55 protein-coding genes (1 of these 55 running past the window's edge) are annotated in these 55,430 nt (G+C 60.5%); 28 read left to right on the top strand and 27 right to left on the bottom strand.

Annotation, left to right across the window (positions count from 1 at the left end; genetic code table 11):
• The 9 genes from serC to Q1W40_RS06770 all read left to right on the top strand — a co-directional run.
• Window positions 1-716, top strand: partial view of a 3-phosphoserine/phosphohydroxythreonine transaminase gene (serC, locus tag Q1W40_RS06810; protein WP_300710279.1) — the 3' portion only. The gene continues 376 nt to the left of window position 1, outside the view; the window shows 716 of its 1,092 coding nt (coding positions 377-1,092); its start codon lies beyond the left edge, outside the window; the stop codon is at window positions 714-716.
• 13 nt (window positions 717-729) lie between these two features.
• Window positions 730-1,830 (top strand): prephenate dehydratase, encoded by a 1,101-nt coding sequence (gene pheA / locus Q1W40_RS06805; protein ID WP_300710277.1) that lies wholly within the window; start codon window positions 730-732, stop codon window positions 1,828-1,830.
• Window positions 1,827-2,723 (top strand): prephenate dehydrogenase/arogenate dehydrogenase family protein, encoded by an 897-nt coding sequence (locus Q1W40_RS06800; protein WP_300710275.1) that lies wholly within the window; start codon window positions 1,827-1,829, stop codon window positions 2,721-2,723. The genes pheA and Q1W40_RS06800 overlap by 4 nt, the downstream gene beginning before the upstream one ends.
• A 3-nt stretch (window positions 2,724-2,726) precedes the next feature.
• Window positions 2,727-4,721, top strand: a complete 1,995-nt coding sequence (locus Q1W40_RS06795; RefSeq protein ID WP_300710273.1) for a bifunctional 3-phosphoshikimate 1-carboxyvinyltransferase/cytidylate kinase — start codon at window positions 2,727-2,729, stop codon at window positions 4,719-4,721.
• A gap of 202 nt (window positions 4,722-4,923) precedes the next feature.
• Window positions 4,924-6,603, top strand: a complete 1,680-nt coding sequence (gene rpsA / locus Q1W40_RS06790) for a 30S ribosomal protein S1 (protein ID WP_300710271.1) — start codon at window positions 4,924-4,926, stop codon at window positions 6,601-6,603.
• A gap of 105 nt (window positions 6,604-6,708) precedes the next feature.
• Window positions 6,709-7,020: an integration host factor subunit beta gene (locus tag Q1W40_RS06785; protein ID WP_300710269.1), complete on the top strand. Its 312-nt coding sequence runs from the start codon at window positions 6,709-6,711 to the stop codon at window positions 7,018-7,020.
• Window positions 7,021-7,097: 77 nt separating this feature from the next.
• Window positions 7,098-7,385 (top strand): lipopolysaccharide assembly LapA domain-containing protein, encoded by a 288-nt coding sequence (locus Q1W40_RS06780; protein ID WP_300710267.1) that lies wholly within the window; start codon window positions 7,098-7,100, stop codon window positions 7,383-7,385.
• On the top strand, window positions 7,375-8,529 hold the full coding sequence (gene lapB, locus Q1W40_RS06775) for a lipopolysaccharide assembly protein LapB (RefSeq protein WP_300710265.1): 1,155 nt from the start codon (window positions 7,375-7,377) through the stop codon (window positions 8,527-8,529). Before Q1W40_RS06780 ends, lapB begins: the two co-directional genes overlap by 11 nt.
• A gap of 17 nt (window positions 8,530-8,546) precedes the next feature.
• The gene (locus Q1W40_RS06770) at window positions 8,547-8,969 is read left to right on the top strand and encodes a helix-hairpin-helix domain-containing protein (RefSeq protein WP_300710263.1); all 423 of its coding nucleotides are present in this window, start codon (window positions 8,547-8,549) and stop codon (window positions 8,967-8,969) included.
• 59 nt (window positions 8,970-9,028) lie between these two features.
• Here Q1W40_RS06770 and Q1W40_RS06765 read toward each other — a convergent pair whose 3' ends face one another.
• Entirely contained in the window at window positions 9,029-12,691 is a 3,663-nt protein-coding gene (locus tag Q1W40_RS06765) for a hydantoinase B/oxoprolinase family protein (RefSeq protein WP_300710261.1), read from the bottom strand.
• 313 nt (window positions 12,692-13,004) lie between these two features.
• Window positions 13,005-13,538, bottom strand: coding sequence for a winged helix DNA-binding protein (locus tag Q1W40_RS06760; protein WP_300710259.1), 534 nt, complete (start codon window positions 13,536-13,538; stop codon window positions 13,005-13,007).
• Between the two features lie 209 nt (window positions 13,539-13,747).
• Between Q1W40_RS06760 and Q1W40_RS06755 the strand changes: the two genes are divergently transcribed.
• Genes Q1W40_RS06755 through crcB form a run of 5 tightly spaced genes read left to right on the top strand, consistent with a single transcriptional unit; the run spans window position 13,748 to window position 18,052 of the window.
• On the top strand, window positions 13,748-14,725 hold the full coding sequence (locus Q1W40_RS06755; protein ID WP_300710257.1) for a TRAP transporter substrate-binding protein: 978 nt from the start codon (window positions 13,748-13,750) through the stop codon (window positions 14,723-14,725).
• A 6-nt stretch (window positions 14,726-14,731) separates the two neighbouring features.
• Complete coding sequence (locus tag Q1W40_RS06750) at window positions 14,732-15,298, top strand: TRAP transporter small permease (RefSeq protein ID WP_300710255.1); 567 nt, start codon at window positions 14,732-14,734, stop codon at window positions 15,296-15,298.
• Window positions 15,298-16,608 (top strand): TRAP transporter large permease subunit, encoded by a 1,311-nt coding sequence (locus Q1W40_RS06745; RefSeq protein WP_300710253.1) that lies wholly within the window; start codon window positions 15,298-15,300, stop codon window positions 16,606-16,608. The genes Q1W40_RS06750 and Q1W40_RS06745 overlap by 1 nt, the downstream gene beginning before the upstream one ends.
• 60 nt (window positions 16,609-16,668) lie before the next feature.
• The gene (locus Q1W40_RS06740) at window positions 16,669-17,640 is read left to right on the top strand and encodes a recombination-associated protein RdgC (RefSeq protein WP_300710251.1); all 972 of its coding nucleotides are present in this window, start codon (window positions 16,669-16,671) and stop codon (window positions 17,638-17,640) included.
• A gap of 22 nt (window positions 17,641-17,662) precedes the next feature.
• Window positions 17,663-18,052 carry a fluoride efflux transporter CrcB gene (gene crcB / locus Q1W40_RS06735; RefSeq protein ID WP_108325985.1) on the top strand — a complete coding sequence of 130 codons (390 nt, stop codon included), beginning with the start codon at window positions 17,663-17,665 and terminating at the stop codon, window positions 18,050-18,052.
• Window positions 18,053-18,056: 4 nt separating this feature from the next.
• Here the strand turns inward: crcB and Q1W40_RS06730 are convergent, their stop codons facing one another.
• The 5 genes from Q1W40_RS06730 to Q1W40_RS06710 all read right to left on the bottom strand — a co-directional run bounded on the left by Q1W40_RS06730 (window position 18,057) and on the right by Q1W40_RS06710 (window position 22,405).
• Complete coding sequence (locus Q1W40_RS06730; RefSeq protein ID WP_300710248.1) at window positions 18,057-18,356, bottom strand: hypothetical protein; 300 nt, start codon at window positions 18,354-18,356, stop codon at window positions 18,057-18,059.
• 26 nt (window positions 18,357-18,382) lie between these two features.
• Window positions 18,383-18,637, bottom strand: a complete 255-nt coding sequence (locus tag Q1W40_RS06725) for a MoaD/ThiS family protein (RefSeq protein ID WP_283225446.1) — start codon at window positions 18,635-18,637, stop codon at window positions 18,383-18,385.
• A gap of 15 nt (window positions 18,638-18,652) precedes the next feature.
• Window positions 18,653-19,993, bottom strand: a complete 1,341-nt coding sequence (locus Q1W40_RS06720; RefSeq protein ID WP_300710243.1) for an FAD-dependent oxidoreductase — start codon at window positions 19,991-19,993, stop codon at window positions 18,653-18,655.
• A gap of 62 nt (window positions 19,994-20,055) precedes the next feature.
• The gene (locus Q1W40_RS06715) at window positions 20,056-21,903 is read right to left on the bottom strand and encodes an aldehyde ferredoxin oxidoreductase family protein (protein ID WP_300710242.1); all 1,848 of its coding nucleotides are present in this window, start codon (window positions 21,901-21,903) and stop codon (window positions 20,056-20,058) included.
• A gap of 25 nt (window positions 21,904-21,928) precedes the next feature.
• Window positions 21,929-22,405, bottom strand: a complete 477-nt coding sequence (locus tag Q1W40_RS06710; protein ID WP_108311570.1) for a 4Fe-4S dicluster domain-containing protein — start codon at window positions 22,403-22,405, stop codon at window positions 21,929-21,931.
• 157 nt (window positions 22,406-22,562) lie between these two features.
• Between Q1W40_RS06710 and Q1W40_RS06705 the strand changes: the two genes are divergently transcribed.
• Complete coding sequence (locus tag Q1W40_RS06705) at window positions 22,563-23,675, top strand: helix-turn-helix domain-containing protein (protein ID WP_300710239.1); 1,113 nt, start codon at window positions 22,563-22,565, stop codon at window positions 23,673-23,675.
• 22 nt (window positions 23,676-23,697) lie between these two features.
• Here the strand turns inward: Q1W40_RS06705 and Q1W40_RS06700 are convergent, their stop codons facing one another.
• From Q1W40_RS06700 to Q1W40_RS06690, 3 genes are read right to left on the bottom strand one after another with little or no spacing between them, the layout of a single operon-like run.
• Window positions 23,698-24,513, bottom strand: a complete 816-nt coding sequence (locus tag Q1W40_RS06700; protein ID WP_300710237.1) for a substrate-binding domain-containing protein — start codon at window positions 24,511-24,513, stop codon at window positions 23,698-23,700.
• Window positions 24,510-25,238, bottom strand: coding sequence for an ATP-binding cassette domain-containing protein (locus Q1W40_RS06695; protein WP_108326141.1), 729 nt, complete (start codon window positions 25,236-25,238; stop codon window positions 24,510-24,512). Before Q1W40_RS06695 ends, Q1W40_RS06700 begins: the two co-directional genes overlap by 4 nt.
• Complete coding sequence (locus tag Q1W40_RS06690; protein WP_108325980.1) at window positions 25,235-25,972, bottom strand: ABC transporter permease; 738 nt, start codon at window positions 25,970-25,972, stop codon at window positions 25,235-25,237. Before Q1W40_RS06690 ends, Q1W40_RS06695 begins: the two co-directional genes overlap by 4 nt.
• Before the next feature lie 127 nt (window positions 25,973-26,099).
• On the opposite strand from Q1W40_RS06690, the gene Q1W40_RS06685 reads away from it, so the two are divergent.
• The 4 genes from Q1W40_RS06685 (at window position 26,100) to Q1W40_RS06670 (ending at window position 30,047) form a co-directional block, all read left to right on the top strand.
• Complete coding sequence (locus Q1W40_RS06685) at window positions 26,100-27,197, top strand: substrate-binding domain-containing protein (RefSeq protein ID WP_300710234.1); 1,098 nt, start codon at window positions 26,100-26,102, stop codon at window positions 27,195-27,197.
• Window positions 27,198-27,402: 205 nt separating this feature from the next.
• Window positions 27,403-27,942 (top strand): TRAP transporter small permease subunit, encoded by a 540-nt coding sequence (locus Q1W40_RS06680; RefSeq protein ID WP_300710231.1) that lies wholly within the window; start codon window positions 27,403-27,405, stop codon window positions 27,940-27,942.
• 46 nt (window positions 27,943-27,988) lie between these two features.
• Window positions 27,989-29,497 (top strand): TRAP transporter large permease subunit, encoded by a 1,509-nt coding sequence (locus tag Q1W40_RS06675; protein ID WP_108325976.1) that lies wholly within the window; start codon window positions 27,989-27,991, stop codon window positions 29,495-29,497.
• An 88-nt stretch (window positions 29,498-29,585) separates the two neighbouring features.
• Window positions 29,586-30,047: a hypothetical protein gene (locus Q1W40_RS06670; protein ID WP_300710228.1), complete on the top strand. Its 462-nt coding sequence runs from the start codon at window positions 29,586-29,588 to the stop codon at window positions 30,045-30,047.
• A gap of 52 nt (window positions 30,048-30,099) precedes the next feature.
• Here the strand turns inward: Q1W40_RS06670 and Q1W40_RS06665 are convergent, their stop codons facing one another.
• From Q1W40_RS06665 to Q1W40_RS06650, 4 genes are all read right to left on the bottom strand, one after another.
• Window positions 30,100-31,179, bottom strand: coding sequence for a TRAP transporter substrate-binding protein (locus tag Q1W40_RS06665; RefSeq protein ID WP_300710226.1), 1,080 nt, complete (start codon window positions 31,177-31,179; stop codon window positions 30,100-30,102).
• 188 nt (window positions 31,180-31,367) lie between these two features.
• Window positions 31,368-33,218 (bottom strand): 1-deoxy-D-xylulose-5-phosphate synthase, encoded by a 1,851-nt coding sequence (gene dxs / locus Q1W40_RS06660; protein ID WP_300710225.1) that lies wholly within the window; start codon window positions 33,216-33,218, stop codon window positions 31,368-31,370.
• Between the two features lie 4 nt (window positions 33,219-33,222).
• Entirely contained in the window at window positions 33,223-34,125 is a 903-nt protein-coding gene (locus tag Q1W40_RS06655; protein ID WP_300710223.1) for a polyprenyl synthetase family protein, read from the bottom strand.
• The gene (locus Q1W40_RS06650; RefSeq protein WP_108325966.1) at window positions 34,122-34,373 is read right to left on the bottom strand and encodes an exodeoxyribonuclease VII small subunit; all 252 of its coding nucleotides are present in this window, start codon (window positions 34,371-34,373) and stop codon (window positions 34,122-34,124) included. The genes Q1W40_RS06655 and Q1W40_RS06650 overlap by 4 nt, the downstream gene beginning before the upstream one ends.
• A 254-nt stretch (window positions 34,374-34,627) precedes the next feature.
• Between Q1W40_RS06650 and Q1W40_RS06645 the strand changes: the two genes are divergently transcribed.
• The 3 genes from Q1W40_RS06645 to Q1W40_RS06635 are packed head-to-tail and all read left to right on the top strand — an operon-like array spanning window position 34,628 to window position 37,532.
• Complete coding sequence (locus tag Q1W40_RS06645) at window positions 34,628-35,755, top strand: aromatic ring-hydroxylating dioxygenase subunit alpha (protein WP_300710219.1); 1,128 nt, start codon at window positions 34,628-34,630, stop codon at window positions 35,753-35,755.
• A 13-nt stretch (window positions 35,756-35,768) separates the two neighbouring features.
• Complete coding sequence (locus Q1W40_RS06640) at window positions 35,769-36,656, top strand: DMT family transporter (protein WP_300710217.1); 888 nt, start codon at window positions 35,769-35,771, stop codon at window positions 36,654-36,656.
• A 15-nt stretch (window positions 36,657-36,671) separates the two neighbouring features.
• Window positions 36,672-37,532, top strand: a complete 861-nt coding sequence (locus tag Q1W40_RS06635; protein ID WP_300710215.1) for a sulfurtransferase — start codon at window positions 36,672-36,674, stop codon at window positions 37,530-37,532.
• 20 nt (window positions 37,533-37,552) lie between these two features.
• Here Q1W40_RS06635 and Q1W40_RS06630 read toward each other — a convergent pair whose 3' ends face one another.
• The 8 genes from Q1W40_RS06630 to Q1W40_RS06595 all read right to left on the bottom strand — a co-directional run bounded on the left by Q1W40_RS06630 (window position 37,553) and on the right by Q1W40_RS06595 (window position 46,734).
• The gene (locus Q1W40_RS06630; RefSeq protein ID WP_300710213.1) at window positions 37,553-38,389 is read right to left on the bottom strand and encodes a ZIP family metal transporter; all 837 of its coding nucleotides are present in this window, start codon (window positions 38,387-38,389) and stop codon (window positions 37,553-37,555) included.
• Window positions 38,390-38,458: 69 nt separating this feature from the next.
• On the bottom strand, window positions 38,459-39,352 hold the full coding sequence (locus Q1W40_RS06625) for a dienelactone hydrolase family protein (RefSeq protein ID WP_300710211.1): 894 nt from the start codon (window positions 39,350-39,352) through the stop codon (window positions 38,459-38,461).
• A 382-nt stretch (window positions 39,353-39,734) separates the two neighbouring features.
• Window positions 39,735-40,538, bottom strand: a complete 804-nt coding sequence (locus tag Q1W40_RS06620; RefSeq protein WP_300710209.1) for a molybdate ABC transporter substrate-binding protein — start codon at window positions 40,536-40,538, stop codon at window positions 39,735-39,737.
• Window positions 40,539-40,618: 80 nt separating this feature from the next.
• Entirely contained in the window at window positions 40,619-41,590 is a 972-nt protein-coding gene (locus Q1W40_RS06615) for a tripartite tricarboxylate transporter substrate-binding protein (protein ID WP_300710207.1), read from the bottom strand.
• Between the two features lie 28 nt (window positions 41,591-41,618).
• Window positions 41,619-42,071, bottom strand: coding sequence for a hypothetical protein (locus tag Q1W40_RS06610; RefSeq protein ID WP_300710205.1), 453 nt, complete (start codon window positions 42,069-42,071; stop codon window positions 41,619-41,621).
• Window positions 42,034-43,785, bottom strand: a complete 1,752-nt coding sequence (locus tag Q1W40_RS06605; protein ID WP_300710203.1) for a hydantoinase B/oxoprolinase family protein — start codon at window positions 43,783-43,785, stop codon at window positions 42,034-42,036. The genes Q1W40_RS06610 and Q1W40_RS06605 overlap by 38 nt, the downstream gene beginning before the upstream one ends.
• A complete protein-coding gene (locus Q1W40_RS06600) occupies window positions 43,782-45,866 on the bottom strand; it encodes a hydantoinase/oxoprolinase family protein (protein WP_300710201.1) in 2,085 nt (694 codons plus the stop codon). The genes Q1W40_RS06605 and Q1W40_RS06600 overlap by 4 nt, the downstream gene beginning before the upstream one ends.
• 10 nt (window positions 45,867-45,876) lie before the next feature.
• Window positions 45,877-46,734 (bottom strand): fumarylacetoacetate hydrolase family protein, encoded by an 858-nt coding sequence (locus Q1W40_RS06595; protein ID WP_300710199.1) that lies wholly within the window; start codon window positions 46,732-46,734, stop codon window positions 45,877-45,879.
• Window positions 46,735-46,871: 137 nt separating this feature from the next.
• On the opposite strand from Q1W40_RS06595, the gene Q1W40_RS06590 reads away from it, so the two are divergent.
• Window positions 46,872-47,804: a LysR family transcriptional regulator gene (locus tag Q1W40_RS06590; RefSeq protein ID WP_300710197.1), complete on the top strand. Its 933-nt coding sequence runs from the start codon at window positions 46,872-46,874 to the stop codon at window positions 47,802-47,804.
• A 33-nt stretch (window positions 47,805-47,837) separates the two neighbouring features.
• Here the strand turns inward: Q1W40_RS06590 and Q1W40_RS06585 are convergent, their stop codons facing one another.
• From Q1W40_RS06585 to Q1W40_RS06570, 4 genes are all read right to left on the bottom strand, one after another.
• Complete coding sequence (locus Q1W40_RS06585) at window positions 47,838-48,593, bottom strand: sulfite exporter TauE/SafE family protein (RefSeq protein ID WP_300710195.1); 756 nt, start codon at window positions 48,591-48,593, stop codon at window positions 47,838-47,840.
• Between the two features lie 6 nt (window positions 48,594-48,599).
• Window positions 48,600-49,166 carry a cupin domain-containing protein gene (locus tag Q1W40_RS06580; RefSeq protein ID WP_300710193.1) on the bottom strand — a complete coding sequence of 189 codons (567 nt, stop codon included), beginning with the start codon at window positions 49,164-49,166 and terminating at the stop codon, window positions 48,600-48,602.
• Between the two features lie 25 nt (window positions 49,167-49,191).
• Window positions 49,192-51,126, bottom strand: coding sequence for an amidohydrolase (locus Q1W40_RS06575; protein ID WP_300710191.1), 1,935 nt, complete (start codon window positions 51,124-51,126; stop codon window positions 49,192-49,194).
• A 102-nt stretch (window positions 51,127-51,228) separates the two neighbouring features.
• The gene (locus tag Q1W40_RS06570; protein WP_300710189.1) at window positions 51,229-51,516 is read right to left on the bottom strand and encodes an antibiotic biosynthesis monooxygenase family protein; all 288 of its coding nucleotides are present in this window, start codon (window positions 51,514-51,516) and stop codon (window positions 51,229-51,231) included.
• Window positions 51,517-51,703: 187 nt separating this feature from the next.
• On the opposite strand from Q1W40_RS06570, the gene Q1W40_RS06565 reads away from it, so the two are divergent.
• The 5 genes from Q1W40_RS06565 (at window position 51,704) to Q1W40_RS06545 (ending at window position 55,245) form a co-directional block, all read left to right on the top strand.
• A complete protein-coding gene (locus tag Q1W40_RS06565) occupies window positions 51,704-52,684 on the top strand; it encodes a tripartite tricarboxylate transporter substrate binding protein (protein ID WP_300710187.1) in 981 nt (326 codons plus the stop codon).
• A gap of 17 nt (window positions 52,685-52,701) precedes the next feature.
• On the top strand, window positions 52,702-53,946 hold the full coding sequence (locus Q1W40_RS06560) for a serine hydrolase (RefSeq protein ID WP_300710185.1): 1,245 nt from the start codon (window positions 52,702-52,704) through the stop codon (window positions 53,944-53,946).
• Between the two features lie 97 nt (window positions 53,947-54,043).
• Window positions 54,044-54,430 carry a type IIL restriction-modification enzyme MmeI gene (locus Q1W40_RS06555; RefSeq protein ID WP_300710183.1) on the top strand — a complete coding sequence of 129 codons (387 nt, stop codon included), beginning with the start codon at window positions 54,044-54,046 and terminating at the stop codon, window positions 54,428-54,430.
• 69 nt (window positions 54,431-54,499) lie between these two features.
• The gene (locus Q1W40_RS06550; protein WP_300710181.1) at window positions 54,500-54,841 is read left to right on the top strand and encodes a hypothetical protein; all 342 of its coding nucleotides are present in this window, start codon (window positions 54,500-54,502) and stop codon (window positions 54,839-54,841) included.
• Entirely contained in the window at window positions 54,838-55,245 is a 408-nt protein-coding gene (locus tag Q1W40_RS06545; protein WP_300710179.1) for a type II toxin-antitoxin system VapC family toxin, read from the top strand. Before Q1W40_RS06550 ends, Q1W40_RS06545 begins: the two co-directional genes overlap by 4 nt.
• A gap of 16 nt (window positions 55,246-55,261) precedes the next feature.
• On the opposite strand, the gene Q1W40_RS06540 is transcribed toward Q1W40_RS06545, so the two are convergent.
• Complete coding sequence (locus tag Q1W40_RS06540; RefSeq protein ID WP_300710283.1) at window positions 55,262-55,426, bottom strand: AAA domain-containing protein; 165 nt, start codon at window positions 55,424-55,426, stop codon at window positions 55,262-55,264.
• Window positions 55,427-55,430: the final 4 nt, after the last annotated feature.

Here is a 55,430-nt window from a genome sequence, read left to right as displayed (position 1 = left end):
TCACCAGCCTGCCCCAAGCGGCGAGCTGGCAAATTGGTCCTGACAGCCGCTATGTGCACATCTGCGGCAACGAAACCATCCACGGCGTGGAATTCCATGAATTGCCAGACCTCAAGGCTTTGGGCTGCGATGCACCGCTGGTGGTGGATTTCTCCTCCCATGTGGCCTCGCGCCCGGTGGACTGGTCCCGTGTGGGCCTGGCCTTTGGCGGTGCTCAAAAGAACCTCGGCCCAGCAGGCCTGACCTTGGTCATCGTGCGCGAAGACCTGATCGGCCATGCCCTGCCCCATTGCCCCAGTGCCTTTGACTACAAGCTGGTGGCCGACAACCAGTCGATGTACAACACCCCGCCCACCTACAGCATCTACATCGCGGGCCTGGTCTTTCAGTGGCTCAAAAAGCACGGCGGCATTGCCGCCATGGAGCAACGCAACATCGCCAAAGCCCAACTGCTGTACGACTGCCTGGACAACTCGGCCCTGTATGTGAACAAGGTGGACAAGGCCTGCCGCTCGCGCATGAACGTGCCCTTCTTCCTCCGCGACGAGTCGCGCAACGACGCCTTTTTGGCCGGGGCCAAGGCACGCGGCTTGCTGCAGCTCAAGGGCCACAAATCGGTCGGCGGCATGCGTGCCAGCATTTACAACGCCATGCCTCTTGCGGGCGTGCAGGCGCTGGTGGACTACCTGCGCGAATTTGAAAAAACACAGGCTTAACGCCCTCAGGACCATGAGCCAACAACCTATTCAGTCCGAAGCGCTGGGCGCTTTGCGGGTGCAGATCGACTCGCTGGACAAGCAACTGCTGCAACTGCTGAACGACCGCGCCAAAGTGGCAGAAAAAGTCGGCGAAATCAAACGCGCCGAAGGCTCGCCCTTCTTTCGCCCCGACCGCGTGGCGCAGGTCATCGACAAGATCACCCAAGCCAACCCCGGCCCGCTCAAGAACGAGCACGTTGCCTCCATTTGGCGAGAAATCATGTCGGCCTGCTTGGCCCTCGAAGCGCCACAACGTGTGGCGGTGCTTGGCCCCCAAGGCACGTTTTGCGAACAAGCGGCGATTGAGTTTTTCGGCAGCGCCGCCAACCTGATTTATTGCGCCAACTTCGACGAAGTCTTCCACGCCACTGCGGCGGGCTCCGCCCAATACGGCGTGGTGGGCATGGAAAACTCCACTGAAGGCGTGGTGGCCCGTTCGCTCGATTTGTTCTTGCGCTCGCCCGTGCATGTGGTGGGCGAAGTCAGCTTGCAAGTGCGATTCAATCTGCTGCGCCAACTCAACTCCGATGCAGGCATCGAAGTCGTCATGGCCCACCCCCAGGCCTTGGCCCAGTGTCAAGGTTGGCTGTCCAAGCACTTGCCACACGTGGAGCGCCGCGCGGTATCGAGCAACGCCGAAGGCGCCCGCTTGGCCGCCTCCAATCCCGCCTGGGCCGCTTTGGCCAGCGAACGCGCTGCGAGCCAGTTTGGCTTGCACATCGTGCACCACGCCATCCAGGACGAGGCCTTCAACCGCACGCGCTTCGCGGTGATTGCCTTGCCGCAAACCCTGGCCACGCCACCCGCCTCAGGCAAAGACTGCACCAGCCTGGTGGTGTCGGTGCCCAACCGCCCCGGCGCCGTGCACGATTTGTTGGTGCCGCTCAAGAACAACGGCGTGTCCATGACCCGCTTTGAGTCGCGCCCTGCCAAATCGGGGCAGTGGGAGTATTACTTCTACATCGACCTGCAAGGCCACATCAGCGAACCGCATGTTGCAGCGGCCCTGCAAGAGCTGCAAGGCCTGTGCGCCTTCTACAAGGTCTTGGGTTCCTACCCGGTTTCCGAATGACATTCCAGCGGCTTGCCTTGATCGGCTGCGGCCTGATGGGCGGCTCGTTTGCGCTCGCTTTGCGCCAAGCGGGCCTGGTGCAAACCATCGCTGGCTTCAGCGCCTCTGAAAAAACCCGCCAACGCGCTGTCGAACTGGAAGTCATCGACCAAGCCTGTACCAGCGTGGCCGAAGCCGTGCAAGGCGCAGACCTGGTGCTGCTGGCCGTGCCCGTGGGCGCGATGCACAGCAGCTTTGCCGCCATGCGCGACGTGCTGGCGCCAAGTGCCTTGCTGATGGATGTGGGCTCCACCAAATGCGATGTGATCGCCGCAGCACTTGCCACCTTGGGCGACCGCCTGAGCTGCTTCGTGCCCGCCCACCCGATCGCAGGCAAAGAGGTCGCGGGCATCGAGCATGCCGAGGCCGCGCTGTACCAAGACCGCCGCACCATCCTCACGCCGCTGCCAAAAACCGGCATCCACAAAATGCAGGCCGCACACGATGTGTGGACCGCCATCGGCAGCCACGTGAGCAACATGACGCCTGAGGCACACGACGCCACCTTTGCGGCCGTCAGCCACCTGCCCCACATGCTGGCCTTTGCCGCGGTGAACGCCTTGACGGCGCAAGCCCAAGGGGCTGCATTTCTGGAGATGGCCGGCCCGGGCTTCAGAGACTTCTCGCGCATCGCAGCCTCCGATGCATCGGTGTGGCGCGACATTTTGAGCGCGAACCATGCCGAGGTGCTCACGCAAGTGACCCACTTTCGCGCGGCCCTCGATCAATTTGAAAACGCCTTGAAACAGGGCGACAACGCCGCGCTGCAGCAACTGATTCAACAAGCCAGCGATGTGCGCTCGGCCTGGACACTGCAAGCGGGTAACGCTTGCAACAAAGCTTCTGAAGACTGAACAATGTTCTCCACCGCCTTCCTCGACCTTCCTGCGCTGCAAGGCGCGTCCGGCACTGTCACCCTGCCTGGCTCCAAAAGCATTTCCAACCGCGTGTTGCTGCTCTCGGCCTTGTGCCAAGGTACGACCGTGGTGCATGACCTGCTGGACTCTGACGACACCCGCGTGATGCTGGCCGCGCTGCGCCAGCTGGGCTGCGGCGTCGAAGTGGCAGGCACCACGGTGACCATCACCGGCTTGGGTGGCCGCGCTTGGCCTTCCGAAGCGATTGAATTTTTCATGGGCAACGCGGGCACGGCCATGCGCCCGCTCACAGCGGCACTGGCGGTGCAGGGCGGCGACTTCACGCTCAAGGGCGTGCCCCGCATGCACGAGCGGCCGATTGGCGATCTGGTGGACGCCCTGCGCGAACTGGGCTGCGCCATCGACTACCTGGGCAACGCCGGCTACCCGCCCCTGCGCATTGGCCAGCCGCAGCTGCAAGTAGACAAGCCCATCCCCGTGCGCGGTGATGTGTCCAGCCAGTTCCTCACCGCGCTGCTGATGGCGCTGCCATTGGCCGCCACGGATCGCGCCATCACGATCGAAGTGATCGGTGAGCTCATCAGCAAGCCCTACATCGAGATCACGCTCAACCTGCTGGCGCGCTACGGCATTGCGGTGGAACGCCATGGCTGGGAACGCTTTGTCATCCCGGCCGGCAGCCGCTACCAGTCGCCGGGCAGCATCCACGTTGAGGCCGATGCTTCTTCGGCCAGCTACTTCATCGCGCTGGGCGCCATCGCCCAAGGTGACGGCATCCGCATCCAGGGCGTGGGCGCAGACTCGATCCAGGGCGACATCCGCTTCATGGACGCCGCCGCCCAAATGGGCGCAAAAATCACCAGCGGCCCCAACTGGCTCGAAATCAACCGGGAGGCCTGGCCGCTCAAGGGCATCACGCTCGACTGCAACCACATCCCCGACGCTGCCATGACACTGGGCGTGATGGCACTCTATGCCGATGGCCCGACCACGCTGCGCAACATCGCCAGCTGGCGCGTCAAGGAAACCGACCGCATCGCGGCCATGGCCACCGAAAGCCGCAAGCTGGGTGCCACCGTCGAAGAAGGCCCGGACTGGATCACCATCCACCCCCTGCCCGCCGGACAATGGCAGCGCGCCAGCATCCACACCTACGACGACCACCGCGTGGCCATGTGCTTCTCGCTGGCGGCCTTCAACGCCGACCAGGTCCCGGTGCGCATCGAAGACCCCAAGTGCGTGGCCAAGACCTTCCCCGACTATTTCGAGGCCCTGTTTTCGGTGGCGCACACAGCCGCAGAAAACATCCCGGTCATCTGCATCGACGGCCCCACCGCCTCGGGCAAGGGCACGTTGGCCAGCCGCGTGGCTGCGCAGCTCGGCTATCACTATTTGGACTCGGGCGCTCTCTACCGCGTGACGGCCCATGCGACTTTGCAAGTGGGCCTGTCCCTCGAAGCCGCCGACGAAGCCCAAATCGCCCAGCTGGCCCGCCACCTGCCCGTGCGCTTTGAGGGCGAGCAGGTCTTGCTGAACAATGTGGACGTGACCGATGCGATCCGCAGCGAGCAAGGCGGCATGAACGCCTCCAAAGTGTCCGTTTTGCCCGCTGTGCGCGAGGCGCTGGTCGACTTGCAGCACAGTTTCCAGCGCCTGCCCGGCCTCTTGGCCGACGGCCGCGACATGGGCACCGTGATCTTCCCCAACGCCCCTTTGAAGGTGTTTTTGACCGCCAGCGCTGCCCAAAGGGCCGAAAGACGGCATAAGCAATTGATTTCTAAGGGTTTTTCGGCTAATATCGACAGTCTTCGCGCTGACTTGGAAGCGCGCGATGCCCGGGACATGTCCCGCAGCGTTGCGCCTTTCCAGCCCGCGCAAGATGCCTTGCAACTGGACAACTCGTCCTTGTCCATCGAAGCTTCGGTGGATCAGGTCCTGAGCTGGTGGCAAGGCAGGCAGGTTTTTGGCGCATGACTTTGCGCCAAGCTCAGGCCAACAGCCTGCATTGCGCGGGCTGATTTTCGGGTTCCACGTCGCTCCCCTCGTGCAGCTTGCACACCGGCTTCGTGGATTTTGCTAACCAACCGCGGTTCACACCGCCAACCAATCGCCACTGCAGCTCCTGGAAACGACGCATACCGCGTTCGTCAGTCCTGTTGGTGGATGAGGAAATCACATGTCTGAATCTTTTGCCGCCCTCTTTGAGGAATCCCTGCAACGTACCGAAATGCGCCCTGGTGAAGTCATCACCGCTGAAGTGGTGCGCATCGAACACAACTTCGTGGTCGTCAACGCCGGTCTCAAGTCCGAGTCCTACGTGCCCCTCGAAGAGTTCAAGAACGACCAGGGTGAAGTCGAAGTCCAGGTCGGCGACTTTGTCTCGGTGGCCATTGGCTCCATCGAAAACGGCTACGGCGACACCATCCTGTCGCGCGACACCGCCAAGCGTCTGGCTTCGTGGATGTCTTTGGAAAAAGCCCTGGAATCCGGCGAATTCGTCACTGGCGTGACCAGCGGCAAAGTCAAGGGTGGCCTGACCGTTTTGGTCAACGGCATCCGCGCCTTCCTGCCCGGCTCTTTGGTCGACACACGTCCTACCAAAGACCTGTCTCCCTATGAGAACAAGACCCTGGAATTCAAGGTCATCAAGCTCGACCGCAAGCGCAACAACGTCGTGTTGTCTCGCCGTGCCGTGGTGGAAGCTTCCATGGGCGAAGAGCGCGCCAAACTGATGGAAACCCTGCGCGAAGGCTCCATCGTCAATGGCGTGGTCAAGAACATCACCGAATACGGTGCGTTCGTGGACTTGGGCGGCATCGACGGCCTGTTGCACATCACCGACATGGCATGGCGCCGTGTCCGTCACCCTTCCGAAGTGGTCACTGCTGGTCAGGAAATCACCGCCAAGATCCTCAAGTTCGACACCGAGAAAAACCGCGTGTCCTTGGGCCTCAAGCAAATGGGCGACGATCCTTGGATGGGCGTGAACCGCCGCTACCCACAAGGCACCCGCATGTTCGGCAAGATCACCAACATCGCCGACTACGGCGCGTTTGTGGAACTCGAACCCGGCATCGAAGGCTTGGTGCACGTGTCTGAAATGGACTGGACCAACAAGAACGTGGCTCCTTCCAAGATCGTGTCACTGGGCGACGAAGTCGAAGTCATGGTCCTCGAGATCGACGAAGACAAGCGCCGCATCAGCTTGGGCATGAAGCAGTGCCGTGCCAACCCATGGCAAGAGTTTGCTCAGAACACCAAGCGCGGCGACCGCGTCAAGGGCCCGATCAAGTCGATCACCGACTTCGGCGTGTTCGTGGGTCTGGCTGCCGGCATCGACGGCCTGGTGCACCTGTCCGACCTGTCCTGGAACGAGTCTGGCGAAAACGCCGTGCGCGAATTCAAGAAGGGTCAAGAAGTCGAGGCTTTGGTCTTGGCTGTGGACGTGGACCGCGAGCGCATCAGCTTGGGCATCAAACAGCTCGACTCCGATCCTTTCACCACCTTCACATCCATCAACGACAAAGGCCAGACCGTCACCGGTAAGGTCAAGACCGTGGATGCCAAGGGCGCTGAAATCGACCTGGGCGAAGACATCGTGGGCTACCTGCGCGTCAGCGAAATCTCGCGTGACCGCGTGGAAGACGCCAGCCATGTGCTGAAAGTCGGCGACGAAGTGACTGCTGTGGTGGTGAACGTGGATCGCAAGACCCGCAACATCCAGTTGTCGATCAAAGCCAAAGACCAAGCTGACCAGCAAGAAGCCATGGCTTCGCTGTCGCAACAGTCTTCGCGTGAAAACGCTGGCACCACCAGCCTGGGCGCACTGCTGCGCGCCAAGTTGGACAACAACTGATCGTTGTTGAACTGAAAGACAGCTGCTGTCTGTAAAGCCTGCCCCTGTGATGGGGGCAGGCTTTTTTCAGACCTCTGCAGATGACTTGAAAATAAGAAGAACTCCATGACACGCTCTGATCTGGTTGAAGAATTGGCCGCGCGCTACGCGCAGTTGACCCACCGTGACGCCGAACTGGCCGTCAAAACGGTGCTGGATGCCATGAGCGATGCCTTGGTGCGCGGGCACCGCATCGAAATTCGCGGCTTTGGCAGCTTCTCGATCAACCGTCGTCCCCCCCGCATCGGTCGCAATCCGCGCTCGGGCGAAAGCGTTGAGATCCCTGAAAAACGGGTGCCCCATTTCAAACCCGGCAAAGCCTTGCGTGAGGCTGTAGATGCCGGCACTGCTGCGGCTGCCGCCAAGAACAAAACTTGATCGGTCAAGCACCGCACACATGCAAACATGCCGGTCTCGAGGCCCATTAGAATGTTTGCAGCTTCCCGAGGTTCCCCATGAAACGTCTGCTTCGCCTGCTTCAGTGGCTGCTGAAAGCGGCGGTTTTTTTCACCCTCTTTGCATTCGCGCTGAACAACCAGCAAGAAACGCGTGTCCATTTCTTTTTTGGCACCTCTTGGCAAGCCCCCACCGTGTTGGTGGTGCTGTCAGCGTTCGCTCTGGGCGTGGTGATTGGCGTGCTGGGCATGGTGCCTCGCTGGTGGCGCCACCGCCAGGCGGCCCAACAAAATACCAAGACAAGCCCTGAAGCAACACCTTCGCCCGAGACACCGCATGGAACTTGACCTGACCTGGATTTTGCTGGGCTTGCCCATGGCTTTTGGCCTGGGCTGGCTGGCTTCGCGCCTGGACCTGCGCCAGCTGCGCATCGCCAACCGCCAAGCACCGCGCGCCTATTTCAAGGGCCTCAATTACCTGCTCAATGAGCAACAGGACCAGGCCATCGACGCCTTCATCGAAGCCGTCCAGAACGACCCCGACACCTCGGAACTGCACTTCGCCCTGGGCAACTTGTTTCGCCGTCGCGGCGAGTACGACCGTGCCGTACGCGTGCACGAACACCTGCTGTCGCGTGCCGACTTGAGCAACGCCGATCGCCAGCGCGCACAACACGGTTTGGCACTCGATTACCTGAAAGCCGGTCTGCTCGATCGGGCCGAAGAAGCTTTGCGCAAACTCGAGGGAACAACGTATGAAGGTCAAGCCCGTCTGGCTCGCTTGGCCATTTACGAACGTTCACGCGAGTGGCCCGAAGCCACGCTGGTGGCACAACTGCTTGAAAAATCAGGGGAAGCCAACTTCAGCGTGCGCATGGCGCACTACCAATGCGAGCTGGCAAGGGAGGCTGTACAGCAAGGCGACTCAGCCAAAGCCCTGCAACTGCTACAACGCGCCATCATCGATTCACCCGACGCAGCCCGTCCACGGATTTTATTGGGCCAACTGCAACTGGCCCAAGGCCAGAGCCATGCTGCTTTTGAAACACTGAAGACGCTGTTTGAGAAAACAGATGCCTCGGCCCCCTTGGCAGCCAGCAGCTTGGCGAAAGCCGCCCAAGCGGCCCATTTGAGCGCGACCGCATTCCATGTGTTGGAGGCGCATTACGCCAAACAACCTTGCATCGATGTGCTCGAAGCCATGGCCAGCTTGGAAACGGCAGAACCATCCGGTCAAGCGGCATCGCATCAGCGGTACCTGGACCATTTGCAAAAGCACCCCTCCTTGATGGCGGCTTCGCGCTGGCTCAATGGACAAGCCCAGCAAGAACCCCTGCCTGCACCCGTTCAAAAGGCACTGGAGCAAGCCACGCGGCCCTTGGCCCGTTACCGCTGTGCGGCCTGTGGCTTTGAAGCCAAAGAACACTTCTGGCATTGCCCGGGTTGCCAAGCCTGGGACAGCTACCCGCCGCGCCGCGTCGAAGAACTTTGAAAGCATCTTGAAACATCTTGTTTCAAGCGAACCCTCTAAAAACTTTACCCGCACACGCCCAGGCCGGAGAATCGCCCTGTCTTGCAAACAACTGGTTCACCAGTACAGGGGAGGGGCATCGCATGATCCTAAAAATAACTGCCGTGCTGGTGACCGGTTTGTTTGCCGGACTTTGCCGGGCACAGATCGAACTGAACCAAGCCTCAGAAATCGACCTGGACGGCCTCAAAGGCGTCGGTCCAAGCCTGACACGACAAGTGCTCAATGAGCGTCAAAAAGGCGCGTTCACAGATTGGGCAGATGTCATGCAGCGCATCAAGGGCATCGGCCCCAAAAAAGCAGACAGCTTGTCTGCGCAAGGGCTGAGGGTACAGGGCCAGTTGTACACGCCTTCAGCACCAACCTCAGCGCCCGCCACTACGACACCCAAGCCCCAATAAATGGCTTGCTGCCACACATGCTGTGGTCTGCTGTTGAAGTCGACACCGGAAGGCAGAGCTCAAACGGCGCCAAATCCCCCGCCTCCAGGCGTGTGGATCTCAAACACATCGCCAGCCTGCATCTCGACCTGACCTATGTGAGCCAACTCTTGCACGCTGCCATCGCTGCGCACCACGCGGTTGATGCCCGTCAAGCCACTGTGACCGCCCGCCATGCCAAAGGCCGGGTGTATGCGCCCGTTGGACAAGATGCCTGCCGTCATCGGCTCCAGAAAGCGCACGCGGCGCACCCCGCCGTCGCCACCATGCCAGCGCCCTGCGCCGCCAGAGCCCTGGCGAATCGCATAACTTTCCAGCCGCACCGGAAAGCGGAACTCCAACACCTCCGGGTCCGTGAGGCGTGAATTGGTCATGTGGGTTTGCACCACCGAGGTGCCATCAAACCCCCCCACCAATTGGCCCTGCGCATCGTAGCGTCCACCCGCGCCGCTGCCACCGGAAATGGTTTCGTAATACTGCACACGGGCATTGCCAAAGGTGAAGTTGTTCATGGTCGGCTGGCTACCCGCCATCACGCCCAAAGCGCCAAACAGCGCGTTGGTGATGCAGGTCGAGGTTTCCACATTGCCTGCCACCACCGAAGCGGGCGGATTGGGGTTGAGCATCGAACCCTGTGGAATGATGACCTTGAGCGGCTTCAAGCAACCGGCGTTCAGGGGGATGTCATCGTCCACCAGGCTGCGGAACACATACAAGACGGCTGCCATGCACACCGCACGCGGGGCGTTGAAGTTGTTGGGCAGCTGGGCGCTGGTGCCGGTGAAGTCGATCTCGGCCGTACGCTCTGGCGCATTCACGCGCACCGCCACCTGGATCTGCGCGCCGTTGTCGAGCGGCAAAGTGAATGCGCCATCTTTGAGGCGCGTGATGACGCGGCGCACCGACTCCTCGGCGTTGTCTTGCACATGGCGCATATAGGCCTGCACCACGTCCAGGCCAAACTGCTCGACCATGCGGCGCAGCTCTTGCACGCCTTTTTCGTTGGCGGCAATTTGCGCTTTCAGGTCGGCCATGTTTTGCTGCGGGTTGCGCGAGGGGTACTCGCCGCTTTGCAGCAGCGCCACCATCTCGGCCTCGCGCAAGTGACCCGCATCGACCAATTTGAAGTTGTCGATCTGCACACCCTCTTCTTCAATGCGCGTGGAAAACGGCGGCATGGAGCCGGGCGTCAAGCCACCCACATCGGCGTGGTGCCCGCGTGAGCCGACATAAAACACAGGGTCTTTGTGGCCCTCCAAATAGACCGGCGTGATCACGGTGATGTCGGGCAAATGCGTGCCGCCGTGGTAGGGGTCGTTCAGCACGAACACGTCGCCCGGCTGCATGCGGCCCTTGTTCTCTTGAATCACGGTCTGGATGCTTTCACCCATCGAGCCTAAATGCACAGGCATGTGCGGCGCGTTGGCGATCAAATGGCCTTCTGCGCTGAACAGCGCGCACGAAAAATCCAGCCGCTCCTTGATGTTGACCGAATAAGCCGTGTTTTGCAGCTGCAGCCCCATCTGCTCGGCGATGTTCATGAACAGGTTGTTGAAGACCTCCAGCAGCACCGGGTCGGCCTGCGTGCCTGCGGCGTGTTGCACCGCCCGCGCATGCACGCGCACCAGCAGCAAATGGTCCAGTGCGGTCAGGCGCGCTTGCCAACCGGCTTCCACCACCGTGGTGGCGTTTTTCTCGGCAATGATGGCGGGGCCATCGATCACGTCGCCGGGGCGCATGTCCTCGCGCACCACCAGCGCGGCGTCCTGCCACTGGGCCACACCTTGCGCGTTGGCGGCATAGACCTGCACGGTGTCACGGCGCGGCACATCGCGCTGCGGGTGCACGACCAGCACGGCTTCTTCGGGGGCATCGCCGGGCAGCACCGCCTCGACCGACACCGCCTCAACCACCAGGGCCTTGCCCTGCATCAAAAAGGCAAAGCGCTGGCGGTAGGCCGCCTCAAACCCGGCCACCAACTGGGCTTGATCACCCCATGGCACGACCAGCGCCGAGTCGGTGCCTTCGTAGCGCAAATGCGCGCGTTGGCGCAGCTCGATGCGGTCGGCACCTCCGGCATCCACGCCCATCTGGGCCAGCAAGGCTTGGCGTGAGGTTTCGCCCAAAGTCTGCAAGCGCTCGGCCATGAAGGGCATGGCCGCAGCGTCCAGGCGCCGCTCAATGGATTCTTCGCGCATCACGTTCTGGTCGGCCAGGCCCATGCCGTAAGCCGACAAGACACCCGCCAGCGGGTGCACCAGCACCTGCGACATGCCCAGGGCATCGGCCACAAGACAAGCGTGCTGACCACCTGCGCCGCCAAAACACTGCAAGGTGTAGCGCGTCACGTCATAGCCACGCGCCACCGAGATTTTCTTGATCGCGTTGGCCATCTGTTGTACCGCGATCTGGATGAAACCGTGCGCGACGTCTTCAGCGGCACGCCCGGTTTGCGCGGCCAGTTTCGCAAAATGCCCACGCACCACCTCGGCGTCCAGCGGCTGGTTGGCTTCTGGGCCAAATACCGACGGGAAAAACTTCGGTTGCACCTTGCCCACCATCACGTTCGCATCGGTCACGGCCAGCGGCCCGCCCCGGCGGTAACTGGCTGGGCCCGGGTTGGCCCCCGCGCTTTGCGGGCCGACGCGAAAACGAGCACCGTCATAGGCCAGCAAAGACCCGCCACCTGCGGCCACCGTGTGGATGCTCATCATCGGCGCGCGCATGCGCACCCCCGCCACTTGCGTTTCAAACTCGCGCTCGAACTGCCCGGCAAAGTGCGACACATCGGTGGACGTGCCGCCCATGTCAAAACCAATCACCTTGTCGTGCCCCGCCAGCTGCGCCGTGCGGGCCATGCCCACAATGCCGCCCGCCGGGCCGCTCAAAATCGCGTCCTTGCCCGCAAACACCTGCGCGTCCGTGAGACCACCCGAAGACTGCATGAACATGAGCTTCACGCCCGGCATCTCGCTGGCCACCTGGTTCACATAGCGCCCCAAAATCGGTGACAAATACGCATCCACCACCGTGGTGTCACCCCGACTGACCAGCTTCATCATCGGGCTGGTCTGGTGCGAGGTGCTGACCTGCGTGAAACCCTCCTCACGCGCCAGGCGCGCAGCGGCCAGCTCATGCGCCGTGTGCCGCCAGCCGTGCATGAACACGATGGCGACAGAACGCACCCCTTGCTGGTGCCAATGCTTCAATTGGGTGCGCAAATGCGCCTCATCCAGGGGCTGCAACACCTCGCCATCCACCGCCACACGCTCCTGCGCTTCGATCACCGCGCTGTAAAGCAATTCGGGCAGCACGATCTGGCGGTCAAACAATCGCGGGCGGTTTTGATACGCAATGCGCAGCGCGTCGCCAAAGCCTTGCGTGGTCACCAGCAGCGTCGCCTCGCCCTTGCGCTCCAGCAGCGCGTTGGTGGCCACGGTGGTGCCCATCTTCACGCACTCGACCAGTTCGGGCGTGACCGGCTCGCCAGCTTGGAGGCCCAGCAAATGGCGAATGCCAGCCACCGCCGCATCACGGTACTGCTCGGGGTTTTCAGAGAGCAGCTTGTGCGTGACCAAAGTGCCGTCGGGCCGCTTGCCGACCACGTCGGTGAAGGTGCCGCCCCGGTCAATCCAGAATTGCCAACGGTTTTTGCATGCGGGTGTGAGGATAGGTTCTGTCATAAGTCACTCAACAATCAGAATAAATTGATCCGATCCAATGAAGTTAAAACATCGTTGGCGTGCGCGTGTTTGTCATCCGACTTTTTTCTTTGTCATCTGACTTTTTCCTTTTTCATCCCGGGCGAAGACCCGGGATCCAGTGTTGCCCGCTGCCCTTTGCAAAAGTCGGCTGTGCGCTCTGGATCCCGGCTCAAGGCCGGGATGACAAAGAGAGGGGCCGGGATGACGAAGAGACAGCCGGGATGAGAAAGAGCGGGCTGGCTGGTGCATGGAATTTTCAAATTGCCCATGGCCGTATCCATCAAGGCCGATGTCACAAAGAAGCCGCAGCACGCGCCGCCTGGTCGTACATGCCCGAGAGCACACGCAGCAATCGGGCCAGCTCGCCAATGTCGCGGTTCAGGCCATCGTCGGCCTTGAGCGCATCGATCAGGCAGCTTTCGCGGATTTCGCGGTAACGCTGCACATAGCCGCGCCCTGCATCGGTGGCCGCATAGGTCACTTCCTTGCCGTGCTTTTGAGACATCACCACACCCAGGCCTTGCAGCTTTTTCAGGGCGTAATTCACCAAATGGGTGTCTTCGATGTTCATGATGAAACAGATGTCGGCCAGGCGTTTGTCGCGGGCGCGGTGCGTCACGTGGTGCAACACCAGCACATCCAAGGGCGTCAAATCCTTGAGGCCTGCGGCGGCCATGCAATGGATGATCCAGCGGTGAAACGCGTTGCCCGCCACGATCAGGCCGAACTCGAACTCGCTCATCTCGGCGCTGTCGGGCGAGACCAGATGGGCCGAAGAGACGATGGGGTTGGCGGCTTTGTTGGGGGCTGTATTTTTGCTGGGCATGGGCACACGCTTTCTGGGCACTGGAGGGAAAGTCTAGTCGCCATCATGACAATTTGCCAACAATTTGTTGACATTAAGGGAAATCACCGATCCCAAGCACGGGGCAACATGCCTACAGTGAACAACAGCCGACGCACCACCCGCGTGCACATCACGGGCACAGCTTTTGCTGTGCTTCTTGGCTTGGTCCCATCTACTCAGGAGTTTTCATGAAACGTCGCGCCCTCCACCTCAGCCTGCTGGCTGGCTTGTTAGCTGTCTCTGGTTTTGTCTCGGCCCAGACCAAGTGGGACCTGCCTGCCGCCTACCCGGCTAGCAACTTCCACTCGCTGAACCTCGCTCAGTTCGCCACCGACGTGGACAAGGCCTCGGGCGGCAAGCTCAAGATCACGGTGCACGCCAACGCCTCGCTGTTCAAAGCGCCTGAAATCAAGCGCGCCGTGCAAGGTGGTCAGGCCCAGGCCGGTGAGATCTTGTTGGCCAACTTCAGCAACGAATGGCCCATCTACGCGGCAGACGGTCTGCCCTTTTTGGCCGACAGCTACGACGAAGGCATGAAGCTCTACAAAGCCCAAAAGCCACTGATGGAGAAGAAACTGTCCGAGCAAGGCATGGTGCTGCTGTACTCGGTGGCCTGGCCCCCTCAAGGCATTTACAGCAAGAAGCCGCTCAACAGCGCCGCCGACCTCAAGGGCATCAAGTGGCGCTCCTACAGCCCCTCCACCGCCCGCATCGCCGAGCTGGTGGGCGCGCAACCCGTGACGGTGCAGGCTGCTGAATTCACCCAAGCTCTCGCCACCGGCGTGGTCGAGTCGACCATGACCTCGGGCGCGACCGGTGTGGACAGCAAGCTCTACGAACACCTCAAGTACTACTACGACGTGCAGGCTTGGCTACCCAAGAACGCGGTGATCGCCAACAAGAAGGCTTTTGATGCGCTCGACAAGCCCACACAAGACGCCGTGATGAAGGCCGCAGCAGACGCTGAAAGCCGTGGCTGGAGCGAGTCGCGCAAAGTCAACGACACGACGCTGGCCACCCTCAAGGCCAACGGCATGACCGTGACCGCACCCTCGGCCCAGCTGAAAGCCGACATGGCCAAAGTGGGTGACACCATGCTCAAGGAATGGCTGGAGAAATCTGGTGCTGAGGGCAAAGCCTTGGTCGATGCCTACAACAAGAAATAAGCCCGCATGAGCACCAGCAGCACAGCCAGCGCCAGCTTCGGTCGGCGCTTTTTGGACGGTTTGTACCTCTTAGGAGGCAACCTGGCCGCCCTGTGCGTGCTGGCCATTTTGGTCTTGATGATCGCCGCATCGGTCGGTCGCGTGTTCGAGTGGCGCGTGTCCTGGGTCAACGACATCGTGGCCTGGCTGTGTGCGGCGGCGGCCTTTTTGGGCATGGCCTATAGCTTCCGCAACGGCGACTTTGTTCGGGTGACGCTGGTGCTCGAATCGGTGTCTGCGCCTGTGCGCCGCTGGCTGGAGTTGATCTCGCTTTCGGTGGCCGCCGTGGCCATTGGCTACCTGGGCTACTGGGCAGCGCGCTTCACCTGGGAGAGCTACGAGTTCAACGACATCGCGGGCAATATGGTGGCGATCCCGATCTGGATTCCGCAAATGAGCTTTGTCGTCGGCTCGGCCATTTTGGTGATCGCCGTGCTCGACGAGTGCGTGTGCGTGTTCCGGGGCGGCAAGCCCAGTTATGTGGCGCGTGTCGAAGAACGGCACGCCCGTGGTGATTTTTCTGAGGAATTGTGATGGGCCTGCTGGAAATCGGAGGCCTGCTCCTCTTTTTGATGTTGTTGATGCTCAGCGGCGGCGTGTGGATCGCCATGACGCTGGCCATTGTGGGCTGGGTCGGCCAGGCGTTTTTCACCAACACCCTGCCCGGCAAGAACCTGTTTTCCTCGTTCTGGGAAACCTCGGCCAGCTGGGAACTCGCAGCCTTGCCCATGTTCATCTGGATGGGCGAAATTTTGTACCGCACCAAGCTGTCCGAGCAGATGTTCGACGGCCTTTCGCCCTGGCTGTCCAAAGTGCCGGGGCGCTTGATGCACACCACCATTTTGGGTTGCGGCATTTTCGGCTCGGTTTCGGGCTCGTCTGCGGCCACCTGCGCCACCATTGCCAAAGTGGCCCTGCCCGAGCTGGAAAAGCGCGGCTACGACCGCAACATCGCTCTGGGCTCGTTGGCCGCTGCGGGCGGTCTGGGCATTTTGATTCCGCCGTCCATCACCATGGTGGTCTATGCCGTGGCGGCCGACGCCAGCGTGATCCGCTTGTTCCTCGCAGGCTTCTTGCCCGGCTTCTTGCTGATGGGGCTGTTCTCGGGCTACATCGTCTGGTGGAGCCTGCGCAACCCCGACAAAGTGCCCCCAGCCGAAGCGCCCACCACCTTCATGGAAAAAATGCGGCGCTCGGGCAGCCTTATCCCGTGCTCGCTGCTCATCGTGTTCATTGTTTGGGTGCTCGTGGCGGGCATCGCCACCGCCACCGAATGCGCGGCTTACGGCGTGCTGGGTTCGTTGGCGATTGCAGCCGCCGGGCGCAGCCTCACTTGGCAGAATTTTTGGCAAGGCCTGGTGGGCGCCACGCGGGTGAGCTGCATGATCATGTTCATCCTGGCGGGCGCGGCCTTCTTGACCAAGACCATGGCCTTCACCGGCATCCCGCGTGAGCTGGCCGAGTTTGTGCACAGCATGAACCTCTCGCCCTTTGGCCTGATCGGCGTGCTGGTGGTGGTGTATTTGATTTTGGGCACAGCGCTTGACGGCATCTCGATGATCGTGCTGACCAGCGCGGTGGTGTTGCCCATGATCCAGAAAGCCGGTTTCGATCTGGTCTGGTTCGGCATCTTCATCATCATGCTGGTCGAGATCGCCGAAATCACGCCGCCTGTGGGCTTCAACCTGTTCGTGCTGCAAAACATGACCGGCATCGACAGCAACCGCATTGCCAAGGTGACCGTGCCATTTTTCGTTTGCATGATTGTGGGCATTGTGTTGATCACGGTCTTCCCGTCCATCGTCACCAGCGTGCCCGATCTCTTGATGGGCGTGGCCAAGTAAAACCGCCCGCCCACTCCGGTAAGATGCCGCGCTAGCCCCTGTGGCATGAAAGAGTGACGGATGTTCAAAAATGTGATGGTTTACCGCATCGGCGAGGGCTTTGCCCCCACGCTGGCGGAAGTGCAAGCGGCGCTGGAGCCCGCCCAGTTTGTGGAGTGCGGCGCCAGCCAGGAGAAATCCGTCGGCTGGATCCCCCCCCGAGGTGAGGCCTACGGTCCGCTGATCGAATCGGTGGGCGGTCAATGGATCGTCAAGCTGATGATCGAGTCCAAGGCCGTGCCCGGCAATGTGGTGCGCCGCAAAGCGGACGAGCGCATCGCCGAAATCGAAGCGGCCACCGGCCGCAAACCCGGCAAAAAAGAAAAGCGCGACATCATGGACGATGTGCTGATGTCGCTGCTGCCCCAAGCTTTTGCGCGCCAGTCCACCGTCATCGTGTGGATGGACCTGGAAAACCGCCGCCTGGTGCTCAACGCAGGCAGCCAAGGCAAGGCAGACGAAGTCATGTCGGCGCTGATGAATGTGTTGGCTGGCCTGTCGGTCTCACTGATCCAGACCGTGACCTCGCCCCAAGCCGCCATGACCCAATGGCTGCTGGCCCCCACCGAAGACGAATGGCCCGCCGACCTGACGGTGGAGCGCGAAACCGTGCTCAAGTCCACCGGTGAAGACGCGGCCAGCGTGCGCTTCACCCGCCACCACCTGGCCAACGACGACGTGCGCAAGCATGTCATGGAAGGCAAGCTGCCCACCCAGCTGGCCCTGAGCTGGGATGGCCGCGTGGCCTTTGTGCTGACCGAGACCTTGCAGCTGAAAAAAGTGCAATTCCTCGACGGCGTCATGGACGAGTCAGGCACCGACAAAAACGAAGACCGTTTCGATGGCGACGTGGCCCTGTCCACTGGCTTGCTCGGCCCCTTGCTGGACAGCCTGATCGAAGCGCTGGGTGGCGAGATGGAATTGGGCGCAGAGGCGGCACCCACATCACCGCCCGTCACCACCGAAGCGGCTGACGACGACCCGCCTTTTTAAGCACCACTGACCAGGAGTGAACATGCCCTCTGTGATCGCGATTTGTCTGGGTGCCTGTGTGGGCGCTTTGTCACGTTGGCAGCTGGGCTTGTGGCTCAACCCTGGCGCGGCCAGTGCGGGGCTCATGCCCTGGGGCACCTTGGCCGCCAACTTGATCGGCGGTTATCTGGTAGGCGTGTGTGTGGGCGTCTTTCAGCAATTGCCCGACCTCGATCCAGTTTGGCGACTGGCACTGGTCACAGGCTTTTTAGGCGCATTGACCACCTTTTCCAGCTTCTCAGCCGAAGTGGTCGCCATGCTGCAACAAGGACGCTATGCCTTTGCGGCAGGTACAGCATCGGTGCACCTGTTTGGCTCTTTGGCCTTGACGGTTTTGGGCATCAAAACAGTGACGCTGTTCTGGGCACGCTGACCCCTCACCCGCCACCCCGCTGCATCGTCAAATCAAAGCGCTTCATGAAGCGCTGACGCGCCTCTTCTTCCACGCCCTCGAACACAAAAGACACCGCCAGCCGCTGCAGGCGCAGCAGCGCGATCACGCGTGGTGGTAGCGGGTGCCATTGCAGTTGCAGAAGGCCGCCACCGATGTGCACCCGAGCCTGTCCGGCACCCAGCTCAAAGGCATGCTCGCCCAGTGCGCGGGGCAAGGCGCTTAACCATTCGGTTTCGGTGGTGCCCATGTCGCGCTCGAAGCGCTCGGGGTAGTAGGACTGCATGGGTCCGGTCGCAGCGTGTGCTTGGCTCAGCCACCGGCCACAGGCGGCCAGATGGCGAGCACATCGCCCTCCACCAAGGTGGTGGTGCCACGCACTTCGGGGGCGATGTACTTGCCGTTGACCAGCACCAAATGCACCAGCTTGGGCGGCATGCCAAAGGGCTCGATGATCTGGCTGATGCTCGCTTGAGGGTCCACCTCCAGCGGCATTTGGTTGCTGCGACGAACCTCCACTGGCAAGTAGTCGGTCAGGGTCGCGAACAGTTTGAAAGTGATCTGCATGCGGTGATTGTCGCTTCAGCGGCGACGCGCATCTTGCGCCCCGCTCCAGCCGCCTTGGCCTTGGGCACACGCCAGATAGGCATCCATCAGCTTGGTGGGGTCGTGCAGCAAGCGGTCTTTCCACTCGCCCAAACGCACCTGCCCTTCGACCAGGCCGCGCATCACACCCACGTGCTCGGTCCAGCCCACGCTGTTGCAACCCACCAGCACATCGCCCTTGAATTGCAGGCTCAGGTGACGGCCCGCGCTGGTGTCGGTCAACACCGCGTGTTCGCCGCCCGCCACGCCCTCCCAATTGCCAAAACTCGTCGAGATCAGGCCCAGGGTGTCGAGCACGTTGATCTGGGTCACGCCTTTGAGTTCAGCGTTTTGCCCGACCATGTTGAGCGCAGCCACACGGGCCTGCTCGGCGGCGTTGGGCTGAATGGCGCTCACGATGGTTTTGCCGCTGACCTTGTCGAAAGCCTCGGCGCAATCACCCGCCGCATAAACGCCGGGCACATTGGTTTGCATGCGGGCATCGGTCAGCACACCTTGCAAGCAAGTGATGCCGCTGTCCTGGAGGTAGCCGATGGCCGGACGCACGCCGGTGGCGCTGATCACCAGATCGGCCTCTATGGTCTGGCCCGTGGACAAGCGCACCCGCAAAGCGCCGCCGGCATCACCCGAAGACAACCCCACGGCGGACGCGAGTTTGACCAGCAAGCCTTGTTGAGCGCCAGATTCGATGGCCTCGACCTTGGCGCCAGTGAAGACCTGCACGCCCTTGGCCTCGCACCAGTCGCGGATCATGCCGCCAGCCACCGGGCCCATCATGCGCGGCACCATGCGGTCACCCATCTCGACCACGCTGAGCTTCACGCCCCGCGAAGCCAACGCTTCCATGATGATGCAACCGATGAAGCCTGCACCCATTTGCAGCACACGTGCGCCGGGTTTGGCCAGCGCCGCAATGGCACGGGCATCGGCCAACGTCCAGCACGGGTGCACGCCCGGCGAATCGATGCCGGGGATCGGCGGACGCACCGGGTGTGAGCCCGTGGCGATCAGCAACTTGTCAAAGCTGAGCGATGTACCGTTGTCCAGCAACACCGCCTTGGCCTTCGCATCCACCTTCCTCACTTTGGCCTTGACCTGCTGGATGCGCAGGTCGTCAAAGTGCGAGGCGCTCTTGCGCAAATACGTGCCGCGCTCGTCGATGTTGCCGATCAGCAAATATGGAATGGCCATGCGCGAATACGGCGCATCGGGCTCATCGCCCACCAGTGTGATGGTGTCAGCAGGGGCGTGCTTGCGGATGGTTTCTGCGGCGATGACGCCAGCGGGGCCTGCGCCCAAAATCACGTGATGGGTCATGGTGTGTACTCCAAAAAAGAAGCGACCTGTTCGGGCCGCTTCTTGATCTGTGTCCGGGTGCCTTACAGGCCCAGACGCTCCTTGGTGGCCAAGGTGGGTCGGCCTTCGCCGTCCCAGCCGCGTGCGTCGTAGTACTTGGGCAGCATCTCGTTCAACTTGCTGACCATGCCTTTGCCGGGGCCGGTTTTGGCGGCTTCGGTCATCAGGCGCTTGGGCAGGTTGTCGTCGGCCTTGGTGAAGCCTGCGGCGTTGTTGAACTCGCGCTCCATGTTCCAGATGCGCTCACCGATGTGGGCCAAGTGCTCCATGGTGAACTCTTCGCCGCAAGCGGCTTGCACCTGAGGGGCCACGTCGGCCAAAGTCCAGGCGAAGCTGGTGAAGATGCAGATACCGGCCGAGTCAAAGGCGGCAGTCGCGTCCTGGAAGGCCTTGACCAACTCGGGCTTGCCTTCGCTCTCGGTGGGCTCGGTTTTGACCGGGATGCCCAGCACTTCAGAGGCGATGGTGTAGCCGCGCAGGTGGCAAGCACCACGGTTAGAGGTGGCATAGGCCAAGCCAATGCCCTGGATCACACGGCCGTCATAGGCCGGGAATTCCTGGCCCTTGACGCTCATGGACAGATCGGGGTGGCCGTATTTGGCAGTCAAGCGCTTGGAGCCCAGGCCAATCTCCTTGCCAAAACCAACGCCCTTGGCGGTCATGTCGGCAAACTCGCACAAAGCCTGTGCCGAGCCGAAAGGCGCTTCGATGCCCAGCTGCTCTTTGGTCAGCACGCCCATTTCATACAGCTCCATCACGGCACCGATGGTGGCACCGAAGCTGATCGGGTCAAAGCCTTCTTCATTGCAAATCATGTTGGCGTACTGCAGCGCTTCGAGGTCTTTCACGCCGTTGGCAGCGCCCAGGGCCCAAGCCGCTTCGTATTCCAGACCGCCAGATGCGCCCCAGTACTCGGGCTTGTTCTTGACCGAAAAGTGGCCTTCGTCCATTTTGCTGATGCGGCCGCAAGCGATGGTGCAGCCGAAGCAGGCCTGGTTGGTCACCAGGTGCTTCTTGCCATCGGTTTCGCGCGGGGTGATCATCGCTTCGGCCGAGATGTCCTTGGCACTTTCGAACTGCACATCGCGGTGGTTGCGAGTGGGCAGGCCGCCGATCTCGTTGATCACGTTCATCAGCACCTGGGTGCCATAAGTGGGCAGGCCCTGGCCTGTGACGGCGTTGTCGGCCAGCACCTTTTTGGCGGCCTTGGCGGCGGCCATGAAAGCCTTGGGGTTTTGCACATTGCCCACGCCCTTGGTGCCGCGCACCGCGATGGCTTTCAGGTTCTTGCTGCCCATGACGGTGCCCACGCCCGAGCGGCCAGCCGCACGGTGCAAGTCGTTCACCACAGCGGCGTACAGCACGCCGTTTTCACCGGCCTTGCCGATGCTGGAGACACGCAGCAGCGGGTCTTGCAAGCTGGACTTGAGGATTTCCTCGGTCTTCCAGACGCTCTGACCCCAGAGGTGACCCGCGTCGCGCAGCTCAACCTCGTCGTCGTTGATGTAAAGGTAGACCGGCTTGGCCGATGCGCCTTCAAAAATGATCATGTCCCAACCGGCCATTTTCAGCTCGGCACCCCAGTAGCCGCCCGAGTTGGAGCAGGCGATGGCGCCAGTCAGCGGGCCTTTGGTGATGACGGTGTAGCGGCCGCCGGTGGAGGCCATGGTGCCGGTCAGCGGGCCGGTGGCCCAGATGATCTTGTTGTCGGCCGACAGCGGATCGACTTTGGGGTCGACTTCGCTGATCAGGTATTTACTGCCCAGACCGCGTGAACCCAGGTAGGCCTTGGCCCATTCCATGTTCAGCGGTTCGGAGTTGACGGTGCCAGCCGTGAGGTTGACGCGGAGGATTTTTCCAGCCCAAGACATGTTGATGCTCCTTGTGGTGGGGGGATTAACCGGCGGTCGGCTGGTTGCCCAGCTTGTCGGCCCACTGTTTCATTTTGTCGATGCCGGTCCAGTTGGCATCTACGAAGGTGATGGCGCCGGTCGGGCAGGCGTCGGCACAGGCCGGATCGCCACCGCACAGGTCGCACTTTTGCACCTTGCCGGTCTCTTGCACGTAGTTGATGGTGCCGAACGGGCAGGCGATGGTGCAGACCTTGCAGCCCACACAGGTGGACTCGTTGACCACTTTGGCGCCGGTGGCTTTGTCCACGGTGATGGCTTCCACAGGGCAGGCGTGCAGGCACCAGGCTTCGTCACACTGGGTGCAGGTGTAGGGCACTTTTTTGCCGGTGTGGTGGAAGTCGAACACCTTGATGCGCGACTTGGAGGTGGCGTATGTGCCGTAGTTCTCGAAAGAACAGGCCATTTCGCACTGCAAGCAGCCGGTGCATTTGTCCGGGTTGATGTGCAGGACTTTCTGCATGGAGGTCTCCTGGTGGTGTTGCAGCCTTTTCAAAGCCGCACTTATGAATCAGAATGCATAGCCATTGTTGATGTGACCTCTGCGCGACACCCCGAGTAGAAACCCTAGTTTCAGCAAGGTCTGCCTCAACAATTCTCAACTTGATACACACCCTGACATGTCACTGACCCAGCCTGCCAACGACCGCCTCTCGCGCATCGACCAAGCGCGGAACTTGGTGTTTCATGGTCAAGCCGCACCAGGAACCGAGGTTCCCCAGTGGGTCATGCAATCGTGGCAGCGCTGCCTCACGATGGGTCTGGAGCCCGAGCACAAAGTGGGCTTTGATGCCGTGTCGGCACAGCAGATGCGCCGTGTGCAAGAAGCCAGCTGGCCCTTGGTCCAGGCGGCGCAGCCGGTGCTGGCAGAGCTGGCCCGTGCCATTGCCGACATCCGTTACTTTGCGATCTTGACCAATGCCGAAGGCGTTGTGGTCGACGTCCACGGTCCAGTGGACCGGCAAGACCGCCGAGCCGATGTGATCGCCCGCGTGGGGGTGGACCTGTCCGAAAAATCGGTGGGCACCACCTCCATCAGCGCAGCACTGTCACAGCTTCAGCCCGTGTGGCTGCACCGCGGTGAGCACTTCTTCAAAGACACCAGTGTTTACAGCTGCGCTGGTGCGCCAGTGTTTGGGCCCGATGGCGTTTGCGCCGGCATGCTGGATTTGACCGGCGTGGAAACCGTGGAGCGCCCCGCCCTCAAACACCTGGTGCGCCGCTCGGCCCGAAGCATCGAAAACAGCTGGCTGCTGGCCACCTCACACGCCCTGGTTTTGCGCTTGAACTGGCCAGGCAACCAGCCCGGCGACGACAGCGACGGCCTGCTGACCTTGGACCCGGACGGACGCATCGTGGGGGCCAACCCGACGGCGCGTCAAATGCTGTCCATGCCCTCCGAGACCTCTGGTCAGACGCTGCACGCCAGCGATGTGTTTGCCACCGCTTGGCAGGGCTTGTTCGATGCCGCCAAGCACTCAGACAGCCCGAAAGAATTGCCCCTGTGGTCTGGCCTGCGCTTGCAGACCCAAGCCTTTGAAGCCGGCAAACAAGCGCCCGCAACGCACAGCCCGGTCATGCCAGCGCCAGGCAAGGCGCTCAAAGACGTGCAAACCCACATGATCCGGGAGGCCGTGAACCAGGCACGCGGCAATGTGGCCGAAGCGGCGCGGATCTTGGGCATCAGCCGCGCGACGGTCTACCGCAAACTGGGCAACCCCAAGGGCGACTGATTCACCCTCTTGGACGATTGGCTTATTTGCCAGCGTTCGGGAAGAACAGCTGCTCGCCACCGATTTTGTATTCGCTGATGTTTGTCTGACCTGCAGGCGAAATGATCCAGTCCACAAACTTCTGCGCATCAGCCTGCTTGACGTGCGCATGCTTGGCGGGGTTGACCACCATGACGCCGTACTGGTTGAACAAGCGGTTGTCGCCCTCCACCAAAATGGCCAAATCGGCGCGGTTCTTGAAGTTGAGCCAGGTGGCACGGTCGGCCAACACATAGCCGCCTGAAGACGCTGCGATGTTCAAAGCCGGGCCCATGCCGCAGCCGCATTCCTTGTAGCCGCTGCCTTTTTTGTCCGCCAGATTGGCCATTTTCCAAAAACGCAGCTCGGCCGCATGCGTGCCGCTCTTGTCACCGCGCGAGACAAAGGGCGCATTGCCTGCAGACAACTTGCTCAAAGCCGCCACGATGTCTTTGCCTTTGGTGCCTGCGGGGTCGGCCTTGGGGCCAATCAGCACAAAGTCGTTGTACATCACAGGCAAGCGCTTGAGGCCAAAGCCATCGGCCACGAACTTTTCTTCGGCCACTTGGTCGTGCACAAACACCACGTCAGCGTCACCGCGACGCGCCATGTCCAGCGCCTGGCCCGTGCCCAGCGCCACCACTTTCACGTCCAGCCCGCTGGCTTTTTTGAAGGCGGGCAGCAAGTGCGCGAACAAGCCCGATTGCTCGGTCGAAGTGGTGGACGACATCACGATCGATTGGGCTTGCGCCCAGACCGAGGTGGTGGCCAAAACAGCGCACACCAAGGCGCGACGGGTCTTGGAAGTTTTGAAAGTCATGAAAGTTCTCCTTGAACAAAAGCATGGGCTGCCGGGCTGCGCTTGGACAGCTCAGCGGCATTGAAAAAATCATCAACAGGCAAGTCCGCTTCGATGCGACCGCCCTGCAAATAGAGCACTCGACTGGCCAGGCGCTTGACCTGACCCAAGTTGTGACTGGCCCAGATCAAGGTCATGCGGCCATCGGCACCGTCCGTGAATTCAGCAATCAAGTTCTCCACTTCGCGCTTGGCATGTGGATCCAGGCTGGCGGTCGGCTCGTCCAGCAGCAGCACCTGTGGCTGGCGCGCCCAAGCTCGGGCGAGAGCCAAGCGCTGTTGCTGCCCACCCGACAGTTGGCGCCCCCCTTGGTGAGCCACACCCGTCAAACCGACTCGCTGCAAAGCCACAACCGCACGGGCCTTGGCTTGGGCCCACGACAAGCCCTGTCCACGGTCGAGCCAAAGCGCCAGCGCCACATTGTTCAGCGCCGAAGTGCGCAAAACGTGGGGCTTTTGAAACAACATGGCCTGACGCAACTCAGGATGCCAATGAATTTGCCCTTGGTGGGCCGGCAACAGGCCATGCAATGCACGCAGCAAAGTGCTCTTGCCCGAGCCATTCGAGCCCACAAGGGCCACGCGCTCACCCGGCTGGATCTGCACATCGATGCCATGCAGCACAGGGCTCGCCCCCAACTGCACACTCACCCCGTCCATTTGCACTGCGGCTCGCGCTCTGGTCATGTGACCCATCCTTTAGGGGTGTTCACGACTTGCCCTTGCCTGAATTCGGCCCACCGACGTACGGCCAGGACGAGCAAATTCAACAAGAGCACCACCCCCAACAAAACCAGCCCGAGCCCCAAGGCCAAGGGCAAGTCACCCTTGCTGGTCTCCAGCGCAATGGCCGTGGTCATGACACGGGTGAAGCCATCGATATTGCCCCCCACAATCATCACCGCCCCCACTTCGGAAATAGCACGGCCGAAAGCCGCAACGCCGATGGTCAGCAAGGCATAGCGCTCATCCCAGGCCAGCAGCACACCACGCAATCGAGGCCCGGCCCCCAGTGAAGCCCATTGTTCGCCGTGCTGGCGCTCCACATCCTCCACGACCTGACGGGTCAAAGCCGTGACCACCGGCAGCACCAAGACAAACTGGGCAAGAACCATGGCCTTGAAACTGAACATCCAACCCAAAAAGCCCAAAGGCCCGGTTCGTGACAACAGCAAATACACCACCAACCCCACCACAACCGAGGGCAATGCCAGCAAAGTGTTCAGTCCGATGAGCACCGCACCACGCCCGGCAAACCTGGCCACAGCCAGCCATGCGCCCAACAAAACACCCACGCCATACCCCAGCAAGCAAGCCGTGGCACTGACGGCGACAGACCGCCAGACCACCGCCCACAGGCCTGGATCCAGAGAAATGATGAGGTCGAACGCCGCCAAGGCGCTGTCGGTAAACGTATTCATAAAACAGCCTTGGATGCTATAGGAGCAATACGGCTTGGCCGTAAGGGATGTCCGCTATGAATTCAATTGCATACGCCAGACAGCCCCCTCAGATCACACCCGTTTTGATTCAGGCAAACTCCAAGCTGTGCGACACATTGATATTTCCTACAACTGGAGCCCCAACTCCAGTCCTGCGTTACTGCAAAACCAGACCTCACCGCTGCGCAACCCTTTGATGGATTTGCTACAGGCTGTGCGCAGTGCGGGCTCGATTTCGGCTGCAGCCAAAACAATGGGCTTGTCCTACCGCCATGTTTGGGGCGAACTCAAACGCTGGGAAGATGTGCTCAGCCAACCGCTCATCATTTGGGAAAAAGGCCAAGCCGCACAGCTGACCGAATTTGCCGACAAGCTCCTATGGGCCGAACGACAGGCACAAGCGAGGCTGACGCCCCAAATCAACGCTTTGCAAGCAGAGCTGGAAAAAACCTTTGCAGTGGCATTTGACCCCAGCAGCCATTTGCTGACGCTGTATGCCAGCCATGACGATGGTTTGCTTGGCCTGCAAAACCATTGCGCCAGACAATCGCTGCACTTGGACATGCGGTTTTGCGGCAGTGTCGATGCGATTCGCGCACTCAACGAGGGACGTTGCATGGTGGCAGGCTTTCATGCACCGGTTGAGCCTGACAGCGATTCGCTGGTGGCGCGCACCTACCGTCCCCTGCTCAAAAGAGGCCAGCACAAGCTGATCAGCTTCGCCAGACGCGATCAAGGCCTGATGGTCCGCCCGGGCAATCCCCGCCAGCTCACCTCCTGGCAAGACATGACACGCCCGGATGTTCGCATCGTCAACCGTGCACTGGGCACGGGCACAAGGCTGCTGCTGGACCAATGGTTGCAAAGTCACGGCCTGTCGGGCTCGGCCATCCGCGGCTACGAACACGAAGAAAGCTCTCACGCAGGTGTGGCCGCCTGCGTGGCTGCAGGCCGTGCCGATGTTGGATTGGGCATCGCCTCAGCCGCACGCGCACAAAACCTCGACTTCGTGCCTTTGACTCAAGAAAACTACTGGCTCGTTTGCCTCAAAAGCGCCCTGGATACGCCGCCCATCGGGCAACTGCTGTCGGTGCTGCAGTCACAGCCCTGGCAACAACAAATCAACCAGTTGGCCGGCTACCAGGCGCCCGCGGACTGTGGGCAGATCCAATCCTTGAAGCTTCGCTTGCCATGGTGGAATTGATGTCGGATGATCGGCCATACGTAGTACCACGTAGGCACGCCAAGCCAAGCTCGGAATTGAGGAGATTTAATTTCAAAGTGAGCAAATATCAGGCAAATATCGGTCGAGCCACAGACCTTCATTGTTAACATCGACAGGATTTGCCAAGTCTGCCCCTGTGGCATGGCTTTGTGCTTTTTTTATCTTGGTTAATTTGGAGACAATTTTGTCGACATTGCTTAAATTCGCCTTTGGTATCGATTGGCTCAACGACCGACTCGGTCGCCTGGCCACCTGGACCGTCTTGCTGGCAGCCCTCATCAGCGCGGGCAACGCCTTTGTGCGTTACGGCATTGACTGGAGCTCCAACGGCCTGCTCGAAATCCAGTGGTACCTGTTTGCCTGGATGGTCATGGTCGGTGCACCTTATGTCCTCAAAGTCAACGAACATGTGCGCGTGGACCTGGTCTACGGCAAGCTAACCGGCAACCGTCCTGTTTACGTGGACATCTTTGGCATCGTGTTCTTCCTGATGCCGGTCATGGGTTTTCTGGCCTGGTTGTCGTTTCCTTACTTTTGGAACACGTTGGTGACGGGTGAGCACAGCAGCAACGCAGGCGGTCTGATCCGATGGCCCGCCACTTTGGCCATGCCCCTGGGCTTTGCGCTGGTCTGGCTGCAAGGCCTGGCTGAGTTGATCAAGCGGGTGGCCTTCCTGCGGGGCCAATACGCCATGGACACGCACTATGAAAAACCACTGCAGTGAGCGGTAACGCCACAACTGCTCTAAGACTCGCTGCAAGGAAATAAAAATGCAAATGGAAAATTTTGCGCCCATCATGTTTGTGGGCTTGGTGTTCGTGATGCTGATCGGCTTTCCGGTCGCCTTCTCTTTGGCCGCGCTGGGCCTAGCCAGCGGTTTCTTCGCCATCGAAATGGGCTGGTTCCCCACAGCTTTTCTGGGCAATTTGCCCATCTCGATCTTTTCGATCCTGAACAATGACCTGCTGCTGGCCATCCCCTTCTTCACCTTCATGGGCACCATCCTTGAAAAGTGCGGACTGGCCGAAGACATGCTGGACGCCATGGGCCAATTGTTTGGCCCCATCAAAGGCGGTCTGGGCTACTCGGTCATCATCGTGGGCTTCATTTTGGGTGCCATCACCGGCACCGTGGCCGGTCAGGTCATTGCCATGGCCCTGATCTCTTTGCCCGTGATGCTTCGCTACGGCTACAACACCCGCTACGCCACCGGCGTGCTGGCGGCTTCGGGCACCATCACCCAATTGGTGCCGCCGTCGCTGGTGCTGGTGGTGCTGGCTGACCAGCTGGGCCGCCCCGTTGGCGACATGTACAAAGGCGCCTGGGGTCCATCCCTCATGCAGATCGCCATGTTCGCGATCTACACCTACGCCCTGGGTGTGTTCAAGCCCGAATACGTCCCCGGCGTGCCCAAAGAAGCCCGCACCCTGAACGGCTGGCCGCTGTGGCGCAAGTGCCTCAAAGGCATCATCCCCTCCGCTGTCTTGATCTTCACCGTGCTGGGCTCCATGGGCGGCTTGCCTTTCCAGGACCGCGCGATTGCCACACCCACCGAAGCCGGTGCCATGGGCGTGGTTGGCGCCTTGATTTTGGCAGCCATGCACAAACGCCTGACTCCAAAGCTGCTGTGGGAAGCCATGCACGGCACCATGCGCCTGACGGCCATGGTCGTGTTCATCCTGATCGGCTCGCGCGTGTTCAGCCTGGTCTTCCAGGGCGTGGACGGTGCCAAGTGGGTGGAGCATCTGCTGTCTGGCTTGCCGGGCGGCCAGGTGGGCTTTCTGATCGTGGTGAACGTCTTTGTTTTCTTCCTTGCCTTCTTCCTCGACTTCTTCGAGATCGCCTTCATCATCGTGCCCATGCTGGCACCTGTGGCCGACAAAATGGGCATCGATCTGATCTGGTTTGGCGTGCTGCTGTGCGTGAACCTGCAGACCAGCTTCATGCACCCGCCGTTTGGTTTTGCGCTGTTCTATTTGCGCGGCATTGCCGACACCATGTTCAAGGAAAAACGGATTGCCGAACCCATCAAGACCAACGACATCTACATGGGCTCCATCCCTTGGGTGATCATGCAAATCCTGCTGGTCGTGATCGTGATCTTTGTGCCCCAGTCGGTCACCGCCTTCCTGGACAAGCCCCAAGTCATTGACATGAACTCTGTTGTGCTGGAGGCCGCCCCGGCTCCCGACGATGCACCACCACCCGATGCCAATGCCAATCCGCAAGCCCAGGATGATCCGATGAAGGACATACCCGGCGCCAGCGACAAGAAGTAAATCTGGTCGTTGACAAGCACCTCGCCAGCACAGCTGCGAGGTGCTTTTTTCTTTCCCAAGCCCCCAAATGTCCTCTACAGAACACCCCGTGCCAGCACAACCTCTGCCCTACCCCTATCAAGCACCGGCGCAAGCCATGTCGGCATCGGCGTTCGGACCCGTCTTCAAAGCCATCGCCTGGTTCATTGTGCTGGCTTTGCTGGTCTGGTTCTGGCGGCTGGACATGGCATGGCTGTCTCGACAAGGCGCTTGGTGCGGCGTGGTCTGGGCCATGCTGTGCTTCATTGTTTGGCACATTCAGCGCAGCCGCATCCAACTGGACCATGAAGCGATTGAGCAAAGCTGGATGTGGCAGCGCCGCGTCGCGTTGCGTGAATTGGCCTACGTGAAAATCATGCGCATCCGGGGCCTGGAGCATCTGGTGGCACCCCGCATCTATGTGCGCAACCTGGGCGGCACATTCACCTTCTTCTACTGCCACGACCGCGTCATGCTCGAAGAATTCACGCGCTTGGCCCAGGCGCTGCGCCAGCACGAACAACGGGTATAAAAAAACCCGCCGGGCTTGCGCACGGCGGGTGGGTTCAGCGGGCTGAAAAAGCTCAGAGCTTTTGAGCCTGCATGAAGCTGTCGAAACGGGCTTCACCGAAACGGAACCACCAGTTTTGCTCAGCGCGGAACTTGGAGTAGTCGTCATAGACTTTCTTCCAGTTCGGGTTCTTGGCGCTCAGCTCGGCGTACACGTCTTGTGAGTGCTTGAAGGCCACATCCATCATGTCCTTGGGGAAAGGCAGGACCTTGGTCTTCTGGGCAGCCAACTGCTTCAAAGCGCCAGGGTTGTGTGCATCGTAGCGGGCCTGGATCTCGATGTGGGCCACAGCAGAAGCGGCTTCCACGATGGCTTTGTTCTCAGGCGACAGGGCGTCATAAGCCTTCTGGTTGACCATCAAAGTCAACTGAGGGCCACCTTCCCACCAGCCTGGGTAGTAATAGAACGGCGCCACTTTGTTCAGGCCCAACTTCAGATCGTCATAAGGTCCGATCCACTCGGCGGCATCGATGGTGCCTTTTTCCAGCGACTGGTAAATCTCACCAGCGGGAATGTTCTGGGGCACCACGCCCATGCGCTCGAGCACTTTGCCAGCAAAGCCACCCACGCGGAACTTCAGGCCCTTGAGGTCAGCAGCCGATTTGATTTCCTTGCGGAACCAGCCACCCATTTGGGTGCCCGTGTTGCCCATCGCGAAGTTCACGATGTTGTACTTGGCATAGTGTTCGCGCATCAGCTTCATGCCGTTGCCTTCGAACATCCACGCCGTCATCTGGCGGCTGTTCAGGCCGAAAGGAATGGCGCAATCCAGGGCGAAAGTCTCGTCCTTGCCAAAGAAGTAATAAGGCGCGGTATGAGCGCATTCCACGGTGCCGTTTTGCACGCCGTCGAGCACGCCGAAAGCGGGCATCAGTTCGCCAGCCGCGTGGGTGGTGATCTCGAACTTGCCGCCGCTCATCTCCTTGACCTTCTTGGCGAAGACTTCAGAGCCGCCAAACAAGGTGTCCAAAGACTTGGGGAAGCTCGAAGCCAGGCGCCAGCGAATGGCGGCTTGCGCATGCACAGCAGGCGCGATGCCTGTAGCCAAAACACCAGCGATACCGGCATTTTTCAGAATGGAACGACGATCCATGAATGGACTCCTTAAATGAAAAAGAACACACCCGAGTCTACCGGGCGCTGACAGTTGCGTCATTGGATATTGTAAAAACCTACACAGGGCCAAACAGGCCGGGTTTACCCTTCGATGCCGAATTGAAAAAATTTCACAGACGGCCTATGCCGACCGCCTGCCCGTCTTCCCAACTCAAAGCGGCCAAGTCACACATCAGCCCAGCGCTGGCGGATCGACGCCTCGATGCCCGCCGCATCCAGCCCCTGAGCGGCCAGCAGTTGGGCATGGTCACCGTGTTCAATGAACACATCCGGCAAGCCCAGCTGCAGCACAGGCCGCACCAAACCCAGTTGCTGCAAAGCTTCGGCCACGGCACTGCCCGCGCCGCCCATGATGCAACCCTCTTCCACCGTCACGATCTGCGCATGGTCTTGAGCGACCCGCTGCAACATCTCGGTGTCCAGCGGTTTGACCCAACGCATGTTGACCACGGTGGCATTCAGGGTTTCGGCCGCCTTCAAAGCGGGCGCGAGCAAAGAGCCGAAGGCCAGGATGGCAATGCGCTCGCCTTGGCGGCGGAGCTCGGCCTTGCCCAAAGGCAAGGCGTTCAGGTCAGCATCGGGCACAGCCCCCACGCCCGCACCGCGTGGATAGCGCACCGCCACCGGATGGTTTTGCGCGTAGGCCGTGCTCAGCAGCTGGCGGCATTCGCGCTCGTCGGCCGGGCAGGCCAGGCTCATGTTGGGAATGCAGCGGATGAAAGCGATGTCGTAAGCGCCCGCATGCGTGGCGCCATCGGCCCCCACGAGCCCTGCGCGGTCAATGGCGAACACCACCGGCAGGTTTTGCAAAGCCACATCGTGGATCAGCTGGTCATAGGCCCGCTGCAAGAAGGTGGAGTAAATCGCCACCACCGGCTTGAGGCCTTCGCAGGCCATGCCCGCAGCGAAGGTGACCGCGTGCTGCTCGGCAATGCCCACGTCGTAATAACGATCGGGAAACCGGCGGTGGAACTCCACCATGCCCGAGCCCTCGCGCATGGCGGGGGTGATGCCCACCAAGCGCTTGTCTTGCTGCGCCATGTCGCACAGCCACTGACCAAAGACCTGGGTGAAGGTGGTTTTGGCCGGTGTGGTCGATGGCACCAGGCCAACCGCGGGGTCGAACTTGCCGGGGCCATGGTAGGCCACCGGATCGGCCTCGGCCAACTCGTAGCCCTGGCCTTTTTTGGTGACCACATGCAAGAACTGCGGACCGTCCAGGTGCTTGATGTTTTCCAGCGTCGGGATCAGCGACTCCAGATCGTGCCCATCGATCGGGCCGATGTAGTTGAAGCCGAATTTTTCGAACAGCGTGGCGGGCACCACCATGCCCTTGGCATGCTCTTCGAGGCGCTTGGCCAGCTCAAACAGCGGCGGCGCGTTCTTGAGCACGTTCTTGCCCACATTTTTGGCGGCCGAATAAAACTTGCCGCTCATCAGCTGCGCCAGATAGCGGTTCAAAGCCCCCACCGGCGGGCTGATCGACATGTCGTTGTCGTTCAGGATCACCAGCAGCTTGCACTCTTCGACGCCCGCGTTGTTCAGTGCCTCAAAGGCCATGCCCGCCGTCATCGCGCCGTCGCCGATCACGGCGATCGAGTGGCGCGATTCGCCCTTTTGGCGGGCGGCCAATGCCATGCCCAAGGCCGCCGAAATGCTGGTGGACGAATGGCCCACACCAAAAGTGTCGTATTCGCTCTCGTCGCGGCGCGGAAAGCCCGACAAACCGTTCAACTGGCGCAAGCTGGGCATGCGCTCACGACGGCCTGTGAGGATTTTGTGCGGGTAAGTCTGATGCCCCACGTCCCAGACGATGCGGTCTTCAGGCGTGTTGAACACATAGTGCAAGGCCACCGTCAGCTCCACCGTGCCCAGGTTCGAGCTCAGGTGGCCCCCGGTCTTGGAGACGTTGTCGAGCACACAGGCCCGCAGCTCTTGCGCGAGGGCAGGCAAATCGGTGCGCGACAACTGGCGCAAATCGGCCGGAGACTGGATGGCGGGAAGGAATTCGGTCATGGCATCAATGGGTTCGCTGGACCACCATGTCGCACAGGCCGCGCAAAGCGGCCAGGCGTTCGGCGGGCAAGCCGGTATCTTGCAAGGCCTGTGCGGCCTGGGCCGCCAGCTTGTCGGCCAAGCGCTGCGCGGGCTCCAGGCCCATCAGCGCCACATAAGTGGGTTTGTCGGCAGCGGCGTCTTTGCCCGCCGTCTTGCCCAAGGTGGCCGAGTCGGCGGTCACATCCAGGATGTCATCGACCACCTGAAACGCCAGGCCCATGGCCTCGCCAAACTGCTGCAACGCCGCATGCGTGGAAGCCGAGACCGCCGTGCCGCAGGCAGCGCCCATCTGCACGCTGCACAGCAGCAGGGCCCCGGTTTTGAGGCGGTGCATCTGGCGCAGCTGCGCCTCGGTCAAGCGCTGGCCCACACTGGCCAGATCGATCGCCTGGCCACCGGCCATGCCCTGGTAACCCGATGCACGCGCCAGCAAGCCCACACAAGCGGCCTGCACAGAAGCGCTCACGCTGCCGTCTTGGGGGGTGAGGAATTCAAAGGCCAAGGTCTGCAAAGCGTCCCCGGCCAACAAAGCCTGGGCCTCGCCAAACTGCACATGCACCGTGGGCTTGCCCCGGCGCAGCACATCGTTGTCCATGCACGGCATGTCGTCGTGCACCAAAGAATAAGCATGGATCAGCTCAATGGCGCAGGCCGCACGCAAGGCCGCTGCCATGTCGCCACCCACCGCTTCGGCTGTGGCCAGCACCAGCAAGGGGCGCAGGCGTTTGCCGCCGTCCAGCACCGCATAGCGCATGGCCTGGCCCAAATCGGCGGGCGACTGTGCGGCGATGCCATCGGTCAAAGCCGCTTCCACACGCGCCAGATGCGGCTGCATCCAGGCTTTCAAATCAAACAGTGTGCTCATGCGCCCGTCCAGGGTTTGAGTTGGCCGTTGTCCAAGACCTTGATCTGGTCTTCCACCGCCTTGAGCTTGTCGCGGCAAAAACCGAGCAAGCTGGCACCGCGCTGGTAACCCGTGAGCAACTGGTCCAAAGGCATCTGCCCCGACTCCAGCTGGGCCACCAACTGCTCCAGCTCGGACAAAGCCGCCTCATAAGTGGCCGGCAAGTCCTGCACGGCGTCTGAAGTCTCGGTTTTGGAAGCCTTGGGCATGGGTGGTCCGCGCAAAAAGACTGATTTTAGGCGCATCCCCTGAGCCAAACTGACAGCCATGCACGCCTCAAGGACAAATCAAGGCCCAGCCGCCAACACGGCTCTGCCATGGCGAGCACGGCACGCCAACCCCCTCAAGGTACAATCACCGGTTCCCCGGCAGGCCTGTTCCTGCCGTTTTTTGCGCCCAAATCGCAGGATTTGGCGCTTTGTCCCTGCCCCTTCATAGGGGGAGTCTCTAGGTCAGGTCACCCATGTCTGATTTAAGTCTTCAACTGCAGCAGGCCGCAAGCCAACTACCAGTTTCCACTTATTTCGATGAGGCGCTGTTCCAGCGCGAATTGAAAACGCTCTTCCAGCAAGGCCCCCGCTACGTGGGCCACCAACTGGCAGTGCCCAATCCGGGCGACTACTACGCCCTGCCCCACGAGGGCGAAGGCCGCGCCTTGGTGCGCAACGCCCAAGGCGGGGTGGAGCTCGTCTCCAACGTCTGCCGCCACCGCCAGGCCGTGATGCTGAACGGCCGGGGCAACCTGGCCACACAGCAAAAAGGCAGCGCGGGCGGCAACATCGTCTGCCCCCTGCACCGCTGGACCTACGCGCCCAACGGGCAACTGCTGGGCGCACCGCACTTCTCGCACGACCCCTGCCTGAACCTGAACAACTACAAGTTGCAAGAGTGGAACGGCCTGCTGTTTGAAGACAACGGCCGCAGCATCGCCTCCGACCTGGCCGGCATGGGCCCACGCAGCCAACTGGACTTTTCGGGTTACGCGCTCGACCGCGTCGAGCTGCACGAGTGCAACTACAACTGGAAGACCTTCATCGAGGTCTACCTTGAGGACTACCACGTCGGCCCCTTCCACCCCGGGCTGGGCCAGTTCGTCACCTGCGACGACCTGAGCTGGGAGTTCAAGGAACACTATTCGGTGCAAACCGTGGGCGTGTCGGGCGGCTTTGGCAAGCCCGGCTCGGACACCTACAAAAAGTGGCACGAGGTGCTGCTGAAGTACCGCAACGGCCAACTGCCCGAGCGCGGCGCGATCTGGCTGACCTATTACCCGCACATCATGGTCGAGTGGTACCCGCATGTGCTGACGGTGTCCACCCTGCACCCGATCAGCCCCAGCAAGACGCTGAACATGGTGGAGTTCTACTACCCCGAAGAAATCGTGGCGTTTGAGCGCGAGTTCGTCGAAGCCCAGCAGGCGGCCTACATGGAAACCTGCATCGAGGACGATGAAATTGCCGAACGCATGGACGCGGGCCGCAAAGCCCTGCTGGCACGCGGCGACAACGAAGTGGGCCCCTACCAAAGCCCCATGGAAGACGGCATGCAGCACTTCCACGAGTGGTACCGCCGCCAGATGAACACGCGCTGAGCCGACTGCCCCGATGCAAGCCTCCTGGATGATCCTGGCGTCGCTGTTCTTTGCGACCATGAGCGTGTGCATCAAGTTCGCAGCCAGCCACTTCAACACCTTTGAGCTGGTCTTCTACCGAGGCCTGATCGGCATGGTCGTCATGGCCAGCCTGTGCCGGGCACAGGGCGTGTCCATCCGCACGCCCGTGCCGCTGATGCACGTCTGGCGCTCGGTCATCGGCGTGGCTTCTTTGTCCGCCTGGTTCTACGCCATTGCCCACCTGCCCCTGGCCACCGCCATGACGCTCAACTACATGAGCGGCGTCTGGGTGGCGGCCTTTTTGGTAGGCGGCACCTTGGTCATGGGCCGCCTGCAAGACGCCAGCCGCCAAGGCCCCGTGGTGCTCACCGTGCTGACGGGTTTTGCCGGGGTGATCATGATCTTGCGCCCCACCATCGAACAAAACCAACTGTTTGCCGGCGTGATCGGTTTGCTCTCGGGCCTGGGTGCGGCCATGGCCTACATGCAGGTGGCGGCTCTGGGCCGCATGGGCGAGCCCGAGTCGCGCACCGTGTTTTATTTCTCGATCGGCACCACCATCGTGGGCGGCACGGCCATGCTGTTCACCGGCGCCAGCGACTGGGTCTGGCCGCATGCGCTGTGGCTGCTGCCCATTGGCCTGCTGGCCGCATTGGGCCAGCTGTGCATGACCAAGGCCTACACCCGGGGCGCCACCATGCTGGTGGCCAACTTGCAATATTCGGGCATTGTGTTTGCCGCGCTGTACGGCCTGTTCTTGTTTGGCGACCTGATCCCGCTGATTGGCTGGACCGGCATGGCCCTGATCATCGCCAGCGGCATCGCCGCCACCGCCCTGCGCAAACGCGCCCTGCCCCAAGCCCCCGCTGAAGAACACTGACACAGGAGATTGACCATGTACCCCTTGCTGATCACCGCCGCCCAATTGCAAGCCTTGAAGCAGTCAGGGCAGAACTTGGCCTTGCTCGACTGCAGCTCGGACCTGATGAAGCCCGAGACGGCAGACAGCATGTTCGAGTCAGAGCACATTGCCGGGGCCCTGCAAGCGCACCTGGACCGCAACCTCAGTGCCCACCATGACGCAGACGCCGTCAATGGCGGCCGCCACCCTTTGCCCGCCCGCGAAAAAGTGGCCGCCTGGTTGGGCAGCCAAGGCATTGGCAACGACACCCAAGTCGTGGTGTACGACCGCCAAGCCGGCAACTACTGCGGCCGCCTGTGGTGGATGCTCAAATGGCTGGGCCATGACGCCGTGGCCGTGCTCGACGGCGGCCTGCAAGGCTGGAAAGCCGCTGGCGGCGCTGTGGCTTCAGGCCCCGCCCAAGCGGCTGGTGCAGCCGTCAACTTTGCCGTCAAAACGCCCTTGCGTCAGTTGGTGATGATCGACAGCGTGGTGGAACAACTCGGCCGCCCCACACAAACCGTGGTCGACGCACGCGGCGCCCCGCGCTACCGTGGCGAGGTCGAGCCGCTGGACCCGATTGCGGGCCACATTCCCGGCGCACTCAACCGCCCCTTCACCGACAACTTCACCCCCGAAGGCTTCTTCAAAAGCGCCGACGTGCTCAAGGCCGAATGGGACAAAGTCTTGTCAGGCCGCAGCGCCAGCACCGTGGTGCACCACTGCGGCAGCGGCGTGAGCGCCGTGCCCAACCTGATCGCCATGGAGCTGGCGGGCTATGGCCCCACAGCGCTGTACGCAGGCAGCTGGAGCGAATGGAGCCGCACCCCCGGCCTGCCCTGCGCCCAAGGCTGAACGACCGGCTTTTGAGCGGCTCAGCCCCGGTGGGCCAACAGGCTCACCGCCATGACCATGGCCATGCCGCCCACCAACCAAATGATTTGCGCGGCCGTCTCTTTGGCGCTCAGGCGCTTTTGCAACTGCGGAATCAAGTCGGCCAGCGCCACATAAATGAAGCTGCTGCTGGCCACCACCAAAAAGTAAGGCAAGGCGCCGTGCAAGGCATCGACCAGCACATAGCCCACCGCCCCACCCAAAGCCGTGATGGCACCGGCCATCGACACCTTGAGCACCGCCGCCTGGCGGTTGCTGCTGCCTTGGCGCAAAACCACCAAATCGCCCATGTGGTGCGGCACCTCGTGGGCCAGCACGGCCAATGCCGCGATCACGCCCAACTGCAAATCGGCCATGAAGGCCGACGCAATCAAAATGCCATCGCCAAAGCAATGCACGCTGTCGCCCGCCAGCACCGCCCAATGACCTGCTGAGCGCTCACCGCCGTGGGCATGGCCTGCATGGTCGTGGCCCGCATGGTCGTGGTGTGCGTGGCCATGGTGGGCATGGCCTGAATGGTCATGGTCGTGGTGCCCGTGGTGGTGTTCATGCCCGTGGTGCCACAGCTCTGCCTTGTCGAGCAAAAAGAAAAAGACCAAGCCCAAAAGCAGCGTCAAAAACAGCGCATGCGGCCCCACATCGGACTCGAACGCTTCGGGCAGTAAATGCAAAAACGCCGTGGCCAGCAAAGCCCCTGCGGCCAAACTCAGCATGTGCTGCGTGTAACGGCTGATCACGCCAAAGCTCAGCCAGGCCGCCAACCAAACACTGCCGATACCGGCCACCAAGGTGCCGATCAAAATTGCCAATAGAGTCATTTTTCCATCCGGGGTGAACCACGCACCCCCAAAACAAACCGCCCCAAAGGGCGGTTTTTCATCCATTCATCAAGCCACGCCTTGCCGCTTGAGCCAGGTCAGCAAACGCTGCCAACCGTCCTCGGCTGCCGCTTGGCGGTAGCTGGGCCGGTAGTCGGCATGAAACGCGTGGGGGGCCTCAGGATAAACCACAAACTCGCTGGCTTTGCCAGCGGCCGTGCCCTTGGCCAGCTCGGCTTTCATCTTATCAAGCGTGTCAAGGGGAATACCGGTATCTGCCGCACCATACAGGCCCAGCACCGGCGCCTTGATTTGTGCGGCCAGCGCCACAGGGTGCTGCGGCGTCTGGGGCGTGGCGGACCCCACCAAGCGGCCATACCAGGCCACAGCGGCCTTGAGCTTGGGCTGGTGCGCGGCATAGAGCCAGGTGATGCGGCCACCCCAACAAAAACCGGTGATCGCCAGCTTGTCGGTGTTGCCGCCGTTGGCTGCGGCCCAAACCACGGTGGCGTCCAAGTCGCCCATCACCTGCGCATCGGGCACCTTGGCAATGATTTCGGACTGCAGCTTGGCCAGCTCGCCGTATTCGCTCGGATCGCCCTGGCGCACAAACAGCTCGGGCGCAATGGCCATGTAACCGGCCTGCGCCAGACGGCGGGTCACATCGGCGATGTACTCGTGCACGCCAAAGATTTCGGAAATCACCAAGACCACCGGCAAATTGGTCTTGCCCGCTGGGGCACTGCGAAAAGCCGGCATCTTGAAACCATTCACATCGATGGTCACCTCGCCCGTGACCAGGCCGGTCGATGGCGTCTTGATCGCCGTCTGCGCCATCACCGTGCCCGCCGCAGCGGCATAACCCACCCCCAGAGCCATCTGCAAAGCTTGGCGGCGAGTGCTGCCGTCCAACGAACTTTTGCCCAGCAAAGCTTGGGCATCCTGAATCAGATCGTGGTTCACAAAGGGCTCCTTGAATGGGTGTGTCGAAGTGGAGGATCTTTGCACAAATCATGTCATCCCGGACGGCGTCTCAAGATGTCATCCCTTACCACCTCTCAAAATGTCATCCCGGACTTGATCCGGGATCCATGGCGCACAACCGGCATTTGCAAAGGGCCGCACCGCCCAGTGGATCCCGGGTCTTCGCCCGGGATGACAAAAAGAGTCAGCCTCTCAAGATGTCATCCCGGACTACCTCTCAGCCTGTCATCCCGGACTTGATCCGGGATCCATGGTGCACAACCGGCATTTGCAAAGGGCCGCACCGCCCAGTGGATCCCGGGTCTTCGCCCGGGATGACAAAAAGGGTCTTTGCCCGGGATGACAAGAAAAGAAGCCCAAATCAAGGACTGCCAAACCCATACCGCGCAAACACAGCCTGTGCGCTGGGCTCGAGCAAGGCGTCGGCAAAGGCCTGTGCGGCGGGGTGGGTGCCACGGCGCACGGTGAGGCCGTAGTCTGCGGACACCTGCAAATTGGGCGGCACCGCCACGATCTTCAGGCGGGGCACCTCTTGTTGGGCCGACACCGCATTGGTGCAATAGGTCAAGAAAACGTCGGCCCGCCCCTGGTCCATGACCCAAGCGTAAGTGCCGCGACCCGCCGGTGCTTTGGGCGAACTGGGGCCACCCGTCAGCTGCAAAGCCTTGCGCTCCAGCGTGGCGTAAGCGCCAGCGCTGACCGCATCGGCCCTGCGAAACAGCGCCCAGGCGTAGTCACCGGCCGGGTCGGCCTTGGGGGTGCTGGTGCCCACACGCACCGCCGGATCGAGCAAGGCGGCCAGCAAACGCTCGGGCGTGAGGTTGAAGTTGGCCTGGGTGATCGCACACAGTTGGTTGCGCACAAACACACGCGGCGGGCTCCAGCTGCCGGCGTCGGCCAGCTTTTGCGGATGCCCCATGTCGGCCGAGGCAAAGACCTGAGCCGCTTCGCCCTTTTCGATGCGCTCGCGCAGCAGCCCCGAGGCCGCAAAAGACAAGCTCAGTTTTTGACCGGTGCGGGCCTCATGCGCCTTGGCGATGTCGGTCATCGCCTCACGCAAACTGCCAGCGGCCACCACGGCAATGGGGTCAGCGCTCAAAGGCATTGGGGGCGTGGCGCAAGCCATGAGCAAACAAGAGGCCATCAGCGCAGTGATTGATCGCATGGTATTGGAAGGTCATGGGTTTTGAAGGGAATACCAGCATATTACCCAGCCCCCATGGCCATTCACTGGTGCAAAAGAAATTACTCCGGCTTGAAGCCCGCGCCTTTGAGCAAGTCAGCACTCTCGATGACATAAGTCGCCATGTACTTGCGGAAGTCCTCACTGCTTTCGGTGACGGGTTCAACCCCCAGCGGCTCCCAAGCGCCGGCTTTGGTCAACTGCTGAACAGCCTCGTTGATTGCTTTGTTGAGCGACTGCACACGATCAGCTGGCGTGGCTTTAGGTGCCCAAACACCGTACCAGGACTCCGTCACGAATTTGGGATACCCGCTCTCGACCGCCGTGGGGACATTGGGCATGACCGAACTTCTCTTGGCGGAAGTGACCATGATCGGTTTGACCTTGCCGGCCTTAGCCATCCCTTGCAGCGCAATGATGGCGTCGATCTGGATTTGCACATGACCGCCTGCCACGTCTGTCAACGCGGGTGCGGTTCCTTTGTAGACGGCAGTCACCAAATTGGGCAGATTGCCTTGCTTGGCAAACATCAGCGTTCCCAAATGACTCGCTGCACCCAGTGCCGGCAGCGCGGCGGTCCACTTGTCCGGGCTTTGCTTGGCCGCCGCGATCACTTCGGGGAGTTTTGTCTGGGGCAGGCTGGGGGAAATGACCATCATCAACGGCGCTTCACCGACACGGGCCACGGCCGCAAAATCGGTCTGTGGGTCATAGGGCGCAGTCGCCATGACTTGCTTGGCCAAGGCATGGGTCGAAGCGGAGAACAAAAGCGTCAAACCATCTGCATTGGACGTTTGCACGAACTTGCCGCCCACTGAACCATTGGCCCCGGGCTTGTTCTCCACAACCACGGGCACATTGAGATTCGTGCCCAGTTGCTTGGCCAGCAAGCGTGCAGCGCTGTCAACACCCCCGCCAGCGGCAAAGGGCACCACCATCTTGATGGGGCCCTCCGGGAATTTGGTTTGCGCTGCAGCGGCAGTACCCAAAAGCAGCAATGTCAACACGGCAAATCTGCGTTTCATGCAATACATGGGAAGTCTCCTTTTTTGTAGAAAAAACTCAATCTCGATAAGCGGTACGCCACGCCCTTGAACCACCCAGCAAAGGCGCTTCTACTGCTGGGCCGTGCAACTTGGCGTAAGACTCGATGGTTTTGGTCATTCGCGCAAGCAACCACTGCGCAACCCCATCATCTGCTTCACCCGCCTGCAAACGCGCCAAGAGGGTTCTGACGGCTTTGTCTTGTTCGCAAATCGGGCCTGGCGCGAGCAAAAAATCGACTACCTCTGGCGCACCGAGTCGCTCGCTTTCGGCCCACAAATAATCGGCGATGTCACGCTCAAAATCCTCCAGCGTCACACTGATGCCACTCATGGAGCAAGAACACCCCAGCGCAATGTGCTGCGCTGACAGACGGTGCCAAAGCTCCGCCAGATAGGTGGCTTGGGCACGCGTGGTGTTCTCTTCCATCACATCAAACATGGGCGCGCAATGCTGAGGTTTGAGCTTCATTGACCTGGTGCTGGTCATCCAGTACCACCCCATAAAGCTTTTCAGCGGCCTCTCGGCTCACATAACCCTCGCGAACATCCTCCGCCACCTTGAGTGCGTCGCGCTTGAATGGATGGCCAAAGCCACCGCCACCGCCCGAGAGCATCTTGTAGGCGTCGCCGCGTTCCAGGCGCACGTTGAAGATCTTGGCGTTGGGCAGGTCTTCTGCCCATTGGCCTTTGTGGCGGATGGCAATGCCATTGCCGGCGGCTTCACCGCCCCCTTCGAGTCCCCAAGGCTTGCAATGCATGCGGTCAATCCGCGTGGTGACCGAAAACGGCGAGAGGGCTTGAACCACCATCTCAGCGCCGAGTCCTCCCCGGAATTCACCTGCCCCAGCGCTGTCCTGGCGGATTTTGTAGCTTTCCACCAGCACCGGGTACTTGGCCTCGAGTTGCTCTGTGGGGCTGTTGTGCGTGTCGCCGTCGTTGATGCACACGGTGACCGAGACTCCGTCTTCACGGCTCTTGGCACCCCAGCCGCCACCCAGCGGGCCAATGCCCACGATGAAGAGGCGACCATCCTCGGGTGAAATGCCGTGGATGTTGGGAAAGACCAGATCGGCATGGTGCCCGGCGATGGCGCGATCGGGGATGGCGGGTGCCAGCGCCTTGAAAATGGTGTCGATCACCGTCATCGGGAAAGTCATCCACACCCGCATCGGGTAAGGCCGCTCGGCGCTGATAACGGTGCCCATCGGCATCACGACCTTCAGAGGGCGGAAACTGCCATCGTTGACCGGGTAATCGGTCGGCGTTGTCAAACACTTGTAGGCCACCTGCGCACAGGCAATGCCCGTGGTGAAACCCGAGTTGTAAAAACCCTTGACCTGGCGACTCACATCCGAGAGGTCGATTTCCATCTCATCACCTTTGACGGTGACCTTCACACGGATCGGAATGCGCTTGCCCACGTCCAACCCGTCGTCATCCATGAAAGACTCGGCCTCGTACACGCCGTCAGGAATCGTCAAGGTGTTCTGGCGAGCCAAAGCTTCCGATGCGTTCATGATCTCGCGGATCGAGGCTTGCACATCGTCGTTGCCGTAGCGTTGCACCAACTCCAGAAAACGGCGCTCGCCCGTGGTGATGGCGGTGATCTGTGCACGCAAGTCACCCAATGCACGCTCAGGCATCCGAACGTTCATGGCGATGATGTCGATCAAATCCTGGTTGACCTTGCCCGCGCTCTGGTACTTGACGATGGGAATCTGAATGCCTTCAGAGAAGATGTCCGTCGTGATCTGCCCCAGACTGCCGCCCACATCCAGCCAGTGAGCCATGCAGCAGGTAAAGCCAATCAGCTCCCCTTCGTGGAAGACCGGCATGGTGAAGGTGAAGTGATTCAGGTGACTGCCGGTGGTGTAGGCATCGTTGGTCACCAAAATATCGCCGGGGTGGATGTTCTCGTAACCAAAGTGCCGGATCTTGGACTTCACCGTCTCGGACATGCCGCGAATGAACATCGGCAGACCCAGGCCGATGGAGACCGTGTCCCCTTCCTTGGTGAACAGGCCCACCGTGAAATCCAGCGCCTCATAAATGATGAGGTTGTAGGCCGTGCGCATCAGGTTGGTTTTCATCTCCTCCGTCACGGCGAAAAGGCCGTTGCGAATGATCTCCACAATGACGGGATCAACCTTCTGAGTTGGGGTTTGAAGTGCGTTGGTGCTCATGAGCGGTCGCTCCCAATGGAAATTTGCAAATTGCCGAATTGGTCCACACGGACCGTGTCACCGGGCTGTATCACCGTGGTGGACGCATGCTCTTCGATGAGTGCAGGCCCCTGGATCAGGTTGCCGTTTTTGAGCAGATCACGCTTGTAAACCGCTGTCGAGACATAGTCACCCGCGCTGCGGAAATACACAGGCTTGTGCGCACGCAGGGCTTGAGCATCAGGCTTGTCTTGTCCAGCGGACACCTCATTGCGTGGCGGCTTTTTCATGCGCCCCATCACCGTGACGCGCAGGCTCACAATGTCGGCCGCCTCCTTGGGGGCCGAGGTGCCATAACGGACCTTGTGCACTTCATCAAAATGGTTTTTGATGCCCGCCCGGTCCTTGCGGTCAAAGAATTCCCGTGGCAAGTCCACCGTCACGGCATGCTCCTGACCGAAGTAGCGCATGTCACCGGCACGCTCAAACACGATCTCCTCTGGACGAATCTGGGATGCGCCGATCGCTGCGCGACCTTCGTCCTCCATCTCTTTGTAGATCGCTTCGATTTCTTCGAAAGACAAACCATCGAGACGGCGAAACACCGAGCGCACATAGTCATAACGCAAATCGGAAAACAGCATGCCGTAAGCCGAAAAGTAACCCGGCGCATAAGGAATCAGCACATTCCGGATACCGATTTCACGCGCGATGGCCGACGCATGCAGAGGACCTGCACCGCCATACGTCACCATGGTGAAGCTGCCGGCATCCAGGCCACGCTCCGTCGTCACCGCCTTCACGGCGTGCGACATCTGCGTGACCGCAATGCGCAAGATGCCATCCGCAGCGCGGGTCGCGTCCAGGCCCAAAGGCGTGGCCACTTTCTTGTTCATCGCCTCGCGGGCACGGTCCAAGTAGAGCGGCATTTCGCCCCCGAGGAAGTTGTGCTCGTCCAGGCGACCCAAGATCAAGTTGGCATCGGTCACGGTGGGCTCTTCACCCCCCCGGCCATAGCACACCGGCCCGGGCATGGAGCCCGCAGACCTTGGCCCCACACGCAATGAATTGCCCAGTTCCACGCGGGCCATGGACCCACCGCCGGTGCCCACCTCAAAGATATCCATCATCGGGATCTGAATTGGCAGAGCTTTTTCATAACCCCCAATCAGCGCACTGCCTGTGGTCAGCGGCCGACCTTCGCTGATCACCCCGGCTTTGGCGGTGGTGCCGCCCATGTCAAAAGCGATGGCATCTGGCAGGCCCAGCTGCGCACAAATGGCTTGTGCGCCAATCACGCCCGCGGCAGGGCCGGACTCCAGCATGCGCACACAGTCGCGGCGGGCATGCTCCAGCGGGAACAGCCCCCCCGTCGATTGAACGGCATAAAAATCACCAACAAACCCTTTGGCCTCCAGGTGCTCTTCGAGCTCCCCCAGATAGGCCGACACACGCGGGCCCACATAAGCATTGGCCACCGCTGTCGAGACACGTTCAAATTCGCGGTATTCCTGCGACAGCTCGTGCGAAGCACACACGAAGGCCCCTGGAATCTCCTCTTGCAAGATGGCCTTGACGCGGCGCTCGTGGTCAGGGTTGCGGTACGAGTGCAGCAGCAACACCGCCACGGCTTCGATCTTCTCAGCCTTGAGCTGCCGAGCCAAAACACGGACGCCCTCTTCGTCCAGCGGCTTGTGCAAAGAGCCGTCGGCACGCAGACGCTCGCTCACCTCATGGCGTTGTGAGCGCGGCACCAAAGGCACATGCTTGGAGAAAAACAAGTTGTAGGCATCAGGCCGGTTCACGCGCCCGATTTCGTAGATGTCCCGAAACCCTTCGGTGATGAGCAAGGCCGTGTTGGCGCCATTGCGCTCGAGCAAGGTGTTGATGGCAATCGTGGAGCCGTGCAAAAACAGGTAGCCGTTGGTCAGGTCAATGCCTGCACCGTCCAGTGTGTTTTGAATCCCGTCATGCAAATGGCCATGGGTGGACAGCGCCTTGCCAAAAGAGATCTGACCCGTCTCTTCATCGAAGCAGGCCATGTCGGTGAACGTGCCGCCGATGTCCACCGCGATGCGCAGTGATTTCTTGTTTGCAGTCATCTTGTTTCCTTCAAAGACCAGCGTTGGTCACCACGTTTCGCAAGGTGCCCAGCCCGGTGATCTCGACTTCAATGACGTCACCTGCATTCATGTACACCGGTGGCTCGCGCTTGTCGCCAACACCGCCGGGTGTGCCAGTGGCAATCACGTCACCGGGAGACAGGTTGGTGAAGCCCGAGAGGTATTCGATGATCACGGGCAAGGTGAAGATCAAGTCGGCCACGCTGGCGTGCTGCATGACTTGGCCATTGAGGCGCGATTCGAGGGTGAGCTGATTGACGTCGGGAATGGCCTTGCGCGTGGCCATGAAAGGCCCCAAAGGCCCTGTTGCGGGGAAGTTCTTGCCCGGCGTCCACTGGTGCGTGTGGCGCTGCCAGTCGCGCGCCGTGCCGTCGTTGAAGCAGGCGTAACCCGCAATGTGGTCCCAAGCATCTGCCTGAGCGATGTTGCGACCACCTTGGCCAATGATCACGGCCAACTCGCCCTCGAAATCGAAACGCGTGGTGGCAGCGGGCTTGGGCAGTGGTGCACCATGTGCACTGAGGCTGTCTGCAAAACGGGTGAAGATGGCGGGGTGCTCACTGTCGGCACGCTTCATCTCGGCCACATGGGTCTTGTAGTTCAGACCCACGCAAAACACTTTTCCAGGATTCGCAATCACAGGCAAAAGTTGGGCATCGCTGGCTTTGACGGGCTCCCCGGCCTGCACGGCTGCGGCCTCCAAAGCGTCCAGCTGATTGGCCGCGATGACCGATTTCAAATCAGGGTATTGCGCGGCAAAGGCAGCAGGCACCTGCAACCAGTTGCTCTCATCTTTCCAAAGGCCATAACTGGCCTTGCCACGGTACTCAAAGCTGACAAATCTCATGTTTTTCCTCGGATAACGCGCATCGCCTGTCGATGCATGAATGACTCTGGGGCAAAGTCTAGGCAGATCAATGCCATGTGCATAGAATCCAATCCGAGATTTCAGATATGCCTGAATTGGCATATCAAAGGAGGCACATGCAAATCCAGGACTTCAAGCTCTTTTTGGAAGTGGCCGAAATGGGCAGCTTCACCAAAGTGGCCGCACACCGCCAAACGGTGCAATCCCACATCAGCCGTCAAATCAGCGCCTTGGAAGAGGCCTGCGGTGGCACCCTGTTCAGGCGCACTGGCCGGGGTGTGGCCCTGACCGAGTTTGGAGACCACGTTGCACTCAGGGCCCGGCAATGGGTCCGCGAAACCGACGCGTTTTTTGCCGATATCCAGCAAACCGCCCGCGTCCCCATGGGGGAGGTGCGCCTGGGCATCCTGCCTTCTGCGGCGCACCCGCTGATGACACAGGTCTTCAAACGCCTGCAAAACGAGTTCCCCAAAATCGCGCTCAACATCCGCGAAGGCCAAGGCGGAGAGCTGGACGCCATGCTCGACGCGGGCAGCGTGGACATGGCCATCCTCTTTCGCTACGACAAGCCCCACAACCCTGACGAGACCTTGCTCACCACCGCCAGCACCTATCTGGTTTCACGCCCGGGACTGTCCTTGACCCATGCTGACACGGTGGAATTCCGTCGGCTGGAGGGGCTACCGCTGGTGCTGCCCCGTCGGCCTGCGCACTGGCGATCCATCCTCGACGAGACCGCCAAAAGCAAAGGATTCCATCTGCAAGCCACCCTGGAAGCCGACTCTTTGCGGGTGCAAAAAGAACTCATTGCCGACAACCCCCACCTGTATGCCCTGCTGGGCCCGTTTTCTGTGGATCAGGAGTTGCGCACGGGCAAGCTTCAAGCGGCCAAGATCATCGGCCCCGACCTCAAGCGCTATGTGACGCTGGCCCACCCCAAACAAGGACAGCTGACCCAAGCCAGCCGAATCGTCTCCAGGCTGATCAGAGAAACCGTCGAGGGGTGGAACGGTCAAATCACGACGCCGGTGCACAGGCCGTCAACCTGAGCGTCCAGGCGTTTTTGTGATGACCGGGAACCATCACACAAAGACAATGCTCCGCAGCAGCAAGCTGATCCCGCTGAGCAGAAGGACCGCATGGACCGTCTTTCTCGCGGTGACCGGCTGGATACGTGCATTGAATCGGTGTCCCAGCCATCCGCCCAACAAGGCCATGGGCGCAAGCCAGAGGGTTTGGGCCAAGACCTGATCCATGTCACTGCGCCCCGACAGGCCGTTGCTGAACAAAGCGATGCACACCGTGATCAAAATCAAAAGCGGCGCAGTCGCACGGACGTCCTCGATCTTGCGTTCTTGACGGGTGAGCCATGCCATGACGACGGGACCGGCTGTGCCAAAAAGGGTTTCGATCAGCCCCATCAGGGTTCCGGCCATCGAATTGACCCAGGGGCTTGAGGGTTCGAATCGCTGGGTTTGCCCCCGCAGTCCACGCGCAGCGACCCAGCATATGTAAAGCCCCAAAACAGACAGCGCCCAAGCACTGTCACCCCATGCATGGGCCATGCTTGCGAGCCAGGCACCGACGATTGCAAAAGGCATGACCTTTGGCACCAGGGTCCATCGCACATGTTTCAGATTCATACCGGTGTGCGCGATGGATGCTGGAATATCCAGCAACAACACCGTCGGGACAATCGCGCTCAGGGGCCACTGCCATGACAGCAGAGGAATGATCACCAGCGCCGACCCAAATCCTGTCATGCCAAAGACGCAGTACCCCAGCAGCACCACCAGCGCCGGATAGCCCAAGCCATTCCACAAAGCAACGTCCAACATGCCGCCTCAATACGCAGCAGGCGTGCTGATCCAAAGCACCACAGCGGGCTCGCTGCTCGAATTGAAGCAACGGTGGGTCCCCTCGCCTGGCAGGGCAAAACTATCGCCCTCCTGCAAGATGAATTTTTCGCCCTCCAGGTGGAGTTCAAGCACACCGCTCAACACGAGTCCGGCTTCTTCCCCCTGGCGTTTTCTGCCTCGGTCACCCGTTCCGGTTCCGGGCGCAAAGGTGCTTTCAATCAGCAGGATTTGTCCACTCAACGATGGCGAGAGCATCTCTTCGTGAACCCCTGTGCCATGGAAGTCAAATTTCTTGCGGGTGGACTTTCGGACAATCAGGCCCGCTTCCCCTGGCTTGGCTTGGGTGCCCTCTTGAAAGAACCAACTGACGGTCACATCCAGGGCCTGCGCGATTTCATGCATCGCTGAAATGCTCACTTCGGACATGCCGCGTTCGATTTGGCTGAGCCAGCCGACCGAGCGGTTGATGCGTTCAGCCAGATCCACCAAGGTCATGCCGCGCGACTTTCGCAAGTCACGTATTTGCACGCCCAAGGCCAGTTGCGCACGCATCGCTGGCGACTTTGTGTTTTTCTTCTTATCCATTTTTCAAAACCGATGGAGGAACCGAGGAAGCGATCAGCGCCTTGTGCAACCACTGTGACCAGGTGCGCACCAGATCACAGCGGTCTGAGATACCGTTGCAGTTGCCGCCCACCAAACGCCAGCGCTTTGCGGATGACGCCTCTACCGCAGATGGCGCTGCCTGTGCGCTTGCCGTTGACGCGACATGACTGGCCGCACGACTGGCCGCCAAGCTGGATGGGCTCGGGTGAGGATTCGCATGAACCTGCCCTTCAAAAATGGTGGCCATCACCCGGACATCGAGCAGACCATCGACTCCGCGCTCAAAGGGGTCTGCGTCCAGAACCGCAAAGTCGGCCCGCTTGCCCACCGAGATGGAACCGATCTCTTCATCCAGCCGAAGCGCCCAAGCCGCATCGATGGTGACGGCACGCAAAGCCTGCTGCAGCGTCAGGCGCTCTGACGGCGACATGACTTTCCCGGTCCGCGTTTGCCGCGATGCAGCGCACCATGCCAAAGTCAAGGGTTCAGCCGGTGCCATCATGAAATCCGAATGCAAAGAGACCCGCATGCCTTCCCGCACCATCGAGCCACAGCGGACCAGCTGCGTGGCGCGTTCAGGCCCCAAGCCGACTTGGGCGTAGTCATCGCCCAGGGCATGCAGGTAATAGGGGTTCACGCTGGCGTGCGCCCCCAGCGCCGCCAGCTGACTGGTTTGCGCTTGCGCGTGGTAGCCCACATGGTGCACATGAAAACGGTGATCAAAGCGCGGGGACTGCCTTTGCGCCTCTTTGAGCGCATCCAGTACGGCTTCCATGCCGCCATCGCCGTTGACATGAACGTGCACCGTCCAGTCACGCTTGAAGGCTTCCAGCACGCCCGCCTTGAGAATTTCAGGCGTCATCAGCCATTCGCCCTCGTGGCCGTCCAGATAGCCCGGCCAGCGCATTTTCATCAATTGCGAAAAGATGGCACCGTCTGCAAAAAGCTTGATGCCCCGCGCAAACCAGACATGGCCCTGCGGACCGTCAGCCCACATCTTCTCGATGGCTTCGAGGCCGAGATCAAATGCAATGGCTTGATCCGGCGGGCCCAACTCAGCACCGCTGGCGCGGTTGGAAAAACTGCGCAAATCAAACACATTGACCACCCGCAAGGGCGACGCGCCTTCCGGCAGCGCCTTGTGGAGCGCCGCCAACTCGTAGTCCGGCGAGATGGCCCCAAACAACATGTCGCCTGCGGTCGTGATGCCGCCCATGCGCATCAAGGCCACCATTTGCTTGAGCCCCTCGCCATACCACTCGGGTCGAAGAAAGTAAGGCAACAGCCCCATCAGGATGGGCTTGAAGCCGGTCTCAAAAAAATGTCCCCGTTTCCAATCAATCTGTGGATGGTCCTGCCAATCCTGCGCCTGTAAACCCAACTGATTGATGGCCGCTGTATTCAAATACGTCTCGTGGAATGAGCGCTGCCAAAGAATCACCGGCGTGTCCGGGAACAAGGCATCGAGCATCTCGCGGTCGTAGCGCCCATGCAGGTCAGGCTGGTAGCCCCAGGTGATGAACCAGGGTTTGGAAGGGTCACGCGCCTTGAACTCTTGCAGCAAGCGCTCTTTGTAGCGCTCAGGGTCACGCACCTCGGGCCGAAGTTGCCCATCCGCGCCGCGCCACGCCTCGGGGGCCAAGATGACCATGGGCAGCAGCAGTGCACCCAAGAAGGGGTGAATGTGGTTGTCAATCAAGCCCGGCATCAGCACCTGATCTTCAAAGCTGCGGTCTATTCGCACCTGCCGGTCTTGGGTCCAGACCGCCATGTCATCCAGGGTGCCGACCGCCAAGACTTTGCCTTCACTCACCGCAACGGCCGTGGCCTCCGGCAAGGTGTCATCCATGGTGATGATCTTCTTGGCGGTAAAGATCACCAATTCACGCGCAGAGATGTTGCTCATGTGTGCATGCTTTCTGAGTCGACCAGATGGGGTGTATCAGGCGGCATTGTTTCACATAAATGAAAAATATTTCAAAAAATTCATTTCATGCGCATGGCTTTTTCAAGCTTTTGGTTCCGCCGCATCGGTCGCCACAGCAAAAAGCTGCCCCACTGGGGCACACGCGAGCAAGGGGGCCAGGTGTTGCGCCTGCTGGAGTCTCACCGCGCTGTCTTGCCAGGCTTGCCACGCCGCGTGATCGCGCCAAAGCACCGAGATTTGCAGCTCGTCCGCGTCTGTCAGAGACAGCAACACCTCTGCACTGAGAAAGCCCGGGATCGCCTCTTGGCACTCTTGCAAGACGCGCCGTTGGAAGAAAGCCGCCAACAGTTGTTCCCGCTGTCTGGGCATGCTTTTGGCTGTCAGGGTGGACCGTACACAAGTGCTGGGATGTTCGTTCATGGCCATCGATCAGGGTTAATGCTGATTTCAGTCTAATTCATTCGAGTGAAAAATTTCAATAAATTTTCATTTAGTTTCAAAACCAGCGGCTCACCCCAACCACCGGCGTCACCACGCCAAGAAAGAGGAACCTTCCATGAACGCACGAAAAATTTTGTCCTGCTTGGCACTGCCCTTGTTGATGAGCGTGAACGCCTACGCGCAAGACTTCCCGAACAAAACCGTGACGATTCAGGTGCCATGGCCTGCAGGTGGCTCGGTGGACGTGGCCGTGCGGGCACTTGCCGCAGAACTCAAGAACCAATGGCCCCAACAATCCGTGCTCGTCGAAAACACCGTGGGCGCAGGCGGATCGATTGGCACCGTCAAAGCGCTGTCTGCCCCGCCCGATGGCCACACCCTGATTGGCAGCTCGCAAATGGAGATGATCTTCGCGCCGCTGGTGTACCAATCGGCCACCTACAAACCGCAAGACGCCAAGACCGTGTCCTTGCTCGGTTACGCCTCGATGATGATGGTCGTTCGCAAAGATCTGCCTGTGCAAAATCTGTCGGACCTGGCCAAGCGAATGCAAAGCACCACCGAAAAACCGCTGTCGTTTTGCACGCCAGGCGCTGGCACCATCTACCACTTTGTGATGGAGCAGATCGCTTCCAACCTCAAGGGCCAGGCCTTGCATGTGCCCTACGCCGGTTTTGGTCAGTGCCTGAACGACATGGCCGGTGGCGTTGTCGATGTGTCCTTGATGCCGATCGCGGGCCCCATTCCGGGCTTTGTGGACAAAGGGGTCATCCGCGCGATTGCCGTTTTCAACGACAAGCCCAGCCCACGCCTGCCCAACGTGCCCTTGGCAAATGCGACCAAAGGCTTTGAGAACTACAACCATGTGCTTTGGTCTGCATTGCACGTCAGCAACAAGGTGCCTGACGCCGTCGTGGCCAAAATGCATGCAGCGGTTCAAACCGCATTGAGCAAGCCTGAATTGCGCAAGGCCATCGAGGCACCCGGTGCAACCGTGTTTGAGCCCATGTCGCCCCAGCAGGCGCATGCTTTTTATCTGAAAGATGCCGAGAACATGGAAAAGATGGCCAAGATGGTGGGCGTGACCAAAAAGTAATTTTTCAAGTCCTCACCATGAACCAATTCCCCTCTGCGGCAGAAACTGACCCGGTCAAAATGGGCTGGATGGTGGGCTCGCCCCCACCCCCAGACAAGCTCATTTCTTTTCAAGATGGCGGGGTCTACCAGTTCCCCAAAACCCGGTGGAGTTTTTGCAACTTCAGGCGCATGGGGCCCACCACGGCGGTGTCCCGAGGCTTGGGCCAGGCATCGCCGCTGCTGCGCACAGAGCTGGCCGAACTCGACAACGTTGAGTTCACCCCAATGGGCGCGACACAGACCATAACCTGGGGCCAGGCCTACGACGCCAACTACACCGACGGCGTGGTGGTGCTGCACCGGGGAAAAATCGTCTACGAACGCTACAGCGGTGTGATGAAGCCCGAGGGGCAACACATCGCCATGTCGGTCACCAAATCATTTTTTGGACTGATCGGGCAAATGCTGGTGGCCGAAGGTGCCCTCGACGAGTCAGCACTTGTCACGCACTATGTGCCTGAACTGCAAAACAGCGCCTTCGCCGATGCCACGATCCGGCAAGTGCTGGACATGCGCACGGGGCTCAAATACAGCGAGAACTACGCCGACCCGCAGGCCGAAATCTGGATGCACGCCCGCGCTGGCGGTGTGCTGCCCAGACCACCCCAATACGCAGGCCCCCAGACCTTCTACGAGTTTCTTCAAACCGTTCAAAAAGAAGGCCAGCACGGCGGCAACTTCGCCTACAAAACCGTCAACACCGACGTCATCGGCTGGGTGATTCGCCGCGTGACCGGCCTGTCGATTGGTGAAGTCGTGTCGCAGCGCATCTGGTCCAAACTGGGCATGGAGCAAGACGCCTATTTCACCGTGGACAGTGCGGGCAACGAGTTTGCGGGCGGCGGGCTCAGCGCGGGCCTGAGGGACATGGCCCGATTTGGCGAAATGCTGCGCAACGATGGCACTTGGTCAGGGCAACAAATCATCCCCCCAGCCGTCATCAATGACATTCGGTTCAATGGCGATGCTTCGGCGTTTCCTGTCCAGAACTTCCCCACCTTGGGCGGATGGGCCTATCGGAACATGTGGTGGGTGTCGAACAACGCCCATGGGGCCTACTCGGCACGGGGCATTCATGGCCAAGCGATCTACATCGATCCCAAGGCAGAAATGGTGATTGCCCGATTCGGCTCACATCCGGTGGCTGCCAACACGCACTTCGACCCGACCTCTTTGCCCGCGTACCACGCCGTCGCTCAGTTTCTGCTGAAGCACCGTTGACCCCTCTTTAGCGGCTTTTCTTTACGCCTCCAGAACTATTTCAATCAATAAATTAAATACTTTCAATTAATATTCAAGCTCAATTTGTGAGCACCAAATGGGTCTTAATTGGAACGAAATCAAATCCAGGGCATTGCTTTTCAGCAAGACCTGGGCCGACGCCTGCAACGAAGACAGCCAAGCCAAGCCCTTTTGGATCGACTTCTTTGAAATCTTTGGCATCACCAACAAACGCGTTGCCACCTTCGAGCTGAACGTCAAAAAACTCGGCGGTGCCCAAGGCTTTGTGGATTTGTTCTGGCCCGGCGTGCTGTTGGTGGAGCACAAGTCACGCGGCAAAAGCCTTGACGACGCGGTGGACCAGGCCATTGGCTACCTGCACAACCTGCCCGAGCGCGACCTGCCCCAGCTGGTGGTGGTCTGCGACTTTGCCCGCTTTCGGGTGCGGCGCCTTGAACTGCGCCCACTAACCGTACCAATTTGACTTTGACTGAATGACTTGCTTGGTGATAAAGTAGGTACATTTTCATAGATACTTCATAAGGAAGGTGCCATGCTCGCTACCGCCAAAGTTTTTACCAATGGCCATAGCCAGGCGATTCGCTTGCCCAAGGCATTTCGCGTGACTGTCGATGAAATGTGGATTGCCCGCAACGAGGTGACGGGGGAGATCACCCTCAAGCCCAAAGACACGGAAACATTGCGTCAGCGTCGGCTGGATGCGCTGATGGCGGCCATTGCAGAAAACCCATTGCCCGACGACTTTTTGTCGGATGCCAGTCGGCAAAACAAGCCACCGAAAAATCCGTTTGCGGAATGGGAAGCGCCATCAACCCCCAATGCCTCCACAAAAGCCTCTACTAAACGCGCCGCCAAAACCAAGGACCCCAAGTGATCAAGTACTTGGTCGACACCAACATCCTGGGCTACTTTGCACGCAACAGTTCTGCCGCGCTGCAAAAGCGCATGTTGACGGCACTCAAAAAGCAGGAGATCGCCATCTCAGCCATCACCCGGGCCGAAACACGGTTTGGGCTGGCACTGTTGCAAGCCGATGACAAACGCCGCCGAACCATTGATTTGCTGCTCAATGAGATTCCAGTTCTGCCATGGACGCTGGAGGCCGCAGACCGGTATGGAGACATTGCCGCCCACCTTCAGCAAACCGGGCAGCCCATTGGCGAGATGGACACCCAAATCGCCGCGCATGCATTGGCGCTGGGTCTGCCCTTGGTGACTCACAACACACGGCACTTCAAGCGCGTGGCGGGCTTGAAGCTTGAAGACTGGATGACCTGAAAGTCGAACTGGCCATCTATCGAACAACTGCTTGGGCTTTGCGGTAGCCCACCACCCCCTTCACATACTCCAACAACTCCCCAAAAAACGGATGCCTGCAAAGCGTGGACGAATCGCCCACCAGCAGCAACTTGCGCCGTGCGCGGGTCATGCCCACGTTCATGCGGCGGATGTCAGACAGAAAG

This window comes from Limnohabitans sp. (assembly GCF_030158565.1).
Taxonomy (GTDB): Bacteria; Pseudomonadota; Gammaproteobacteria; order Burkholderiales; family Burkholderiaceae_C; genus Limnohabitans_A.
The sequence above is the reverse complement of the archived record's forward strand: the minus strand, read 5'-3'. Positions and strand labels throughout refer to the sequence as shown.

What these genes read in the sequence shown, in the direction of transcription:
- Q1W40_RS06740 (WP_300710251.1), top strand. Translation starts at nt 16,669, where the DNA reads ATGTTCAAAAATGTGATGGTTTACCGCATCGGCGAGGGCTTTGCCCCC.
- Q1W40_RS06675 (WP_108325976.1), top strand. Translation starts at nt 27,989, where the DNA reads ATGCAAATGGAAAATTTTGCGCCCATCATGTTTGTGGGCTTGGTGTTC.
- Q1W40_RS06550 (WP_300710181.1), top strand. Translation starts at nt 54,500, where the DNA reads ATGCTCGCTACCGCCAAAGTTTTTACCAATGGCCATAGCCAGGCGATT.
- Q1W40_RS06605 (WP_300710203.1), bottom strand. Translation starts at nt 43,785, where the DNA reads ATGAGCACCAACGCACTTCAAACCCCAACTCAGAAGGTTGATCCCGTC.
- Q1W40_RS06715 (WP_300710242.1), bottom strand. Translation starts at nt 21,903, where the DNA reads ATGTCTTGGGCTGGAAAAATCCTCCGCGTCAACCTCACGGCTGGCACC.
- Q1W40_RS06720 (WP_300710243.1), bottom strand. Translation starts at nt 19,993, where the DNA reads ATGACCCATCACGTGATTTTGGGCGCAGGCCCCGCTGGCGTCATCGCC.
- Q1W40_RS06725 (WP_283225446.1), bottom strand. Translation starts at nt 18,637, where the DNA reads ATGCAGATCACTTTCAAACTGTTCGCGACCCTGACCGACTACTTGCCA.
- Q1W40_RS06595 (WP_300710199.1), bottom strand. Translation starts at nt 46,734, where the DNA reads ATGAGATTTGTCAGCTTTGAGTACCGTGGCAAGGCCAGTTATGGCCTT.
- Q1W40_RS06705 (WP_300710239.1), top strand. Translation starts at nt 22,563, where the DNA reads ATGTCACTGACCCAGCCTGCCAACGACCGCCTCTCGCGCATCGACCAA.
- Q1W40_RS06620 (WP_300710209.1), bottom strand. Translation starts at nt 40,538, where the DNA reads ATGCGATCAATCACTGCGCTGATGGCCTCTTGTTTGCTCATGGCTTGC.
- Q1W40_RS06765 (WP_300710261.1), bottom strand. Translation starts at nt 12,691, where the DNA reads ATGACAGAACCTATCCTCACACCCGCATGCAAAAACCGTTGGCAATTC.
- Q1W40_RS06665 (WP_300710226.1), bottom strand. Translation starts at nt 31,179, where the DNA reads ATGGATCGTCGTTCCATTCTGAAAAATGCCGGTATCGCTGGTGTTTTG.
- Q1W40_RS06700 (WP_300710237.1), bottom strand. Translation starts at nt 24,513, where the DNA reads ATGACTTTCAAAACTTCCAAGACCCGTCGCGCCTTGGTGTGCGCTGTT.
- lapB (WP_300710265.1), top strand. Translation starts at nt 7,375, where the DNA reads ATGGAACTTGACCTGACCTGGATTTTGCTGGGCTTGCCCATGGCTTTT.
- Q1W40_RS06690 (WP_108325980.1), bottom strand. Translation starts at nt 25,972, where the DNA reads ATGAATACGTTTACCGACAGCGCCTTGGCGGCGTTCGACCTCATCATT.
- pheA (WP_300710277.1), top strand. Translation starts at nt 730, where the DNA reads ATGAGCCAACAACCTATTCAGTCCGAAGCGCTGGGCGCTTTGCGGGTG.
- Q1W40_RS06800 (WP_300710275.1), top strand. Translation starts at nt 1,827, where the DNA reads ATGACATTCCAGCGGCTTGCCTTGATCGGCTGCGGCCTGATGGGCGGC.
- dxs (WP_300710225.1), bottom strand. Translation starts at nt 33,218, where the DNA reads ATGACCGAATTCCTTCCCGCCATCCAGTCTCCGGCCGATTTGCGCCAG.
- Q1W40_RS06565 (WP_300710187.1), top strand. Translation starts at nt 51,704, where the DNA reads ATGAACGCACGAAAAATTTTGTCCTGCTTGGCACTGCCCTTGTTGATG.
- Q1W40_RS06745 (WP_300710253.1), top strand. Translation starts at nt 15,298, where the DNA reads ATGGGCCTGCTGGAAATCGGAGGCCTGCTCCTCTTTTTGATGTTGTTG.
- Q1W40_RS06780 (WP_300710267.1), top strand. Translation starts at nt 7,098, where the DNA reads ATGAAACGTCTGCTTCGCCTGCTTCAGTGGCTGCTGAAAGCGGCGGTT.
- Q1W40_RS06630 (WP_300710213.1), bottom strand. Translation starts at nt 38,389, where the DNA reads ATGACTCTATTGGCAATTTTGATCGGCACCTTGGTGGCCGGTATCGGC.
- Q1W40_RS06555 (WP_300710183.1), top strand. Translation starts at nt 54,044, where the DNA reads ATGGGTCTTAATTGGAACGAAATCAAATCCAGGGCATTGCTTTTCAGC.
- rpsA (WP_300710271.1), top strand. Translation starts at nt 4,924, where the DNA reads ATGTCTGAATCTTTTGCCGCCCTCTTTGAGGAATCCCTGCAACGTACC.
- Q1W40_RS06580 (WP_300710193.1), bottom strand. Translation starts at nt 49,166, where the DNA reads ATGCGTGCGCAACTGGCCTTGGGCGTGCAAATACGTGACTTGCGAAAG.
- Q1W40_RS06640 (WP_300710217.1), top strand. Translation starts at nt 35,769, where the DNA reads ATGCAAGCCTCCTGGATGATCCTGGCGTCGCTGTTCTTTGCGACCATG.
- Q1W40_RS06585 (WP_300710195.1), bottom strand. Translation starts at nt 48,593, where the DNA reads ATGTTGGACGTTGCTTTGTGGAATGGCTTGGGCTATCCGGCGCTGGTG.
- crcB (WP_108325985.1), top strand. Translation starts at nt 17,663, where the DNA reads ATGCCCTCTGTGATCGCGATTTGTCTGGGTGCCTGTGTGGGCGCTTTG.
- Q1W40_RS06610 (WP_300710205.1), bottom strand. Translation starts at nt 42,071, where the DNA reads ATGAAGCTCAAACCTCAGCATTGCGCGCCCATGTTTGATGTGATGGAA.
- Q1W40_RS06710 (WP_108311570.1), bottom strand. Translation starts at nt 22,405, where the DNA reads ATGCAGAAAGTCCTGCACATCAACCCGGACAAATGCACCGGCTGCTTG.
- Q1W40_RS06570 (WP_300710189.1), bottom strand. Translation starts at nt 51,516, where the DNA reads ATGCCCAGACAGCGGGAACAACTGTTGGCGGCTTTCTTCCAACGGCGC.
- Q1W40_RS06785 (WP_300710269.1), top strand. Translation starts at nt 6,709, where the DNA reads ATGACACGCTCTGATCTGGTTGAAGAATTGGCCGCGCGCTACGCGCAG.
- Q1W40_RS06760 (WP_300710259.1), bottom strand. Translation starts at nt 13,538, where the DNA reads ATGCCCAGCAAAAATACAGCCCCCAACAAAGCCGCCAACCCCATCGTC.
- Q1W40_RS06635 (WP_300710215.1), top strand. Translation starts at nt 36,672, where the DNA reads ATGTACCCCTTGCTGATCACCGCCGCCCAATTGCAAGCCTTGAAGCAG.
- Q1W40_RS06650 (WP_108325966.1), bottom strand. Translation starts at nt 34,373, where the DNA reads ATGCCCAAGGCTTCCAAAACCGAGACTTCAGACGCCGTGCAGGACTTG.
- Q1W40_RS06645 (WP_300710219.1), top strand. Translation starts at nt 34,628, where the DNA reads ATGTCTGATTTAAGTCTTCAACTGCAGCAGGCCGCAAGCCAACTACCA.
- Q1W40_RS06575 (WP_300710191.1), bottom strand. Translation starts at nt 51,126, where the DNA reads ATGAGCAACATCTCTGCGCGTGAATTGGTGATCTTTACCGCCAAGAAG.
- Q1W40_RS06730 (WP_300710248.1), bottom strand. Translation starts at nt 18,356, where the DNA reads ATGCAGTCCTACTACCCCGAGCGCTTCGAGCGCGACATGGGCACCACC.
- Q1W40_RS06600 (WP_300710201.1), bottom strand. Translation starts at nt 45,866, where the DNA reads ATGACTGCAAACAAGAAATCACTGCGCATCGCGGTGGACATCGGCGGC.
- Q1W40_RS06750 (WP_300710255.1), top strand. Translation starts at nt 14,732, where the DNA reads ATGAGCACCAGCAGCACAGCCAGCGCCAGCTTCGGTCGGCGCTTTTTG.
- Q1W40_RS06560 (WP_300710185.1), top strand. Translation starts at nt 52,702, where the DNA reads ATGAACCAATTCCCCTCTGCGGCAGAAACTGACCCGGTCAAAATGGGC.
- Q1W40_RS06655 (WP_300710223.1), bottom strand. Translation starts at nt 34,125, where the DNA reads ATGAGCACACTGTTTGATTTGAAAGCCTGGATGCAGCCGCATCTGGCG.
- Q1W40_RS06755 (WP_300710257.1), top strand. Translation starts at nt 13,748, where the DNA reads ATGAAACGTCGCGCCCTCCACCTCAGCCTGCTGGCTGGCTTGTTAGCT.
- Q1W40_RS06590 (WP_300710197.1), top strand. Translation starts at nt 46,872, where the DNA reads ATGCAAATCCAGGACTTCAAGCTCTTTTTGGAAGTGGCCGAAATGGGC.
- Q1W40_RS06615 (WP_300710207.1), bottom strand. Translation starts at nt 41,590, where the DNA reads ATGTATTGCATGAAACGCAGATTTGCCGTGTTGACATTGCTGCTTTTG.
- Q1W40_RS06795 (WP_300710273.1), top strand. Translation starts at nt 2,727, where the DNA reads ATGTTCTCCACCGCCTTCCTCGACCTTCCTGCGCTGCAAGGCGCGTCC.
- Q1W40_RS06695 (WP_108326141.1), bottom strand. Translation starts at nt 25,238, where the DNA reads ATGACCAGAGCGCGAGCCGCAGTGCAAATGGACGGGGTGAGTGTGCAG.